The sequence below is a fragment of the Billgrantia kenyensis genome (assembly GCF_013697085.1).
Taxonomy (GTDB): domain Bacteria; phylum Pseudomonadota; class Gammaproteobacteria; order Pseudomonadales; family Halomonadaceae; genus Halomonas; species Halomonas kenyensis.
Genome location: NZ_JACEFT010000007.1, coordinates 57,672 through 107,958 on the forward strand (window position 1 = coordinate 57,672; position 50,287 = coordinate 107,958).

Annotated in this window: 35 protein-coding genes (1 of these 35 running past the window's edge); 18 read left to right on the forward strand and 17 right to left on the reverse strand. The window is 63.4% G+C overall.

The genetic code is table 11. The annotated features are described in order from the left end of the window. From H1D44_RS08315 to H1D44_RS08345, 7 genes are all read right to left on the reverse strand, one after another. Positions 1-211, reverse strand: the start of a protein-coding gene (locus tag H1D44_RS08315; RefSeq protein WP_181514382.1) for an EAL and HDOD domain-containing protein. The gene continues 1,016 nt to the left of window position 1, outside the view; only the first 211 of its 1,227 coding nucleotides appear in the window; the start codon lies at positions 209-211; its stop codon lies beyond the left edge, outside the window. A gap of 147 nt (positions 212-358) precedes the next feature. Continuing rightward, complete coding sequence (locus tag H1D44_RS08320; protein ID WP_181514383.1) at positions 359-2,362, reverse strand: methyl-accepting chemotaxis protein; 2,004 nt, start codon at positions 2,360-2,362, stop codon at positions 359-361. Positions 2,363-2,581: 219 nt separating this feature from the next. Next, positions 2,582-5,329 (reverse strand): sensor histidine kinase, encoded by a 2,748-nt coding sequence (locus H1D44_RS08325; RefSeq protein WP_181514384.1) that lies wholly within the window; start codon positions 5,327-5,329, stop codon positions 2,582-2,584. A gap of 4 nt (positions 5,330-5,333) precedes the next feature. Next, the gene (locus H1D44_RS08330; protein WP_181514385.1) at positions 5,334-5,531 is read right to left on the reverse strand and encodes a hypothetical protein; all 198 of its coding nucleotides are present in this window, start codon (positions 5,529-5,531) and stop codon (positions 5,334-5,336) included. Continuing rightward, positions 5,528-7,591 (reverse strand): 3'-5' exonuclease, encoded by a 2,064-nt coding sequence (locus H1D44_RS08335; protein WP_181514386.1) that lies wholly within the window; start codon positions 7,589-7,591, stop codon positions 5,528-5,530. The genes H1D44_RS08330 and H1D44_RS08335 overlap by 4 nt, the downstream gene beginning before the upstream one ends. Further along, the gene (locus tag H1D44_RS08340) at positions 7,591-7,962 is read right to left on the reverse strand and encodes a response regulator transcription factor (protein ID WP_181514387.1); all 372 of its coding nucleotides are present in this window, start codon (positions 7,960-7,962) and stop codon (positions 7,591-7,593) included. The genes H1D44_RS08335 and H1D44_RS08340 overlap by 1 nt, the downstream gene beginning before the upstream one ends. Positions 7,963-8,101: 139 nt before the next feature. Next, entirely contained in the window at positions 8,102-8,383 is a 282-nt protein-coding gene (locus H1D44_RS08345) for a hypothetical protein (RefSeq protein ID WP_181514388.1), read from the reverse strand. A gap of 282 nt (positions 8,384-8,665) precedes the next feature. Here H1D44_RS08345 and H1D44_RS08350 point away from each other — a divergent pair, with 282 nt between their 5' ends. The 3 genes from H1D44_RS08350 to H1D44_RS08360 are packed head-to-tail and all read left to right on the forward strand — an operon-like array spanning position 8,666 to position 11,701. Next, positions 8,666-10,342, forward strand: a complete 1,677-nt coding sequence (locus H1D44_RS08350) for a carbon starvation CstA family protein (RefSeq protein ID WP_181514389.1) — start codon at positions 8,666-8,668, stop codon at positions 10,340-10,342. Positions 10,343-10,354: 12 nt separating this feature from the next. Continuing rightward, the gene (locus H1D44_RS08355) at positions 10,355-10,657 is read left to right on the forward strand and encodes a cory-CC-star protein (protein WP_181514390.1); all 303 of its coding nucleotides are present in this window, start codon (positions 10,355-10,357) and stop codon (positions 10,655-10,657) included. 36 nt (positions 10,658-10,693) lie between these two features. After that, entirely contained in the window at positions 10,694-11,701 is a 1,008-nt protein-coding gene (locus tag H1D44_RS08360) for an ArsA family ATPase (RefSeq protein WP_181514391.1), read from the forward strand. A 9-nt stretch (positions 11,702-11,710) separates the two neighbouring features. Here the strand turns inward: H1D44_RS08360 and H1D44_RS08365 are convergent, their stop codons facing one another. From H1D44_RS08365 to metG, 6 genes are all read right to left on the reverse strand, one after another. After that, the gene (locus tag H1D44_RS08365; RefSeq protein ID WP_181514392.1) at positions 11,711-12,454 is read right to left on the reverse strand and encodes a YdcF family protein; all 744 of its coding nucleotides are present in this window, start codon (positions 12,452-12,454) and stop codon (positions 11,711-11,713) included. Positions 12,455-12,467: 13 nt separating this feature from the next. Further along, a complete protein-coding gene (locus H1D44_RS08370) occupies positions 12,468-13,529 on the reverse strand; it encodes a carboxysome shell carbonic anhydrase domain-containg protein (protein ID WP_181514393.1) in 1,062 nt (353 codons plus the stop codon). Positions 13,530-13,635: 106 nt separating this feature from the next. Beyond that, positions 13,636-14,271, reverse strand: coding sequence for an endonuclease III (gene nth, locus H1D44_RS08375; RefSeq protein WP_181514394.1), 636 nt, complete (start codon positions 14,269-14,271; stop codon positions 13,636-13,638). A gap of 31 nt (positions 14,272-14,302) precedes the next feature. After that, positions 14,303-15,079, reverse strand: a complete 777-nt coding sequence (gene rsxB / locus H1D44_RS08380; RefSeq protein WP_181514395.1) for an electron transport complex subunit RsxB — start codon at positions 15,077-15,079, stop codon at positions 14,303-14,305. Positions 15,080-15,140: 61 nt separating this feature from the next. Beyond that, complete coding sequence (locus tag H1D44_RS08385; protein ID WP_181514396.1) at positions 15,141-16,694, reverse strand: diguanylate cyclase domain-containing protein; 1,554 nt, start codon at positions 16,692-16,694, stop codon at positions 15,141-15,143. Positions 16,695-16,948: 254 nt separating this feature from the next. Further along, the gene (gene metG, locus H1D44_RS08390; RefSeq protein WP_181514397.1) at positions 16,949-18,991 is read right to left on the reverse strand and encodes a methionine--tRNA ligase; all 2,043 of its coding nucleotides are present in this window, start codon (positions 18,989-18,991) and stop codon (positions 16,949-16,951) included. Positions 18,992-19,215: 224 nt separating this feature from the next. On the opposite strand from metG, the gene H1D44_RS08395 reads away from it, so the two are divergent. The 6 genes from H1D44_RS08395 (at position 19,216) to H1D44_RS08420 (ending at position 27,545) form a co-directional block, all read left to right on the forward strand. Next, a complete protein-coding gene (locus H1D44_RS08395; RefSeq protein ID WP_181514398.1) occupies positions 19,216-19,485 on the forward strand; it encodes a hypothetical protein in 270 nt (89 codons plus the stop codon). Between the two features lie 149 nt (positions 19,486-19,634). Continuing rightward, positions 19,635-20,831: an FIST signal transduction protein gene (locus tag H1D44_RS08400; protein ID WP_181514399.1), complete on the forward strand. Its 1,197-nt coding sequence runs from the start codon at positions 19,635-19,637 to the stop codon at positions 20,829-20,831. Next, positions 20,828-23,212, forward strand: coding sequence for a putative bifunctional diguanylate cyclase/phosphodiesterase (locus tag H1D44_RS08405; RefSeq protein WP_181514400.1), 2,385 nt, complete (start codon positions 20,828-20,830; stop codon positions 23,210-23,212). Before H1D44_RS08400 ends, H1D44_RS08405 begins: the two co-directional genes overlap by 4 nt. Then, the gene (locus H1D44_RS08410) at positions 23,124-24,212 is read left to right on the forward strand and encodes an alpha/beta hydrolase family protein (RefSeq protein WP_238984521.1); all 1,089 of its coding nucleotides are present in this window, start codon (positions 23,124-23,126) and stop codon (positions 24,210-24,212) included. Before H1D44_RS08405 ends, H1D44_RS08410 begins: the two co-directional genes overlap by 89 nt. A gap of 20 nt (positions 24,213-24,232) precedes the next feature. Further along, positions 24,233-25,093, forward strand: coding sequence for a penicillin-insensitive murein endopeptidase (gene mepA, locus H1D44_RS08415; protein WP_181514402.1), 861 nt, complete (start codon positions 24,233-24,235; stop codon positions 25,091-25,093). Positions 25,094-25,163: 70 nt separating this feature from the next. Beyond that, entirely contained in the window at positions 25,164-27,545 is a 2,382-nt protein-coding gene (locus H1D44_RS08420; protein WP_181514403.1) for a DNA polymerase II, read from the forward strand. Positions 27,546-27,581: 36 nt separating this feature from the next. Here H1D44_RS08420 and H1D44_RS08425 read toward each other — a convergent pair whose 3' ends face one another. Continuing rightward, positions 27,582-28,724 (reverse strand): LBF_2804 family protein, encoded by a 1,143-nt coding sequence (locus H1D44_RS08425; RefSeq protein ID WP_181514404.1) that lies wholly within the window; start codon positions 28,722-28,724, stop codon positions 27,582-27,584. Between the two features lie 201 nt (positions 28,725-28,925). Here H1D44_RS08425 and H1D44_RS08430 point away from each other — a divergent pair, with 201 nt between their 5' ends. From H1D44_RS08430 to H1D44_RS08440, 3 genes are all read left to right on the forward strand, one after another. Continuing rightward, positions 28,926-29,201: a hypothetical protein gene (locus H1D44_RS08430; RefSeq protein ID WP_181514405.1), complete on the forward strand. Its 276-nt coding sequence runs from the start codon at positions 28,926-28,928 to the stop codon at positions 29,199-29,201. A 245-nt stretch (positions 29,202-29,446) separates the two neighbouring features. After that, positions 29,447-30,502 (forward strand): efflux RND transporter periplasmic adaptor subunit, encoded by a 1,056-nt coding sequence (locus H1D44_RS08435; protein ID WP_181514406.1) that lies wholly within the window; start codon positions 29,447-29,449, stop codon positions 30,500-30,502. Between the two features lie 13 nt (positions 30,503-30,515). Continuing rightward, positions 30,516-33,608: an efflux RND transporter permease subunit gene (locus H1D44_RS08440; RefSeq protein ID WP_181514407.1), complete on the forward strand. Its 3,093-nt coding sequence runs from the start codon at positions 30,516-30,518 to the stop codon at positions 33,606-33,608. Here H1D44_RS08440 and H1D44_RS08445 read toward each other — a convergent pair. The 3 genes from H1D44_RS08445 to H1D44_RS08455 all read right to left on the reverse strand — a co-directional run bounded on the left by H1D44_RS08445 (position 33,545) and on the right by H1D44_RS08455 (position 38,795). After that, positions 33,545-36,787: a transglycosylase domain-containing protein gene (locus tag H1D44_RS08445; protein WP_220128030.1), complete on the reverse strand. Its 3,243-nt coding sequence runs from the start codon at positions 36,785-36,787 to the stop codon at positions 33,545-33,547. The two genes, H1D44_RS08440 and H1D44_RS08445, sit on opposite strands and share 64 nt — an antisense overlap. Positions 36,788-36,888: 101 nt before the next feature. Further along, positions 36,889-38,364 (reverse strand): tRNA uracil 4-sulfurtransferase ThiI, encoded by a 1,476-nt coding sequence (gene thiI, locus H1D44_RS08450; RefSeq protein ID WP_181514408.1) that lies wholly within the window; start codon positions 38,362-38,364, stop codon positions 36,889-36,891. A gap of 146 nt (positions 38,365-38,510) precedes the next feature. Next, a complete protein-coding gene (locus tag H1D44_RS08455) occupies positions 38,511-38,795 on the reverse strand; it encodes a hypothetical protein (protein ID WP_181514409.1) in 285 nt (94 codons plus the stop codon). Between the two features lie 451 nt (positions 38,796-39,246). On the opposite strand from H1D44_RS08455, the gene H1D44_RS08460 reads away from it, so the two are divergent. The 6 genes from H1D44_RS08460 to H1D44_RS08485 form a co-directional block, all read left to right on the forward strand. Further along, positions 39,247-41,481: a TolC family outer membrane protein gene (locus tag H1D44_RS08460; RefSeq protein WP_181514410.1), complete on the forward strand. Its 2,235-nt coding sequence runs from the start codon at positions 39,247-39,249 to the stop codon at positions 41,479-41,481. 111 nt (positions 41,482-41,592) lie between these two features. Then, positions 41,593-43,764 (forward strand): type I secretion system permease/ATPase, encoded by a 2,172-nt coding sequence (locus H1D44_RS08465; RefSeq protein ID WP_181514411.1) that lies wholly within the window; start codon positions 41,593-41,595, stop codon positions 43,762-43,764. Continuing rightward, positions 43,764-45,194 (forward strand): HlyD family type I secretion periplasmic adaptor subunit, encoded by a 1,431-nt coding sequence (locus H1D44_RS08470; protein WP_181514412.1) that lies wholly within the window; start codon positions 43,764-43,766, stop codon positions 45,192-45,194. Before H1D44_RS08465 ends, H1D44_RS08470 begins: the two co-directional genes overlap by 1 nt. Then, positions 45,191-45,814, forward strand: coding sequence for a response regulator transcription factor (locus H1D44_RS08475; protein WP_181514413.1), 624 nt, complete (start codon positions 45,191-45,193; stop codon positions 45,812-45,814). Before H1D44_RS08470 ends, H1D44_RS08475 begins: the two co-directional genes overlap by 4 nt. A 109-nt stretch (positions 45,815-45,923) precedes the next feature. Continuing rightward, complete coding sequence (locus tag H1D44_RS08480; RefSeq protein WP_181514414.1) at positions 45,924-47,375, forward strand: retention module-containing protein; 1,452 nt, start codon at positions 45,924-45,926, stop codon at positions 47,373-47,375. A 210-nt stretch (positions 47,376-47,585) separates the two neighbouring features. Continuing rightward, positions 47,586-50,287: retention module-containing protein (locus tag H1D44_RS08485; protein ID WP_181514415.1), on the forward strand; the 2,702-nt coding region annotated here is incomplete at its 3' end.

The window sequence follows — 50,287 nt, forward strand, 5'->3', positions numbered from 1 at the left end:
CAGGTGCCTGGAAAGTATCGACTCTTTGGATTATTGCAGTGCTGAGTTGATACACGACTTCTGCAGTGGCGACTCCCTCCCCGACATCGGCTACTGCCAAGCCGCCTTCGTTGCGATAGAGCAACTCGACGCCATAAATCTTGTCATCCCGATCGAAGATGGGCTGCGTAGCCATCAGTAGGCTATTGGCATTACCGATTCCCTGTGTCATTCCCTTTCTCTTGGTTTGTTGCTCCTGCATATTAGATCGGCAGAGAAAGGTAATTCTTTAAATTCAAGTCAACTCAACGTTGTGCTCTTACCATGACAGTCGGCAGGCAGCCCCATTTAACGGGGACTACCTGCCGTTGAGATCAGGTCAGAAGGTTTCCCACTCTTCTTCCGCCTGACGCGTTTCTTTGCGTCTTGGCTTGGGATCTTCCGCCGGCTTGGGCAGTGCGGGGCTGGCTGCTGAAGGGGCAGGGCGCTGCTGTAGCTGGGGTCTGGCTGTCGGGGTGGTGCCGGCAGTGTCGGACCCCAGCACGAACTCGGACATCAGCGCATCGAGTCGTGAAGCGTTCTCGTGCATGGTGGCGGCCAGTCCTGCGCTCTGGCTGACCATGGCGGCGTTCTGTTGGGTCATGGTATCCATTTCGGCCACGGCGGTGTTGACCTGGTCGATGCCTGCCGTTTGCTCGCGGGCGCCGGCAGTGATCTCGCTGATCACGTCCGATACCTGAACCACGCTCTGCCTCAGCTCCTCCATGCGCTCAACCACGCCCTGGACGATCGTGCTGCCGTCCTGGGTATGCTTGACAGAGGCGGCGATCAGGTCACGGATGTCCTTCGCCGCATCGGAGGAGCGGCTGGCCAGGTTGCGCACTTCCTGGGCGACCACGGCGAATCCTCGACCGTGCTCACCGGCGCGGGCGGCTTCCACCGAGGCATTCAAGGCCAGGATATTGGTCTGGAAGGCAATCGAGTCGATCAGGCCGATGATGTTGCTGATCTTGTTGGCCGATTCATCGATGGCTGCCATCTTGGCGCTCATCTCCGTCATGACCTCGCTGCCTCGTTCGGCAACGCCAGCGGCATTCATGGCCAGGCCGTTGGCCTGCTCGGAAGCCTGGGCCGTATGCGATACGGTGGAGTGGATTTCTTCCATCGACGCAGACGTTTCCTGCAGGTTGGCTGCCGCTTGCTCGGTGCGTGAAGAGAGTTCCCGGGTACCATCGGCGATATCGCCGGACCCGGCCAGTACCATGCGGGCATTTTCCCGAACCTGTAGCAGCGTGTTCTGCATGCGTTCGACGAAGGCATTGAACTGTACGGCGAGCTGGCCCACTTCATCCTGGCTGTCCACATTCAGGCGCTGGGTCAGGTCCCCCTTGCCCTGGGCGATATCGGCCATGGCCAGGGTCGTGCGACGAATGGGCGACAGCACCTTGCGGGCGGAAATCACCACGATGGTCAGCAACAGGGCAAGCGTGGCCAGGCCGGCAACCAGTAGCGACACCAGCAGGTTGCGGCTGACACCGGTGAATACGGCGTTGGGGATGGCGGCCGCCAGGGCCCAGCCGTCGGTGCCGGTGATGGGATTCCAGACCATGGTAACGGCGCCTCCGAAGGGCGACGTGACCTGGCCGATCCCGGCACTGCCCGCCATCATCTCGCGGCCCAGGTCATTGGCACCTTGGAATCCTGCCTGGTCGGCTTCGGTGACCCGCAGTGCCATGCGAACTTCCGGATCCGGGTGGGCAACCACCATGCCTGAGCGGTCGACCATGTAGCCATAGCTGCCTTCGCCGACGTCGATGGCCGAGGTGATCTCGGATACTGCCGCCATGGACAGCGTGAAGCCAAGCAGGCCAATCCGGTTGCCGCGTTCATCGAAGATCGCTTCGGCGACAATGGCCGTGGGTTCACCGGTAATGAGTGAAAGGACAGGGTCGCCTAACAGCCGGTCTGCCGTCCCGTCGATCACCAGCTCCTTGAAATAACCACGGCTGGAGATATCGGCTCGGGCACCGGTATGGGTGATGGTGTCGCCGTTGGCATCGGCGAAATAGAACGACTCGATGGTGGCGTCGCCGGGATGGCGAGACTCGAGCCACTCGAGATGCGACTCCACCGAAACCGGCTCGGCCAATCTTTCCTCCTTGGCCAGGCCGGAAAGCAGGGTGCGGTAGCCGGTGATCCAGCGGCCGATCTCGTCGGCACGCGCCTCGACCTGGCGCATGCTGTTGGCCTCCACCATGGGCGGAATGGCGGCATTCAGCTGGGTTTGCACGATGATGCCAAGCGCCAGGAAAGCCGCCAGCAGGGGCAGGCCGATGGCACTGAGCAGTTTTTGGGTCAAGGACAAGCGGGACAGGACTTTCATCAATAGGCTCCCTCGCAGGGCTTCTCTCTATGGTTCGACTTACCGGCTCACGGCCGGGTGACACGGGCTGCCGCCTTGGCGTACCCAAGGCGGGTGTCGTTGCGGAGCAACTATTGTTGTTGTCTGAGGGGATGATCTGGCGCTGGCATGTATCGGCGCTCAACCAGTCCGATACCGCTTTATCGGCAGGCAGGGGGGAAACTTGAATGCATTACAGCATCAGGCCGGGGCAGCTTCCTCGGTCGCTTCCGGCAGCTCCATCACCAGGCAGGCGCCCTTGAGCGTGGGGGCATCGTCGACCCACAGCCGCCCGCCCAGGTGGTTGACGATACCGCGGCTGATCGGCAGTCCCAGGCCGCTGCCGCGGGGACGTCCGCGGGCCTTGCTACCGGCGTCACTGTAGCGCTTGATCTGGTGGAATTTCTCGAACACGCGCTCCCGCTCGTCGGGTGCGATCCCCGGTCCGTTATCCTCCACGCTGAGCCGGAAGCTCTGCTTGTGGCGAGCAAGATGCAGGCGAACGCGGGGGGTGTCGTCGTCGGCGAACTTGCCGCCATTGTCGAGCAGGTTGATGATGACCTGCTCCAGGCGGTCGGGGTCGCCGATGACCATCGCCTCGTCCGGTTCCAGGTCGACCTCGAGCTTGACTCCGCGGTCCTCCTGCAGGCGATGCACGGCATCCACGCTGTGGCGCACCAGGGCCACCAGGTCGAGGCGCTGGGGGTTCAAGGTCAGTCGTCCGCTCTCCAGGCGGGCAAGATCGAGAATCTCTTCGATCAGGCGTGAGAGGCGCTGGCTTTCGAGGACCACGACCTCGAGGAAGTGCTTGCGCTTCTCTTCCGGAAGGTCCTGGCCGTCGCGCAGGATCTCGGCGAAGGCGCGGATCGAGGTCAGCGGGGTCCTCAGTTCATGACTGACCATGGCAACGAATTCATCCTTGAGACGATCGAGTTCGCGCAGGCGCTCGTTGGCGGCGCGAAGCTCCTCGCCGATCCGTGCCAGTTCGTTGGACTTCTGCTCCAGGCGGCGATTGTACTCCAGGGTCTGTGAGGTGGTGTCGAGGATGCTCAGGATCGACTCCAGGTCCAGCGCTTCACCACGCACGACGGAATTGATCAATACCCTTGCCGATGCGCTGCCCAATGCCCCCGACAGGCCCTGCTCGGCACGCGCAATGAGCGCGGGTGGAGCGGGTGCGTTGTCGGCCGGATTGGCATGGGGGTCGGCAAGTATGCGGGCCGTGGCGCCAGCGCCCAGGTAGCGGCTGAGCAGGCTCTGCAGCTCACCGCGTGTCGTCTGGCCGCGCCACAGCGAGGTGTGTTGAAGCCCTGGATTCATGGCCTCGGTGAAGAGTGCCGCCTGGGTCTGCTCCACCGGGCTCTGGCGAGTGAAGAGCGAGATGCCCACCAGCAGGCCGATGTTGAGCAGCAGGCTCCACATCAGCGAATGGCTGTAGATGTCGAAACCCTCGAGACCGAACAGCGCATAGGGGCGCAGCCATTCCAGGCCGAGCAGGCCCTGCTCGAGGAAGGTGGCATCCAGCCAGCCTGACTGGGCGAAGCCCGGCAGCAGCAGGGTGTAGAACCAGGTCACGAAGCCTGCCAGCAGGCCCAGCGTGGCCCCGGCGCGCGTCGCCCCGCGCCAGTACATGCCGATCAGCATGGCTGGCGCAAACTGAGCGGCGCCAACGAACGAGACCAGGCCAATGGTCACCAGGCTGTAGGAGTCGCCGATCAGGGCGTGGTAGAGATAGCCCAGCAGCAGGATCATCACGATGGCAACGCGACGGATGCCCAGGAGCCAGCCGGCCAGCTCCCCCTGCGAACTCAAGTGAAGCCGCTTGGAGCGCAGCAGCAACGGCATGATCAGCTGGTTGCTGACCATGGTGGAAAGCGCGATCGTCTCGACGATCACCATCCCGGTCGCGGCGGAAAGACCGCCAATGAAGACCAGCAGGGGGATGCCCTCGATGCCTGCCGAGAGCGGCAGGGTCAGAACGAAGCTGTCGGGATCGCTGTTGCCCACCGGTAGCAGCAGGCCGGCCATGGCGATGGGGATCACGAACAGGTTGATCGCCACCAGATAGAGCGGAAAGAGCCAGCTGGCACGCCGGAGATGGCGCTCGTCGACGTTTTCCACCACCAGCACCTGGAATTGGCGCGGCAGGGTGAGAAAGGCGAGGAAGGCTAGCACGAAGGTGCCGACCCAGCCGATCGCTCCACCGGGCACTGCCTCCAGGCTCAGGGCGCCGACCAGCTCGGGCGTATTGGCGACCTGGCGAAACAGGTCGCCAGGGCCGTTGAACAGGACGAACACGACGAACACGCCGACAGTCAGGAATGCCACCAGCTTGATCAGCGACTCGAAGGCGATTGCCGCGACCATGCCTTCGTGGCGCTCGCTGGCATCGAGGTGCCGGGTGCCGAACAGAATGATGAACACGGCAAGCACCAGCGCAACCCAGAACGACTTGTCGATCCAGAAGCTTTCTTCCTGGAGCTGAAACTCTGCCGCATCGGGATAGTTCACCAGCACCGCATGGCTAAGCGTGATGGCCTTGAGCTGCAGGGCGATATAGGGGGTGATGCCGATCAGCGCGATGATGGCCACCAGGGCGCCGAGGCTGGAGCTCTTGCCGTAGCGGGCACTGATGAAGTCGGCAATCGAGGTGATGCGCTGGGTGCTGGCGATGCGCACCATCTTGCGGATCATCATGGGCGCCATCAGCATGGCAAGGGTCGGGCCCAGGTAGATCATCAGGAAGCTGGGGCCGAATTCAGCCGCTCGGCCCACGCTGCCGTAGAAGGTCCAGGCGGTGCAATAGACAGCGATCGAGAGGGTGTAGACGGTCGGTGAACCGATGATCGAGCGTCCCTGCTCGGCACGCCGGTCGCCCCAGGCGGCTATCACGAACAGCAGCGCCAGGTAGCCGAAGGCGACGGTCAGCACGATCGGATCGGTTCTCATCGCGTCAGCTGTCCTCCTGACGGTGCTCCATCAGCCAGGCAGCCAGGGCGATCACCAGCGTCCAGGCCACGAAGAGGTAAAGAGGCAGCCAGGAGAGTCCGGCGCTGGGTGGCCGGTCGAAGATCAGAACCAGGGGCGGCGAGAAGAGCAGGATTGCCAGGCCGATCAGGGCCACCAGTCGAGCCTGGGGGCTGGCGTTCATGTGCAGGCATCCTCCTTGTCGAAGGCGGTGGCCTGAAGCATCAGTGCCTGCTCGAGCGTCTCGATGCCACGCGCCTCGAGTCGCGGCAGCAGTGCCAGCCACAGTTCGGCCGTTACCCTGGCATCGCCAAGGGCCGTGTGACGGGTTCCCGGCGGAAAACTCAGGTCGTAGCGGTCGGCAAGGGTGTCCAGGTCATGGCCATCCAGACTCTCGTCGAGGGCGCGCGAGATCAGCAAGGTGTCGAGCACCGGCATTTCCAGGGTGACGCCGCTGCCGGGGGACTGCAGTGCCAGCAGGTCGAAGGCGGCATTGTGCGCCAGTATCACGGCATCGCCGATATAGTCGCGAAACCGCGGCAAGATGACCGGCAGCGGCGGTGCGCCGGCGACGTCGTCGTCGGTGATGCCGTGTATTGCCGTGCTGGCGGGGGGGATCGGCTTGCCGGGATCGACTCGCACATCGAAGTTGTCGCTGGCCAGCAGCCTGGCATTGACGATACGACACGCCCCGAGGCTGATGACGGTATCGCCGCGGCGCAGCTCCAGGCCTGTCGTTTCGGTATCGAAGGCGACCACCTCCAGGGCGCGTAGCGGACGCTGGGCCAGCTCGGCATCGGGCGGCGGCAGGTCGGCGATGCCGAAGTCATGGAACTCCGGGCGGGGCGGCAGCTGGCTTGGCGGTGCACCGACGCGCTCCACGGCAGGTAGCGGCAGGCGCAGCCTGGCGTGTATTCCATCGGGGTCCGCCAGGCTCCAGGCATCGCTGGCATGCTGTCGCAGCAGGTCCCCGACCCGGGGGGAGAGCGGGAGCGTCTCCAGTCGCTGTTCGCCCCATGCCGCCAGCTCGCGCTGTGGCAGCGGGCGTCCCGGCCAGATCAGGTCGAGATAGACGCGTCGATTGCCCAGCAGCAGCTCGCTTTCGAAGTCGGTGGTATCGGCATGCTGGCTCAGGCGCTCCAGCAGCGCCTCGAGCATGACCAGCAGCGTCGGGGCGTCGCCCTTGAACCAGGCAGGCATGCCGATCGGCACGACATTGATGGGATTCTCGGCCAACCGCTCGTTGAGCGATTGCCACAGGTCGTTGGACCACAGCGGCACCAGGCGTTCGCCCTGTTGCTGCATGTCCTCGATCAGGCGGCCGAGGTTCTCGATCTCACTTCCCAGGGCGCTGCACTCTTCCCCGATCACCGTTTCCAGGCGTTGGCGTAGAGAGTCGTCGACGTGCCTGGCATGGCGTGCGCTGCCCAGTGCCTCGGCGGCACTGGCCAGACTGGCGCTGTGGCGGCGCAACGGCGCCACACGCTCTGCCAGGCCGGCACGAGCGCCCATTTCACTGGTCCAGGCCGTGGTAGCGTCAGTGAGGGTCAGCAGGGTCTCGCCATTGCTTTGTGGAACCCGGCGCATATTCACGTGAAGCCAGCGCTCGTTGCTGGGAATCAGCAGCTCGCGGGGAGAGCCGTTGTCGGGAAGCTTGCCGAGAGAGTCCTGCAGGCTCGACACCGGCAGCAGGGCATCGAGCCGCTTGCCCAGCCCCAGCCCAGGGTGGTTCTCGAAGAGAGATTCGGCAGCCTGGTTGAATAGCAGCAGGCGACGATGATAGTCGCACAGCAGCAAGGGGGTATCGAGAACCTGCAGCAGCGTTTCGAGTTCCTGACGTATGCGGGCAGCGCTGCGTGCGCCTTCGGCATGGGCGGTAGCAAGGCGCGCCCTGTCGCTGCGCCAGGCTTCGCGTACGCGCATCAGGTCGGGGCCCAGTCCGCGCAGCCAGCCCTCGGGGGGATAATCCTCGCGTGCATCCGGGTTGGCTACCAGGCGGGCGAGTTGCACCTGCAGGTGGCGCAGTGGGGTGAACAGCATGCGTTCGAGCAGCAGGCCGACCAGGAAAATGGTGCCGCCTCCGGAGAAGCAGCCGAGCCAGAGCACCAGTCGTGCCAGCCCCTGTGGCTGGAACAGGCTGTCCAGCCAGGCTGCGAAGATGGCTCCACCCAGCAGACTGATCCCGCTGAGCAGCAGCCAAAGGCCAATCAGGCGCTGGCGCTTGGGCAGCTTGCCCCCTTTCATCAGACGTCCTCGGCCAGCAGGTGTTTCACCTTCTCGACCAGTGCCTGGGTCGAGAAGGGTTTGGTGACATAGTCGTCGGCACCCAGTGCCAGCCCCTTCTCCTTTTCCACCTCGCGGCCGTGGGCGGTCAGCATGATGATGGGGAGCCTGGCATGGCGCGAATCCTGGCGCAGCTGTTCCAGCACGTCGAAGCCACTGATGCCTGGCAGGCTGATGTCGAGGAGAATCAGGTCGGGAGGGGACGCCTCTACCTTGGCCAGGGCTCCTTCGCCATCCTCGGCCGTCTCCACGTCGAATCCGGCCTGCTGCATCAGGAACTCCAGCGACAGGACGATGTTGGGCTCATCGTCCACCACCAGTACCTTGGCCATGCATGACTCCTTCAAGCGTCATTGTATCTTGTTGATCTACAGTCTAGTGCGCCTGCAAGGGGCGGCAAAGACGACCTTGGCAGAAGGCGACTGACATGGACCGGACGCCGGGCAATGTGCCGGGCAGGGAGACAAACCGTCAGCGAGACTCGTCGCTGCCGGGCCGTTTCAGCTTGGGGCCGAACGGGCCGAGCCACAGCCACACCTGAAGCAGCACGAGCACGGGCAACAGCCAGGCCGGTGCACCGGTGGTGCGGGCCAGAAGGAAGAAAATGAGATAGGCCGTGATACCTGCTCCCAGGCCTATGAGTGAAAACGTAAAAGCTCGCGCTTCGCCCGGGCGGCGTGTCACACGGAACATCAAGCCGATGAAGGCACCAAATGCACCGGCCATGGCGAGTTGGAGCAGAGTGTCTTGCATGCGAAGTCTCGATTCCAGTGGCGGGTTAGTCGTCGCAGCGTAACGTGCGCTTCACAGCAGGGCTGTACGACCTTGGGTCAAGTTCCCGCTGCGCGCTGCCAGCTAATCTTTTACAACTTTAGGAGTAAAGGCTGGGGCGGAACAGGCTAAATAGTGGAATTGTTTCTCTTCACTGGTCATCCTTTCCAGGCAGCGCGGAAAGTGCTGCCTGCCCGGTCGCTTTGCGAAACATGCGAGCCGACAATAAAAAGATGACTTTTCCTCAAAAAGGAGCTGATCGGAATGAGTGCCATCGTCCTGCTGATTCTCGGTCTTGGCGGAATGGCGGCGGGTTATTTTCTCTATTCCCGCTTCATTGCCACCAAGATCTATCGCCTCGATCCTGACTTTCGCACCCCCGCCCATGAGTATGAGGACGGTGTCGATTTCGTACCCACCAATCGTTTCATTCTCTGGGGCCACCACTTTACCTCGGTGGCGGGGGCTGCCCCCATCGTCGGGCCTGCCATTGCGGTGATCTGGGGCTGGCTGCCGGCCTTCCTCTGGGTGGTGTTCGGCACCATCTTCTTTGCCGGCGTGCATGATTTCGGCGCCATCTGGGCCAGCGTGCGCAACAAGGCCAAGTCGGTCGGCGCCTTGACCGGCGATGTGGTCGGCAAGCGCGCCCGCAGCATCTTCATGATCGTCATTTTTCTTGTACTGCTGATGGTGAATGCGGTCTTTGCCGTGGTGATCGCCGGGCTGATGATGAACTTCTCCACCGCGGTGGTGCCGGTATGGGGCGCGATTCTGGTAGCGCTGATCATCGGGCAACTGATCTATCGGCGTATCCTCAGCCTGCCGGTCGTGTCCGTGCTGGGTGTCGTCGCCCTGTATGTCCTGATCTTCATCGGCCCGTCAGTGCCGGTACAGATGCCTGCCGAGGTGGGAGCGCTCTCCGGTAATGCCGTTTGGATCCTGATCCTGTTCGGCTACGCGGCGATCGCCTCGCTGCTGCCGGTATGGGTGCTGCTGCAGCCGCGCGACTACATCAATGGCCTGCAGCTGTTCATTGGCTTGATCGTGCTCTATGGCTCGATCCTGTTCCTCAATCCGACGCTGGTGGCACCGGCCATCAATCCCGACGTGCCGGCGGGAACGCCATCGATGATACCGCTACTGTTCGTGACCATCGCCTGTGGCGCCATCTCGGGCTTCCATGGCCTGGTCTCTTCCGGCACCACGTCCAAGCAGCTCAACCGCGAAACCGACGCCCGCTTCGTCGGCTACTTCGGTGCCGTGGGTGAAGGCATGCTGGCCCTGGCCGCCATCCTGGCCGCAACCGCCGGCTTTGCCACCTTCGCCGACTGGCAGGCGATGTACACTGCCTTCGGCCAGGGCGGTGTCAATGCCTTCGTCGAAGGCGGCGCCTACATGATCCACAACGGCCTGGGCCTCAACGAAGTGACGGCAGCCACGCTGCTCACGGTGATGGCGGCACTGTTTGCCGGTACCACCATGGATACCGGCCTGCGCCTGCAGCGCTACATCTTCCAGGAGTGGGGCGAGATCTATAACCAGCCGTGGATGAAGAAGAACGCGCCGGCGACGCTGCTGGCGGTAGGTAGCTGCCTGCTCCTGGCCTTCGGCGCCGGCGGGGCGGACGGTACCGGTGGCATGATCATCTGGCCGCTGTTCGGTACCACCAACCAGCTGCTTGCCGGCCTCACGCTGCTGGTCATCACGGTGATGCTCGTGCGCCTGCGGCGCCCGATGTGGTACACCCTGGTACCGCTGTGTTTCCTCTTGGTGATGACCATCGCTGCGCTGTTGATTCAGCTGCGGGCCTTCTTCGAGCAGGGCAACTACTTCCTGTTGTTCCTCGACATCGTGGTGCTGGTTGCGGCCATTCTGGTGGCCATGGAATGCGCCTCTGCACTCAAGCGCTCGCGTGCGGAGATGACCGAGCAGAAAGAGTAAGAGGATGCGCTGATGAACGACGATCATGACAAGACGCATGATCCTCGTCTCGAAAGGATTCGGGCCTGGCTGAGCCAGGCCCGTTTCTTCGCCGAGGAAGTCTACTCCTCGCGCTACCGGGGCGCGATAGCGAGAGCCCGGCGGGACGAAGACGACCTGTTCATGCTGCTGGTATTCTCCGAGATGATGGGCGTGCCCAATCCCGCCGCCTATTACACTCTGGAGCTGCAGCCGCTGTTGCTCGAGCGCTTCCATGACTGGCACAAGCGCATGGGCATGGAGAGGTCGCCATTAGACCACTTCAAATGTTGTTGAGAATCCTTGCAGGACGCTCGACACGAAGGATTCTGTATGAAGGATTTACTGGATAAACGCCTGCTCTGGGTCGGCGGCAAGGGGGGCGTGGGCAAGACCACCGTGGCCGCCTCCCTGGCGGTACTGGCGGCAAGCCGGGACCGGCGTGTGCTGGTGGTTTCCACCGATCCCGCGCACAGCCTGGGTGACGTCTTCGATCGAGAGCTGGGCGATGCCCCGCGCCGCCTGCTGCCTAATCTCGATGCCATGGAGATCGACCCCGACGCCGAAGTCGAGGCGCACCTGGCGCGGGTCACCGAACAGATGCGGCGCTATGCTGCACCTGAAATGATGCAGGAGCTGGAGCGCCAGATGCGCCTGACCCGACAGTCGCCGGGAGCGCAGGAGGCTGCGCTGCTGGAGCGGATCTCGCGCATCGTGACCGACGATGAGGCGCCCTACGACCTGGTGATCTTCGACACCGCGCCCACCGGCCACACGCTGCGGCTGCTGAGCCTGCCCGAGGCCATGGCGGCCTGGACCGACGGCCTGTTGGCACATAACCGCAAGTCCGAGGAGCTGGGCAAGGTGCTGTCACACCTGACGCCCAAGCGCGGGCGGGACGTGGCGACCCCGTTCGATGACCCCCAGGAGGACCCGCTCAGTGAGCTCGATGAGCGCACGCGCGATGTGGCACGTACGCTCATGGAGCGCAGGCGTTTGTTTCATCGTGCCCGGCGGCGTATCGAGAATGCGCAGGAGAGTGGGTTCCTGTTCGTGATGACGCCCGAGCGGCTGCCTATCCTCGAGACGGCGCGTGCGGTGCAGGCGCTGGAAGCGGCCAAGGTGCCGGTAGCCGGTATCCTGGTCAACCGGGTCATTCCCGACGATGCCGAAGGGGAATTCCTGCGTGCCCGGCGCGATCAGGAGGCTGTCTACCTGGCGCGGATCGATGAACAGTTCGCCCACTTGGCGCATCCCCGGCTGCCGCTGTTGCCAAGCGATGTGCAGGGTATACCCGTGCTCGAAGCGCTGGCAGACCAGCTGGAAGAAGCAGGATTTTGAGGTGAGGTTTCAAGGTAGCAGGCCAAGCAGCCAGTTGACACCCAGGCCTCCCCACTCGTTCAGCGCACGTGTGCTCTGGTTGAGGTGGTAGGCGCGGGGAAGCCATGCCGCCAGTCCTTCGGGCGGCGGGCTGGTGAGCTCGGTGGGGGCGGGCACTACCGTCAGCCCCTGGGCCTCGAAGTCGGCAACCGCGCGTGGCAGGTGCCAGGCCTGAGAGATCAGCGCGACCCGCGTAATGCCGTCGGCGCGCAGCATCTCGGTGCTGAAACGGGCGTTTTCCGTGGTATTGCGACTTTCGCCCTCCATCCAGCGAACCGGCGCGTCGAACACGTCGCGCAGGGCGGCGGCCATCAGGCTGGCCTCGGCGCTATGCTCATCATGTACCCGTCCGCCGCTGACCAGGATAGGCAGCCCGCTCTGGCGATGGAGGTAGGCACCGTAGGCCAGCCTGCGCCAGGTCGGGTTGGCCGGTGCATCGCCCCAGCCGAACTCGGGGGCAGCGTAATCGCGGCCACCGCCCAGGATGACGATGGCCTCGGTATCCTGCAGCTGAGTCTGTGCAGCGGGCGCATAGGGTTCGAGGCTCTGGCGCAGGGCATGGCTGGCCATGGGCGTGGAGAGCAGCAGCAAGCCGAACAGCCCCAGCATGACGAAGAGCGCGCCGCTGAAGCGCCTCGGGCTCAACCATAGGCCGAACAATACCATCACCACGTTGAGGGTCGGGGGCAGCAGCAGGATTTTCAGCAAGCTCATGGTTTTATCCCGATCATGCGTGCTCGAGCAGTTCCAGGCGGCGGCTTGGCCAGTGCACGATGGCAGTTCGCGAAATCATTCGGTTGGCCAATTCGGGGTGCTCCCGTCGGATGACGCCGGCAGCGAATTCCGACAGGAAGCGGGACTTGAGTTCGGCCCGTGCGCGGTCCACACCGAAGGCTTCGTAAGGCGTCGAGGCGAGCAGCAGGAAACCGTCGTCGGGGATGCGGCCTGCCTTCATGTTGGCGGCGATGATCTCGGCTGCGGTGGCGACGGGTTCGGAGAGGTCGGGGCTGTAGGGTCCGACGATCAGTGCCGTATTGGGCAGGTGCAGGAAATCGAAACCGCGGCCTATGCAGATGACCCATTCGCGGTGCTCGATGTCCAGCTCGCGTGACGTTGGGCGCAGCGATTCGACGTGGCGCAGGTTGCCCCTGAGCAGCGGCATCAGGTCGCGGCGTATGTCGGCGGGCATGTCGGGGCAGAGGCCGGCTACCAGCCGCTCGAGGTCGTGTTCGTCACCAGGCCCGAGATCGCTCATGTCGAGCTTGGAGCCGCTGTCTCCATGCACGATCAACGCATTGGTATCCGTTTCGAACCCGCACACCAGCGGGTAGACATGGCTGTGATCGCTACCGAAGATTCGCTCGGCCTGTTGGCGAATCTCGTAGGCATGTGCCAGGGCGGCGTCGGCGTCACAGGCAAATCCGGCACAGCCGCGACTGCGGTCGCCACGCGAGAAGTGATAGCTGATGATCAGCAGCACGCCATTTCCCTGATGGATGGCCTCGTGAACCGCGTCGGTCAGCATCTCGCCGAGATAAGGCCATCCCAGGTGGAAGATACCGCCAAGATTGCGAAAGGGGGTGATGATGCCCAGCGGCGTCTGCGTGACGTGGGGCAGGTGTATCCGACCGTCCATGCACTTCATGACCAGGATGCGCGTGGGGTGGGCCGCCAGGTAGCGCTCCCGGGCCAGCCACGCCGAGGGGCTGCAGAAGGTTTCCGCGTGTTCCTGGGACAGCGCAAGCAGCGCTTCGATTCGTTCGCCGATGGGACGGTCGTGTAATGCCATGGAAGGGCTCGGATTATTGTTTGTTGGAATCTATCGTCCCTGACTGTGCCGTATTATGCAAAATCCTCATTGGTCGTAGAAAGCCATGCACTTGACTGTGTATCTCTCAAATATCCACCTTCTCCTTGTATTCGCACAGGTCCTCGATCACGCAGCTGCCGCAGCGCGGCCGTCGCGCCAGGCAGGTATAGCGTCCGTGCAGTATCAGCCAGTGATGAGCATCTTGCAGAAACTCTTTGGGCACATGGCGCAGCAGCTTCTGTTCCACTTCAAGGACATTCTTGCCAGGTGCGATGCGGGTGCGATTGGAAACTCGGAAGATATGGGTGTCCACGGCCATGGTGGGTTCGCCGAAGGCGGTGTTGAGGATCACGTTGGCGGTCTTGCGACCGACGCCGGGCAGCGCCTCGAGCTCACTGCGAGTGCGCGGCACCTCCCCTGCATGTTGCTCGACCAGAATGCGGCAGGTCTTCATCAGGTTCTCGGCCTTGGTGTTGTACAGGCCGATGGTCTTGATGTGCTCCTTCAGCGCCTCCAGGCCGAGCTCCATGATGGCCTGGGGGGTGTTGGCCACTGGGAACAATCTTGCCGTGGCCTTGTTGACGCCGACGTCGGTGGCCTGGGCCGAGAGCAGCACTGCAGTAAGCAGCTCGAACGGCGTGCTCCACTCGAGCTCCGTGGTCGGATTGGGGTTGTGCTCGCGCAGGCGGGTGAAGATCTCGTAGCGTTTCTGGGCGTTCATGGGAAACTCGAAAACGACATGATGGGATGACTCATTGCGCGGTGGAGGCCAGGGCGGCGCGGGCTTCCTCCAGCAGCCGGGTTGCCTGCGCGAGCTGCTCCTCGGCCACGCGGCAGGCATCGCTGTCATCGCGGCGGCGGGCACCGTCGTACAGCATGCGGGCGCGCCTCACGGCCTGCTCGGCTGCCTTGACGGCCATCTGCCGCTGACGATGCTGCGGTGGCGTCGTGGTACCGGCGGTGGGGCGCGAGGCGTGGCGAATCTGGCGCCGCTGGCGCTCCAGGCGCTTTTCGCGCTGGATGCGAGCCAGGCGCCGCTGGCGAGCCAGGTGACGATCCCGCCCCAGTGTGGCGCGGCGAGCCAGGTAGGCTTGCCGCTCATCCTCGTTCGCGGCAGATTGCCATTCGGGGTGAGGCCGCAGGTCGATGCAATCCACCGGGCAGGGTGCCACGCACAGCTCGCATCCGGTGCACTCGGCCGTGATCACGGTATGCATGCGCTTGCTGGCGCCGAGAATGGCATCTACCGGGCACGCCTGGATGCACTTGGTGCAGCCGATGCACTCCGCTTCGCGAATCACGGCGACAAGCGGCAACTGCGGGGGCTGTTCCAGGGGCTGGCGTGCCTGTCCGGTCAGCTCGGACAGCCGTCCAAGGGTTTCTTCGCCGCCGGGCGGGCAGCGGTTGATCGCCTCCCCCTCGGCGATGGCCTCGGCGTAGGGTCGGCAGCCCGGATGGCCGCACTTGCCGCACTGGGTTTGCGGCAGCAGGGCATCAATGGCGTCGATCAGCGTGGGCTCTCGCGTCACGAGGGCTCCTGTAGGTCGCGGATGAAGCAGGTGGGCATTATACGCTTGCGCTCCCTGGGGGTCATGTCACCGGACGCGTCAGCGCCTGCGGGCAGTGGGCGACCACGCGGTTGCGCCCGCTCGCCTTGGCCTGGTACAGCGCCTGGTCGGCGGCGCTCATGATGTCGCTTGGCGTCGAGAGACTGTCGCCGTACGTTGCCGCGCCGATACTGGCAGTGACCACCTGAGCTGTCGGGGAGGCAGCATGAGGCAGGGCCAGTTCGAGGATGGCTGCTCGCAAGGTCTCGCCGAGCTCGACTGCGTCCTCAAGGGTCGTGCCTGGCAGCAGGGCGCTGAACTCTTCCCCGCCGGTGCGTGCCACCAGGTACCCTCGGCCACCGAGGCAGGCCTCCATGCAGGCGGCCAGGCGCATCAGGCAGACATCCCCGGTCGGGTGGCCGTAATGGTCGTTATAGAGTTTGAAATGGTCGATATCCAGCATTAGCACGGACAATTTCGGGTTGTCCGAAGGCTCGGCGCACATCGCTTCGCTGAAGCGCTCGTCGTAAAGTCGTCGATTGGCCAGTCCTGTCAGCGGGTCCTGCCGGGAAAGCTCGAGCAGCTTGGCCGCCTGGCCGCGCTGGTAGGTCAACAAGGCCTGGAAGTCTCGCGACAGGGTGCCGATTTCATCGCTTCGCTGCTGCAAGGCAGCAGGAATATCCCTATCCGAATGGGACTGATGCAGTAGCTGGGTGAAGCGTGAAAAGCGTCGTAGTGGGGCCAGTACCATCCGCTCGAGCAGAAACATGACAATGATGATGACCAGCAGCAGTAGTCCGCCGGTCCATATCAGCCCATAGTGAAATGTCTGTAGCCTGGCGCGAAAACTGTCGCGAGGTATTCGTGTGCTCAGCCACAGCATGTTATCGCTCTGGTGGCTGGGCAGGAATCGGCTGGCCGCAATTTCGCCATCGCTGGTGTACTCCAACCGGCTGCTGCCGGGGGGCAGGGAAGCGGTGTTTTCTTCCGTTGACACCATGCTCAAGGTATCGAGCAGGATGGTGAGACCGGTCTGCTCGCTCAGCGTAGCTTCCATCTGAGCGTCCAGCAGGCGCACCTTGGCCAGCCAGCCTGCGCTTGGCCCCGTGCGGCTAGTGGGCAGGATGCGATTGACCCCCACCAGGGCTGGCCAGGGCGACGTTATCACCAGCGACATTCCCTCCTCAGGCACCTGCTCGAGGGCGCTCTGTAGAGCCGTCACGACACGCAGTGTCCAGCGGCAGTCATCGGCCGTTCCGGGGCAGCTGGTGTAGCGGCCGCTGTCGGGGTCGATGCCGGCAGCCCAGTGAAGCGAGCCGTCGGCTCGAAAGAACAGCATGGCCTGGTAATTCATCTCGGTGAACATGTCACGACTGAAGTTCGCCGCGGAGTAGGCTTCGTGGCGGTCGTGGACGAAGCCGAAGCTGTCATCCCAGTGCGCCCAGTCACGGGTATGTGCCAGCAGGCTTTGCTGCCCCTGGGCGAGGCTGCGTTCGATGCGGTCCAGTTCGCTGACGGCCAGTTGGCGCTCTTCTTCGACCAGAGCAGGCATGATCACCCAGCGGCCGATCATGGCCAGGGCCAGCAAGGCAGCCACTAGCACACCTCCCAAAGACAGGAGAAAGCGGTGTCCCAGGGAAGATAGTGTCATATTGGAAACCGTGCCGAGGGTGTGAGCGACACTGCTTTACCCGTGTCGCTTCGACTGGATGGTGTGGATAGCAGCAAATGCGTATGAACGTTGCCGAGTACACTTCGGCATATGCTGAAAAAACTTGAGATCGAACGGTAAAGACGGCAAAAGCACGGCCAGGCCGTGCTTTCCAAGACGAACAAGCGGCTTGTGCGGAATCAACGAACCCGCTGGCCAGGCTCTGCGCCCGCGTCCGGCGACAGCAGGTAGATGCCGTCGCCGCTGCCGGCGGCCAGCACCATGCCCTCTGAAACGCCGAAGCGCATCTTGCGCGGGGCGAGGTTGGCCACCATCACGGTGAGTCGTCCTTCCAGCGCTTCCGGGGCATAGGCGGAGCGAATGCCGGCAAAGACGTTCCGTGTTTCGCCGCCGAGGTCCAGTGTCAGCTGCAGCAGCTTGTCGGCGCCCTCCACGTATTCGGCCTTGGCGATCCGTGCGATGCGCAGGTCGACCTTGGCGAAGTCGTCGAAGGCGATCTCGCCGGCGAGCGGTTCATCGGCCAGCGGCCCCCTGGCCGCCTCCTTGAGCTTCTGTTCTTCCACCAGATCCTCCTTCGACGCCTCGATCATGGCGTCGATCTTGTCCCGCTCCACGCGGGTCATCAAGGGCTTGAACTTGGCGATGTCGTGGTCGAGCAGTACGTGATGGCGCGAATGCCAGTCGAGCGTATCGAGCTTGAGGAACTCGCGAGATTGCTCGGCCATGGCCGGTACCACCGGGGCCAGATAGACCATCAGCTGGCGGAACAGGTTGATGCCCACCGAGCAGATATCAAGCACTTCCTGCTCACGGCCCTCCTGCTTGGCCAGCACCCACGGCTCCTTCTCGGCGATATAGGTATTGGCCTCGTCGGCCAGTTCCATGATCTTGCGCACCGCACGGCCGAATTCACGCGCTTCGAAGTCCTCGGCAATACCGTCGCCGGCGGCGATGAAGCGTGCCACCAGCTCCGCTTCGGCACAGTGCGCCGAGAGTCGGCCTTCGCCCAGTTTCTTGACGAAGCCGGCGCAGCGGCTGGCGATGTTGATCACCTTGCCCACCAGGTCGGCATTCACCCGGGCGGCAAAGTCGTCGAGATTGAGATCGAGGTCGTCGACCCGTGAGGTGAGCTTGGCGGCAAAGTAGTAGCGCAGGTACTCGGGGTTGAGGTACTCGGCGTAGGTGGCTGCCTTGATGAAGGTGCCCCGCGACTTCGACATCTTCGCGCCATTCACGGTGACGAAGCCATGGCAGTTCACCGCGCTGGGCGTGCGGAAGTCGGCGCCGTGCAGCATGGCAGGCCAGAACAGGGCGTGGAAATAGACGATGTCCTTGCCGATGAAGTGATAGACCTCGGCCTCGGAATCCTTCTTCCAATAGGTGTCGAAATCGATCCCGGTGCGGTCGCACAGGTTCTTGAAGCTCGCCAGGTAACCGATCGGCGCGTCCAGCCAGACGTAGAAGTACTTGCCCGGGGCGTCGGGAATCTCGAAGCCGAAGTAGGGCGCATCACGGGAGATGTCCCACTCGTTGAGTCCCGACTCGAACCACTCCTGCAGCTTGTTGCCGATCTGCGTCTGCACGTGGCCGCTGCGGGTCCACCGCTTGAGGAAGTCGGCAAAGTCGGGAAGCTTGAAGAAGTAATGGGTCGAGCTGCGCACCTCGGGCGTGGCGCCGGAGATGGCCGATACCGGATCGATCAGCTCCGCCGGTGTGTAGGTGGCACCACACGCCTCGCAGTTGTCGCCGTACTGGTCGGGGGTCTTGCACTTGGGGCAGGTGCCCTTGATGAAGCGGTCGGCCAGGAACAGGCCCTTCACCGGATCGTACATCTGCTCGATGTCGCGGGTGGCGATATGCCCCGCATCGCGCAGGCGGGTATAGATCAGCTCACTGAAGTAGCGGTTTTCCTCGGAGTGGGTCGAGTGGTAGTTGTCGAAGGCGACCCCGAAGGTGGCGAAGTCGTCCTGGTGCTCCTTCGAGACCCGCTCGATCAGCGCCTCGGAGCTGATGCCTTCCTGTTCGGCGCGCAGCATGATGGCGGTGCCGTGGGCGTCGTCGGCGCACACGTAATAGCACTCGTTGCCGCGGCTTTTCTGGAAGCGCACCCAGATATCGGTCTGGATGTACTCCAGCAGGTGGCCGAGGTGGATCGAGCCGTTGGCGTAGGGCAGGGCACTGGTGACCAGGATCTTGCGCGGGGCGCTTGCGTTGTTCGACATATCGGCTCTGATATTCCCAGGAAGAACAGACCCTCGATTGTATCTGTCTTCCCCTCCCGCTGCATCTGCTGAGGCGGATGGCTGGCCCGTTGCGGGTAGCTTGGGTATCATTAGCGATATCCGCCGACGGCAGGCCCATGGATGGGCCGCTGTGGCAGGACTCAACGCTTGCCCGTTACGCATCATCCAACAAACGAACGTTTCACTTTCGTGAGGATGATACGATGAAACTGCGTCTTTCACTGCCCCTGCTGTTGATTGCCACCCTGCTGGTAGGCTGCGGTACCAATGCCGTGGCACCCCGCTACACCAGCGAAAACCCCGACATCATGCGTATCGGTAATGATCGCCCGGCGGACCCTGAGCGCTACGTCGAGGACCTGGGTCCGTATTGTGTCGAAGTCACCGAGACCTGGAATTCCCACGGGACAACGCCTGACGGCCAGACCCTCTGGGCCAAGGATACCCGTCGAGCCGTGGTCCCGTGTGATTGAGCCTGCCGGCCCGGCGTCGATCCTGACGCCGGGCGGAAACGGCTAAAGAAATCCTTCGCTGGGCCGAAGTTTGCTTATACCCGGGTGGGGCGCCGTGAGGCGTACCCCACCCCGTGTTGCCTGGTTCAACGACTCGAGAGCATCGACCCATGCAAACGAAGAGCGCCGCGAGTTCACTTCCATCGGCCACTCCCGAAACGCGCTGGATGGGAGTGGGTCACTCCGCCCTGAGCGGGTCGGCCGAGGCTACGAGCGAAGCAATCCATCAGGCGCTATCCGGGCGAACGCCCAGGCTGGTGCTGGTTTTCTGTTCCCCGGCGTATGACGTACCGACCGTCGCTGCCACGGCGCAGGCAATGGCCGGCGATGAGGCCGTGGTGGCGGGATGCACCACGGCTGGTGAGATCTGCGGCCAGCTTGCGCTTTCCCAGGCACTGGTCGCCGTCGCACTGGGCGGTGAAGGCTTCACCGTGAGTAGCCGTGTGGCCAGCCTCGAGGCGGGGCCGCGAGAAGCCGGACGCCAGGTGGCTCAAGGGCTGCTGGAGCTCGAACGCCCACACAAGGTGCTGATGTTGCTCAGTGACGGTCTCATTGGACTGCGCAGCGAACTCATTCGCGGGGCTTACGGCGTGGCAGGCGCCGCAGTGCCGCTGGTGGGAGGGTGCGCAGGCGATGATCTGCTGCTGGTGAAAACTTTCCAGTTTCATGCGGGGGAGGTGATCAGTGAAGGGGTGGTTGGTATTGCCTTGGGCTCCATCGCTCCTATGGCGATCGGCACTGGCCACGGCTGGCAGCGTATCAGCGAGCCGGTGGTAGTCACCGGAAGCGATGGCAGATGGATTCACCGGCTCAATGATGAACCTGCCCTCGACTACTTCTTGCATGCTGTCAGGGCTCCCGCGGAGGCCTACAAGAGCGGGGAGGCACTGCCCTACGGTGGCCTGGAATACATGCTGGGGCTACTGAGACCCGGGGGGGAGGAGATACGTGCTACGGTGGGGGCCGACTATGCCACGCGCTCGCTGCTCTGTAGCGACGTACCCGAGGGGACATTGGTTGCCATCATGCAGGGGTCGGCCGAGGGTACCCTCAACGGTACTCACGAGGCCTGTCAGCTCGTCAGCCAGGCGCTGGGTGAGCATGAGCCCCTCGGCGTGATTGCCTTCGACTGTGTGGCGAGACTGGTCATGCTCGGCCAGGCCGGACTCATGGAGGAGTTGAAGATCGTCACCGACGCCTTTCCCCAAGCCGCACTGGGTGGCTTCTATACCTATGGCGAATTTGCCCGCGCCAGAGGCTCTCGTGGCATCCACAATGCCACCTTGGCCCTGTTGGTGCTGACATGACGCTGGCTGCGCAGGACGTCCAGTCGCCTCATCGGCTGGTCGAGTTCCTCACCGCCATCAGTCGCTGTGAAAATGTGGCCGAGGCTGCCCGCACGGGAGCCGAGTTGATTGCCGAGGAATTCGACGCAGAGATTGGTGCCGTGATCGTCAACGACAGGCTGATGTCCACCTTCGGCTTCGGCCAGCAGAGCGTACCGGAGGCCATGCTCAAGGCGGCATTGCCAGGCACCGATGAAGCGATTTTCGAAACCATCGGCAGCTGCCACACCTTGGCGGCGGAGTGGCATGCCGGTGCGACAGGCAGACTGGTAGTGGCAAGGTGTCATGGAGCATTCGGCTATACCGAGCGCCACTTGCTACTGGGCATGGCCGGCGCTTTCGGTCTGGCGCTCGATATGCTGGCTGTCCTCGAACGACAGCGCCGCGAGCAGCAGGTGCTGGAGGTACTGCTTGATATTCAGCGCGCCATCTCGCATCGGGCGCCGCTTCCCGACATCCTCGAGGCCGTGACCCAGGGAGCCAGCCAGGTTTTGGGCGGCCACCCGGTGTCGCTGCTGCTGGACGACGCCCAGGATCCAGGCCGCCCCATCGTTTCCGGTGCCGATCTCTCCGGTGCCGCCGAGACGGTCAGTGCGGTCGTCCACATTCATGGGGTACCGGCAGGCACCCTGCTCGTCGAAATCGGTGGCGAAACCCTCTCTGGCCAGGAGGAGCTGGCTTTGCTCAGGACCTTTGCCGAGCACGCAAGCCTCGCCCTGGCAGATGCGCGTAGCCTGGAAGAGATGCAGAAGGCCTTCCGTGATCCGCTGACCGGGCTACCCAACCGCCGCCTGTTTCTCGACCGTCTGAACCAGGCACTGCGTCAGCAGGCGCCGGGACACACCCCCGCGGTGCTGTTCATCGATCTCGATCGCTTCAAGGCGATCAACGACACCATGGGGCACGATGCCGGCGATGAGCTGCTGTGCGCCGTCGCCGAACGTATAGGCAAGGTGATGCGGCCCGACGCGACAGTGGCCCGTTTTGGGGGAGATGAATTCGCGGTACTGGTCAACGTGGATGACGCCCCGCTAGAGACGGCCGCCCGGATCGGTGAGCGAATCATCGAGGTGCTCAGACAGCCTTTCGGTCTTGGCGGGCAGCTGGCCTATATCGGGGCAACGGTGGGCGTTGCCCATGCCGGTGCCTCTGACCAGCAAGCCGACGTGCTACTGCGCCATGCCGATATCGCCATGTACCGCGGCAAGGCAGTCGGCCGTAACGTGGTAATCACATATCAACCCGCCATGGGGGAGGCTCTCCTTGAGCGACAGCTGCTCCAGACGCACCTGCAGAGCGCCTTGGGTGGCGGGGAGCTGACGTTGCACTACCAGCCCATCGTCGATCTGCGCAGTGGCCGACCCAAGGGGCTGGAGGCATTGCTGCGTTGGCGGCATCCTTGCCGGGGCATGGTGCCGCCTTGCGATTTCATTCCCCTTGCCGAGGAAACGGGAGCGATCGTGGAGATTGGGCGTTGGGTGCTCGATCAGGCTTGTCGACAGCTCGGGGAGTGGCACCGCCTGGACCCGTCGCTGACCGTCAGCGTCAACGTCTCGGCTCGCCAGCTGCGTCAGCCCAGCTTTGCCGACGACGTGCAAGCCGCACTGGACCAGGCTGGCCTGGAGGGGCGCGCGCTGACCCTGGAAATTACCGAATCGGCGCTGCTGGAAGACCTGGAACTCGCCTTGGGGACCCTGCAGGCGCTCAAGGCAGTGGGAATCGCGCTGGCTCTGGACGACTTCGGGACCGGCTACTCGGCGCTGAGTCACCTGCGGGTTCTGCCAGTCGATGAACTCAAGATCGATCGCTCCTTCATCTCCACCATGGAGGGGGAAAGCGACAGTGACCGCCTGGCCGCCATGATCGTCAGCCTCGGGCATGCCTGCCGCCTGCGGGTAGTGGCCGAAGGCATCGAGGATTCGCTGCAGTTGGCGGCTTTAAAGGAGCTCGGTTGCGACTACGGCCAGGGGTATCTTTTCCGACGCCCGCAGGATGCTCAGGCGATCGGCGACTATCTGGCTGGGCTGCCCTTCGCACCCGAGGTGAGGAATAGAGCCCGGAGTCGACTGGCAAGCCAGGGCACGCCGGCTAGAATGGTGAGGACAAGCACAAGGAACTGCTGCCAGGAGGCGTGCCATGGAACGCAAAGGCCATCTTGTTTCTTACCTCCCCACCACAAGTTTATCTGCCAGGGTCGACCCCGCTGGCAGCCAGAGGCAGAACCGCAGGTTTTCCATGCTACTTGGCGTGCTGATGGGTACCTCCCTGGGCCTTGGCCAGGTGCAGGCGGATGGATCCGTATCGGAACGGCTGCTGGGCCAGGAGTCGGCGGACGAGGCTGAGGAATCCGGTCTGGAGCATCCCAGTGAGCATCTCGTCGTTACTGACTTTCCCGGTGAGCTGACCGATGCCGATCTTGCCGTCTGGCAGGAGCATGTCCCAGACATCAGGGACGTGGAGATCCCCTCCACGGCGGACGACTATCAGCAGCCGGCGCTGTTCTTTGCTCCCGAAGACGACGAGGAGCGCCCGCTGCTGTTGGTGCTGCACAGCTGGAGCACCGATTACCTGCAGAACATCGATATCCCGCTTGCCCAATTTGCCGTCGCCAATGAGTGGGCCTTCATTCATCCCGACTTTCGCGGCGAAAACGATGGACGACCCGAGTCGATGGCCTCCGATCTGGTCATCTCCGATATGGAAGACGCGCTGGAGTACGCCCTGGAAAATGCCAATGTCGATGAGTCGCGCATCTACCTGATGGGCTACTCCGGCGGAGCCATGAATGCCCTGCACCTGGCGAGCCGGCATCCCGACCGGTTTGCCGGCGTTGCCGCCTGGGTGCCGGTCTACGATCTGATCAGCTGGTACGAATTCCACGCAGGCAGCGCCGAGGACTATGCCGAACAGATAGCAGGTGCCTGCGGCGGAGCGCCGGAAGAGGGCAGCGAGGCTCATGACGAGTGCGTTCAGCGCAGCCCCAAGGCCCATCTGCCCGACGTGGCAGGGGAGCTGAGGGTGCTGATCGCTCATGGGATCGAGGATGACCTGGTGCCCGTCGACCACGGCCTGCGTGCCTACAATGACCTGGTCGAGGAGGAGGCTCGTATCTCGCAGGAGCAGATCGACGCGATCATGGAGCGAGGGGAGATCCCGGAGGATGTACAAGAGCGCTCACTGCATACCCAGCGTGATTATGCCGGCTTCGACGAGGCCGAAGCCCCGGTGCTGCTCCACCTTCAGTCCGGACCAGCGGAGCTGGTCGTGTTCGACGGCGAGCACGACATGCTCTATCGGCCCGGGCTCGAATGGCTCGCTTTGCAGGAGCGCGAATCAGACTAGCCACCCAGCAAGGATGAACCATGTTGCTTGACGCTCTCGTGCGACGCCCACCCAGAGTGGGCGTCATGCTGCTTGCCCTGGCCGCTTTTTCCACCTCGGCGGCCTTCGCCGCCAGTCCACCTGAAGACACGGCCCCTCCGACCAGCCCTGGCGACTGGTCGGAGGTCAGGGAGCCGCTGCCTGGCTCACCGCGGGTCATCGGACCCTTCGACGGCGGCTGTATAGCCGGCGCCGAGCAGCTGCCCCTGGAAGGCGTCGGTTACCAGGCGGTGGATATCGAACGCAACCGCCATTACGGCCACCCCACGCTGATCGACTACGTCGAGCGGCTGGGGGAGCGGGTCAATCAGGCCGGGTTCGGCCCGATGCTGGTGGGGGACATGGCGCAACCCCGCGGCGGGCCCATGCCCTATGGACACGTGAGCCATCAGACGGGGCTCGATGTCGACATCTGGTTTCGCCTGGACCTGCCGTTTGTCGAGCGCAGCGAGCGCGAGGACCTGGAGCAGCCGATCCTGGTCGATCCACGCACTCAGCGGCTCGACGAGCGCTGGACCGACGAGCATGCCGAGCTGATCCGCCTGGCGGCAGACGATCCGCGGGTGGCGCGAATCTTCGTCGACTCGGCGGTGAAGCGCGACCTGTGCGAGCGGGAGTGGGACGATCGCTCCTGGCTGCGCCTGATACGGCCCTGGCATTCCCACGACGAACACCTGCACGTGCGCCTGAGCTGCCCGCCGGATCAGCCGGAGTGCATCGACCAGCCGCCCCCGCCGCCCGGCGATGGCTGCCAGGCACTGGCGCCGACGCCACGCCCCGAGGTCTATCCTTCCCCCGGGCGCTCGCTGCCGCCGGCCTGCCGGGCCATTCTCGAGCGCTAGGCTGGGCAGCCGACGACGACAGCCCTGCCTGCGCCGGGTAGAATGACCCCACAGCAGGCAGGCGCGAGAGATGGCGGTGGCACAGCAGGGCTTCGTGCTGACACGGCACTGGCGGGATACGTCCGATGGGTGCGAGGTGAGCTTCTGGCTGGCAACGGATGCCGGCCCTTGCCATGTGCGTCTGCCGCCGCAACCCTGCGTGGCGTTCTTCCCCGCTGATCAAAATGCGGTGGCCGAGCGCATCCTGGCAGGCGAGCCGGACGTGACGCTCAAGCCGCTGGCGCTGCATGACTTCAATCAACGGCCGGTTGTCGGGCTCTACTGTCGCCACTATCGCCAGCTGCAACAGCTCGAGCGGCGGCTGGCCAAGGCCGGCATTACGCTGCTCGAAGCCGATGTTCGCCCGCCCGAGCGCTACCTGATGGAGCGCTTCATCACTGCACCGGTTCGTTTTTCCGGCGAGCAAGCTGCCGACGGCACCTGGCAGGACGCCCAACTGAAGCCCGTGGAGCACTATCGGCCCAGGCTCGAGCTGGCCTCGCTGGACATCGAAACCAGCGCGCGTGGCGAGCTCTACTCCATTGCGATTGCCTGTGGCGAGCAGCGCCAGGTCTTCATGCTCGGCCCACCCAACGGTCAGGCCGGCGCGGCCGAGCGCGAGCGAGACTTCGCCCTCGAGTACTGCGCCAGTCGCCAGGTCCTGCTCGAGCGTCTCAACGGGTGGTTTGCCCGCCATGATCCGGATGCCATCGTCGGCTGGAACCTGGTTCAGTTCGACCTGCGCCTGCTGCAGCGCCATGCCGAACAGCTGGGGGTGCCGCTGCGCCTCGGCCGCGGCGGTGAGCCGCTTGGCTGGCGTGCGCACGGCGGCAACCCTCATCACTTCTTTGCCTCGGCTTCGGGGCGCCTGATCATCGACGGTATCGAAGCCCTGCGCCAGGCAACTTGGCACTTCGATTCCTTCAGCCTGGAGCACGTCTCCCGGGAACTGCTGGGCGAGGGCAAGTCCATCGACAACCCCTACCAGCGCATGGACGAGATCAACCGCATGTTCGCCGAGGACAAGCCGGCGCTGGCGCGGTACAACCTCAAGGACTGCGAGCTGGTACTGCGAATCTTCGCCAAGACCGAGCTGATCGACTTCCTGCTGGAGCGGGCCAGCGTCACCGGCCTGCCGGCAGATCGTAGCGGGGGCTCGGTGGCAGCGTTCACCCATCTTTATCTGCCGCGCATGCACCGGCTCGGATTCGTTGCGCCAAGCCTTGGCCAGGGCGGTCGCCCGGGGGAGGAGAGTCCTGGCGGCTTCGTCATGGACTCCCGTCCCGGGCTCTACGACTCGGTGCTGGTGCTCGACTTCAAGAGTCTCTATCCGTCGATCATTCGAACCTTCCTGGTCGACCCTGCAGGGCTGGTAGCGGGTCTCGATGAGGCCGAAGCTCAAAGCGTGCCCGGCTATCGCGGCGCGCGGTTCTCGCGTCGCTGTCATGCACTGCCCGACCTGGTGGCCCGGGTCTGGCAGGGGCGTGAAGCGGCCAAGCGGGAAGGCAACGCGCCGCTCTCCCAGGCGCTCAAGATCATCATGAACTCCTTCTACGGGGTGCTCGGCTCGAAGGGGTGTCGCTTCTTCGACCCGCGACTGGCATCGTCGATCACGCTGCGCGGGCACGAGATCATGCGCCGTACGCGTGAACTGATCGAAGCCGAGGGTTACACGGTCATCTACGGTGATACCGATTCCACCTTCGTCTGGCTGGGCGGTGCTCATGAAGAGCCGGAGGCCCATGCCATCGGTAAGCGGTTGGCACTGAGGGTCAACCGCTGGTGGGCCGAGCACCTCGCGGCGGAACATGGCCTCACGAGTGCGCTGGAACTACAGTTCGAGACCCACTATCGGCGCTTCCTCATGCCCACCATCCGCGGTGCGGAAGAGGGCAGCAAGAAGCGCTATGCAGGCCTGGTGCGAGAGGCGCAGGGGGGCGAGCGAGTGGTCTTCAAGGGGCTGGAGACCGTGCGCACCGATTGGACGCCGCTGGCCAAGCTGTTCCAGCAGGAGCTGTATCGGCGGGTCTTCGTCGGCGAGTCCTATCGCGACTACGTGCGCGACTACGTCAGGCGTACCCTGGCCGGGGAGTTCGACGAGCGCCTGGTTTATCGCAAGCGCCTGCGCCGCCGGCTCGACGAATACCGTCGCAACGTGCCGCCCCATGTGCGGGCCGCTCGCCTGGCCGACGAGCATAACACCCGGCTCGGGCGTCCCCGTCAGTACCAGCGTGGTGGCTGGATTCGCTACGTGATCACCGTTGCCGGGCCGGAGCCGCTGGAGACGCGCCGCTCCGCCATCGACTATCAGCACTATCTCTCGCGTCAGCTGCAGCCGGTGGCCGATGCCATCCTGCCTTTCCTGGGTGATGACTTCTCTAGCCTGACCGACAGGCAGCTCGGGCTCTTCTGAGGTCCCGTGTGGTTTCGAAGCCGGCTGCAGGTGAAGTCAGCCGTGGCCGTGATACACGTGGCCGTCGAGGGGCTGCCCATCCATGAAGCGCTGTCGCCAGGCTCGCGCCTTCATGTGCGGATAGGGGATATTGCAGGCTTCGTAGAGCTCCTCCAGGAAGCGCTTGCGCTTGCCTCGGGGGTAACCGGCCAGCACGGCGATGGCGAGCTGAAGTTCGAGCACGCGGTGCTTTTCACCGCGCTCCAGGCGATTGAGTGTGAAACGCTGCTGCGGCCAATCCACCTGGATGCGCTTCTCCTTCCACTCAAATGCATCGATGAGCCGTGACAGCAGGTAGACGTGGTTGGGGTGGGCATCCTGGTTGGCCATGATCATGGCGCCAACCGTATGCAGCATGACGTGCTGGCCGCGCTCGCTCAGCGGGTCGTGCCGCAATTGCCGCACCATGCCTTCGATGGCGAACGGGCCCAAGGCCTGCTCGCGTGCCTTGACCAATATTCGCCAGGTAATGATCGCATTCCAGGCGGCATACAGCGGCCCCATGAGCAGGGGAAGAACCCCGCGCAGGGCCACTCGGCCCAGCACGCGACGCAGCAGCACGCGTATCAAGAAGCTGCTGACGCCTACCTTCATGCGATACATGATCTCGATGGCGTTGATTTTCCAGCGGCTCATTCGGGCATAGGGATCGATACCGTAGATCCGGTGCCGGGGGCTGGGGAATTCGAGGGCCACGCGGGTCAGGCCCAGCAGTACCAGTCGCGCATGCGGGCCGTCACGCATCGGCGCACCTGCCAGGCGGCTGGTGGTGGCGACCCCACGTAGCGCATTCCAGTAGAGAAAGGCGATTTCCACGGCGCTGACCACGCCGGCAACGGCGAAGAAGCCGGCCCAGTAGGGCAGCTGTTCGCGCAGGCTCATGTCCTCCATGCCGCCGAGCATGCCTTGGCGCATGTACCACTCCATGCCACCGATCATGCCGCCGGAAACGATGCCGGCGAGTGCCGCCCAGGCTACGCCCGCATAGAAGGTACGCTTGAGCCGGGCCAGGTCATGGTCGTGGCGGGCGCGTCTTGGTGCGGTGCGGTGGTGATTGAGCTGTTGGAGATAGCGTGCCGCCCAGCGTTCCAGCACGCTGGGTTGCGGTGCATATTCCCGGTCGGGTCTAGCTTCGGCCATGAAACGTCGTCACATCCTGATTGTGCGAATACCTTCAGCGTAGCCCTGGCAGGTTGCCTGTTCGAGTTGTCAGATCAAAGCCTAGATAGTGAAGTGCGTGAACGGTGTTCGAAAAATATTGACGACGAAATACGGCGGTGATATCTAACGCTACCGGCAATGCCTGCCGGAGCGAAAATGACATTCTTGAGGGTTGTGAACATGCCTCTGCGCCGCTGTTTGCCCGTAGTTCTGGTGGCTGCCGCCCTGGTTGCCGGCTGTGCCAGCAATGCCACCATTGCCCCCCGTTACACCACCGACAATCCCGACCTGATGCGCATCGGTGGCGAGCGTCCCTCCAACCCTGACGTGCGGACCGAGAACGCCGGCTCCTACTGCCTGGAGGTCATCGAGCGCTGGAACGAGCACGGCAGGACGCCTGATGGCCAGGTACTCTGGGCCAAGGATACGCTGCGCAAGGTCGTGCCCTGCCCATAGCGCAGCGCTGTTCCACCAGATCTGGCGGTCCCTGCAACGGGCCCGGTGCTACGCACCGGGCCCGTCTTCTGTAATCAATCGGGAGCCAAGAACAGCAGGAATTCAAACGTGCGCTTGAATGTTGTTATAGTGGGGCTGTCTGTGCAGGAGCAACACTTTATGGTCTATCGTGTATCGCTCAGGCACAGCCTAGGATGCCGCGCCATTGCCAGGTGACGGTGCGCAGGGAGCAGGGGGATTAGGCGATGAAGCGGTCAGCATGGCTGATAGTGTTGCTGGGGTTGGTCATGGTCGGCTGCGGTCGCGATCAGGCCGATGAGGAAGAGCCGGCGGTGCGGGTGGTCAAGTTGCAGGAAGTCGGGGAGCACACCCTGATACCCAGCCGCCGCTTCGTCGGCAGGGTGGAAGCCTTGCGCACGGTCGACCTCTCGTTTCGAGTCGGTGGGCAGCTGGTCGAGGTGCCTCGACGTCAGGGGGAGACCATTGGCCAGGGGCAAACCGTCGCCAGGCTGGATTCGACCGACTACGAGCTGGCCGTACGGCGGGCCGAAGCCGAATACCAGCTGGCCAGGCGGGAAATGGAGCGGGCACGCCCTCTGCTCGACAACAATTCCATTTCCCAGTCGGCCTTCGACGAAATCCGCACCCACTACGAGCTCGCCGAAGTGCAGCGTGACAGCGCGCGGCAGGATCTCTCCTATACCGCCATCGAGGCGCCCTTTGACGCCCTGGTGACCCGCCGGTTGGTGGAGAATCACAGCAATGTCCAGCCCAACACCGCCATCGTGCGAGTGCAGGACGTGACCGAGCTTCGGGTGAGGATCAACGTGCCTGAGACTCTGGTGCGCCACGTGGTCAGTCCGGAGCGCTTCGAGGTCGAGGCCGAGCTGCTCTCGGCGCCGGGTGAGCGCTTTCCGCTCGAGTATCGTGAGCATGTCACCGAGGCCGACGACGTTGCCCAGACCTACCAGGTGGAGTTTGCCATTCCCGATCATGAAGCCGTCGGGGCGATGCCGGGCATGACGGCCGCCGTGTCGGTGACGCTGATCGATGTCATCGAGCATGGTGCACTGCACATCCCCGCGGCCGCCCTGGATACCGACAACGAAGGCAACTTCCGTGTCTGGGTCTACCGCGATGAAGACCAGCGTGTCGAGCCGCGCCAGGTGCTGGTCGGACAGCTGCATGGCGACACGGTACCTGTGCTGGCGGGGCTTCAGCGCGGCGAGCGCATCGTCGCGGCAGGCGCGCACCTGCTGTATGAAGATGCCCGGGTCAGACCCATGGAAGCCACACTGTAGCCAGGAGCACGATATGGATATCGCCAAAGCGTCCATCGAGCGGCCGGTCGTCACCTGGCTCATCGTTGCGATCTGTCTGCTGGGCGGCATCTGGGGGTTCAATAACGTCGGCAAGCTGGAAGATCCCGACTTCACCATTCCCAACGCCATCATCAATACCCAGTACCCCGGTGCCACCGCGCAGGAGGTGGAGGAGGAGGTCACCGAGCGCCTGGAGATGGCCATCCAGGAGCTGCAGCAGATCGACGTCATCGAGTCGCTCTCCATGCCGGGGCGGTCCGAGATCGAGGTAGAGGTGGCCTCCACCTACCGCAGCCATCAGCTGCCGCAGATCTGGGACGAACTGCGGCGCAAGGTCAACGACGTTCAGGGCTCGCTGCCTGAAGGTGCCTCGACTTCTCAGGTCAATGACGACTTCGGCGAAGTTTACGGCATCTTTTATGCAGTGACGGCGCCAGGCTACGGGCACGATGAGATTCGTGACATCTCCCGCTTCCTGCAGCGCGAGATGTTGACGGTGCCCAACGTGGCGCGGGTGTCCACGGCGGGCGAGCGCGACGAGACGATCTACATCGAGATTCCCAACGAGCGTCTCACCACCCTCGGCATCCCCGTCGATCATGTGATCAACACCATCCAGACCGAGAATCAGGTCACCGATGCCGGCTCGATGCGCGTTGGCGACGACCATGTGCGTATTGTCGCCCGGGCCGGCGTGGACAGCGTGGCAAATATCGAGGCGATCCGCATCGGAAGGCCGGGAACCACCGAGCAGATATCGCTGGTGGATATCGCCAACGTCCATCGTCAGCCTTTGGAGATCCCCAACCACCTGATCCGCCACAATGGCGAACCCGCCTTCACCCTGGCCGTAGCGGGGGTGGCCGCTGCCAACATCGTCGAGGTGGGCGAGGCGGTGGAGCGCCACCTCGAGTCACTGGAAGGGCGCCTGCCGCTGGGCGTCGAGCTGCATCCCATTTATGAGCAGCACCGTGTGGTCGACGAATCGATCAACGACTTCCTGATCAACCTGGCGACCTCGGTTTCCATCGTGATCCTGGTACTGTGCCTGTTCATGGGCTGGCGCGTCGGCGTGGTGGTGGGGGCAACCCTGCTGCTGACCGTGCTCGGCACGCTGTTCTTCATGTGGGTGTTCGATATCGAGATGGAGCGGGTCTCGCTCGGGGCGCTGATCATCGCCATGGGCATGCTGGTCGACAACGCCATCGTGGTGGCCGAAGGCATGTTGATCAGCATGCAGCGCGGCAGGCCGGTGAAGGAGGCCGCCAGCGAGGCCGCGGGACGCACCCAGATCCCGCTGCTGGGGGCCACGGTGATCGGTATCCTGGCCTTTTCGGGCATCGGGCTGTCCGACGATGTGACCGGCGAGTTTCTCTTTTCGCTGTTTGCCGTGATCGCCATATCCCTGTTGCTGAGTTGGGTGCTGGCCATCACCGTCACTCCGCTGTTCGGTTACTACCTGTTTCACGGCAGGCAGCTCGGCAGCGACAAGGATCCTCACGGAGGGCTCTTCTATCGCATCTATGCCAGCTTTCTCGCCCTGGCATTGCGGCTGCGTGTGCTATCGGTGGCGCTACTGGTGGGGATCACGGCGCTGTGTGCGTGGGGCTTCACTTTCGTTTCTCAGTCCTTCTTTCCCGACTCGAACACGCCGCTGTTCTACGTCAACTACGAACTGCCCCAAGGGAGCGACATACGCGCCACCCAGCGCGATGCCGAGCGCATCGAGCAGTACCTGCTCGACCAGCAGGGGGTTGAGAACGTCTCGAGCTTCGTTGGCCGCGGGGCGACCCGCTTCATGTTGACCTATGTGCCGGAGCAGCCCAACCCTGCCTATGCACAGTTCATCGTGCGCGCGGAGAGTCTTGAGCGTATCGACGAGCTCGATCCCCACGTCTACGCCGAGCTGCAGGCGGCTTTTCCCGAAGCGCGGGTGCGTACCGAGCGCATCCAGTTCGGTCCCGGTGGCGATGCCCAGATCGAGGCGCGTTTCCAGGGCAGCAATGCAGCGGAGCTGCGCCGCCTGGGGGAAGAGGCCCAGCAGCGCATGCGAGCCAATCCGGCGGTGATCGATGTACGCCAGAACTGGCGCGAACGGGAGGCCGTAGTGGTGCCGCTGTACAACGAGGAGCGCGCCAGAATTGCCGGTGTCACGCGTGATGAACTGGCTCAGACCCTGCAGTTTGCCGCTTCCGGGGTGCGGGCGGGCACCTATCGAGAGGGTGATAGGTTGATTCCGATCGTCGCCCGGCCACCGGCAGGCGAGCGTGGCGATGTCGCGTTGCTCTCGGATCGCATGGTATGGAGCAACGCCGAGCAGCGCTTCATTCCCATCGCCCAGATCGTCGACGGCTTCGAAACGCAAAGCGAGGAGGCGCGGATTCATCGCTACAACCGGGTGCGTACGCTCACGGTTCAGGCAGATCCGGCTCCGGGGTACACCGCTGCAGCAGCCCATGATGCCGTACGCCAGGAGATCGAGGCCATTCCGCTGCCGCCGGGCTATGCGGTGGCGTGGGGAGGAGAGTACGAGGATTCCGCCGATGCCCAGGCCTCGCTGGCGCAGCAGCTGCCGCTGAGCTTCGTGGCGATGCTGGTGGTATCGATCCTGCTGTTCGGCAAGCTGCGCCAACCCTTGATCATCTGGCTGGTCGTGCCGATGTCGATCTGCGGGGTGGTCATCGGCCTGCTGCTGACCGGGCTGCCGTTCTCGTTCACGGCGCTACTCGGCATGCTCAGCCTCTCCGGCATGTTGATGAAGAATGCCATCGTGCTGGTGGATGAAATCGATGCCCAGATCAAGAGTGGCAAGGAGCGCCTGGCTTCGCTGATCGATGCCAGCATCAGCCGCCTGCGCCCGGTACTCCTGGCCGCCGGTACCACCACCCTTGGCATGCTGCCGCTGCTGTTCGATGCCTTCTTTAGCAGCATGGCCGTGACCATCATGGCTGGGTTGGCATTTGCCTCGCTGCTGACGCTGATTGCGGTGCCGGTGTTCTACTCGCTGCTCTTCGGCATTCCCTATCGCAAGGCAAGATCGCGCGAGGCGCCTGAAGCGTCCGAGTCTTCGGCGGCGGGTGGCTGAACCTTGTCCTCCTCCCCGGCGAAGTGGTACTCGCTGGGCAACCCTTTCTCCTTGGGCAGCGGGGGACAGGTACCCACCCCGGGTTCGAGATAGGGCCTCAGGATAGGCTCCATGCCCTTCAGTACCTGGACCGGCAGGGCCGAGGTGAAGCGGAAGTCGTCCGAGGCGCTGCCGGGGACGAAGGCCGTGAGCGTGCCGAAATGGTCATCGCCAAGATAGAACACGAAGGTGGCGGTGCGGTTGCGGGCCCGCGATTGCAGAACCTGTCCGCCGCGGCCGACGGTCTCGATACGGTTGTTGCCAGTCCCTGTCTTGCCGCCCAGCACCAGCGGGGTGTCGTCTTCCAGGCTGAAGCTACCCTGCAGGCGCCGCGCCGTTCCCCCTTCGACCACCTGGGACAGTGACTCGCGCAGCACCGCGGCGACCTCTGGCGCCATGACCCGATGGGCCTGTCCTTCGGCTGGCAAAAAGCGTGTCTCGTAGGGGGTGTCGGCAGCAAAATGCAGCTCATCGATCCGCAGGGTGGGCAGCCTGACTCCATCGTTGAGAATGATACCCATCAGTTCAGCCAGGGCGGCAGGTCGATCTCCCGATGAGCCGACTGCCGTGGCCAGCGACGGTACCAGCTGGCCGAAGGGGTAGCCATGGCGCTGCCAGCGTTCATGAATGTCTTGAAACGCCTCGACTTCAAGCATGGTGCGGATGCGCACGTCGCGGGCGTTGCGATGGCGCGTGCGAAACAGCCAGCCATAGACCTCCTGACGCTCCTCGACGCTGGCGGCGACGGCGTCGCCCCAGCCGGCGTCGGGCAAGTCGAGCAGGAACCCCACCAGCCACAGCTCCAGGGGATGGACCCGGGCGACATAGCCCTGATCGTTCAGGGAAAAGTTGCCAGGCGCGTAGCGGTCATAGAGTGAGGCCAGCTCACGCTCGCTGGGTCGATTGCCGTTGGGCAGCCACTGATCGAGAAAAGCGGCAAACTCCTCGAGGCTGCTCTCGGGAAACAGATAGCGCTGCACCGCGGCCAGACGTGGTGCCGTGGGCCTGATGCCTTCGACAAAGATGGACAGTCGCGCTTCGCTGTCGAGGTTGCGGTACTTGCGCCAGAAGCGCTCGAGGAAGGTACGCCCCTCGCGGTCGGCGAACAGGCGCAGGTACTCCTCTCGCCGCGGGTCACGATCGTCGCCCAGCATGGCTGAGCGCGGCTCGGCATGATGCATGCTGTAGCGCACCACGTCGCGCATCACGCGGATGAAAGGAAGATTGAGCGACTCGCGCATGGACTCGGAGAGCGTCGGATTGCGGCCATTGTCCTCGCGGCGAAAGTTGCTGAAGGTGTGACGCCCGCCGCCGGTGAAGAAGGCTTCCGCCGGGCTGGCCGAATAGCGTCTCTCCATGGCCATGCCAAGCAGCTCATCGAGGGCCATGCCGGGGGCCTCAGTCAGGCGATCCAGCACCCAGCGGCTCAACGCATCCTGGGAGTCGATCTCGACGCTGCGCAGCATCTCCGGGCTCTTGCTGGCGTGGCGGTCATGCAGCTCGGCGACGATCTCCAGGTAAGTGGCCAGCACACGCAGCTTGGCGGTGGAGCCCAGCTCCAGCTTGCTGCCCTCGTTGATGTCGAACGGCTGATGGGTGTTGTCGGTCTGGACCCGTACGCTGAAGCTGTCCTCGCTGCGCTCGAACAAAGTGAAGCTGTAGCGTACGTCCTGTGTCCGTTCGGCGCTGAGCAGGCGATCTCCCAGCAGGCCGGTCTCTGCGGCGAACTCCGGATCGGCCAGGCGGTGAAGATAGCGGGTGACTTCTTGCTGCAGGCCGGCGTGCAGGGTAGTGCGGGCACTGAGGTCGAGGCGATCAAGGTCGTAGAACGACATGCCCAGCATGCCCGCCAGGCGTTGCCTCGCCACCTGGATACTCTTGTCCGGCTCGATGCGCAGGTCGAAGGGCGATACCGCGGAGTCGCGGAACGCCAGGCGCTGCTCGAGCGCTGCCTGGGCGAGGTCAGCCGGGATGACCTGTTCCTGGCGCAGCAGGCGCAGATGGCTGTCGGTCAGCTCCTCGAGGGCTTCCCTGCCCCGGGTCAGATACCAGGAAGGACGCCGCTGGGCGATCATCAAGGCCAGCACTTGGCGCAGCGCCAGGCCCTTCTCGGCCTGTTCGTCCACACCATCGAAGCCGATCGCCAGACGGCGATTGATACTGTCGAAATCGGCGCCGAACCAGACCCAAAGACCATCGCCCAGGCCATGGACCTCGCCGTAACTAGGGGCGGCCGATAGCGGCACGGTATTGAGGTAGTCCAGGGCCACGTCCTGCCTTGCGGTCAGGGTCTGGGGACCATGCTGGTAGCTGCGCACGCTGGCAGAGATCATCTGACGCAGCTTTTCTCGCGGCGAGTGGGTCATCCCCCGGGGCGAGTGGCGGTATTTCTCCAACTGGGTGGCCAGCGTACTGCCGCCGGCCGACTGGCCCGGCAGGTCCAGGGCGCGCCCTACCTGCGACAAGGCGGCCCGTGTGAATCTAGGCCAGTCCACGGCCGGGTTGGCATTGGGTGCGTTTTCGTCGAGCAGCTGTCGGTTCTCGATGAACAGCAGCACCTGAAGCACGATGGGAGGAATGGCCTCGAAAGTGGTGTACTGACGGTGCGGATGACGAAACAGGTAGAGGCTTTCCCCTCGGCACTCCTCGATGCTCAAGCCGGCCTGGGTCTTCTCCTGATAGGGTGGGAAGAAGCCGCGCCGGCTGTAATCGAGCAGGGCAGGGGAAAAACGAGCCTGATGAGTGATGTCATAGCCCCGGGCCAGGAGCCGGGATTCGAATTCTGGCAGTTGGGTGTAGCCGAGGCGCTGGTCGAAGGGGCCGTGGCTGGGGAAATGGATCTGTTCGCTACGGCCGGGCTCTACGCTATAGCGCAGTGTGGCTGCGTAGCGTGAGAGTTCCTGGGACTGGAAATGCGATGTCTTGGCCTCGGCAACCAGCAGCGTGGCGAGCGTCACGCCACACGTCAGCACCAGGATGCCCAGCCCCATGTACAGGTAGCGTCGCGAAGGCTCCGGGCGGGGCGCCGGAGCCAGCCTGGGCTCCTCGATGAAAGGCGAGCGCTTCGCGAGCGATTCGCCGCTGTCGAGCCGCGCCACGGTAGACGAATTCCGGCGTGACGAAGAACCGCGAGCACCCATACGCCACTCCTAAAACCGCGACTTGTTAATTTTGTTTTAGCGCAGTGGAGCGAAGCGATAAAGGGATTGCTAAAAAAGATTTTGTAACCTGACGCCCTCGATCAGTCGGTGCGATAGACTCCGAAATGCGTCAATCCGCGGTCATGCAGGTGCATCGCCTGCATGCGGCTCATCACCCCCTGGTCGCAGTAGAGCAGGTAGCGGCGGTCACCGGGTAGGGAGTCGGCCCGTGATTGCAGCTCGAAAAAGGGAATCTCCAGGCAATCCACCCGCTCGAGCACGAGCGGAGCGGCGTCACGCTCCGCCGGAGCGCGGATATCAATCACGCTGATGTCGGCATCGCTGGCAGCGGTCTCGAGGTCGGAGATCACTTCGAGCTGTGGCGACTCTTGCTGCCTTTGGTCAAGCAGCTGGTCGGAGCGGGTTTGCACCGCCTGCGCCACGGCGGCGTCGAGGACACTGAAATCGAAATGCGCCTCCGCTGCAGCGACCTTGTCGTGGCGCGCCTGGGTATTGGGCCGCTGGGAGACGGCGCCGCACACCTCGGGCATGCCCTCGGCAAAGGGGGCAGTGCCTATCTGGCGGGCCGTATCGATGATGGTCTGCTTGTCCTCGGCGATGAGCGGGCGCAGGATCGGTACCTCGCTGGCATCGTCCATCAATACCAGGTTGGTCAGGCTCTGGCTCGAAACCTGAGCGATAGCGTCGCCGGTCACCAGCATGGGAACCCGCGCCCGGGTCGCGATACGGCTGGCGGCACGCACCATCATGCGCTTGAGTGCCACCCCGATCAGCCCATCGGGGATACTGCGCTGCAGCTCGGCCACCACGCCTTCGAAAGGTACCGAGATGAACTTCACCCGGTGGGAGCTCGAATAGGTCTTCCACAGGTGGTGAGCGACTTCGCGCACGGCGGCCTCATGACCGGCGCCACCGAGCTCGAAGAACAGGAAATGCGTCTTGATTCCACGCCGCATCATTTTCCAGGCAGCGACAGGGGAGTCGTAGCCTCCTGAGATCAGCGCCAGAGCCTGTCCCTGCAGGCCCATGGGATAACCGCCGAGCCCGGACCAGCGCTGGCGAACCAGGCGCAGGCGGCTTTCGACGACATCCACACGGACATCCACTTCCGGCTCCTTGAGCTGCACCCTGGCTCCCGGGGCGGCGTCAAGCAGCTCGCGCCCGAGGTGGCGCTCCAACTGCTCGGAGGAAAAGTCATGAATGCCTCGGCGCTTCACCGTGACGCGAAAGCTGCGCCCGGCAACGGCATCACGCCATACCGGCAGCAGGCGATCGGTGGTGTCGGCAAAGGAAACGAAGGGCACCTCCTCGACGCACTGCACCTCGTGGACACCGGGGATGTGACACAGCAACCGCTCAAGTTGACGGTACCAGTCAGGCTCGGCAGCTTCCGGCACGTGGACCTTGATGGCGTCCCAGCCACCCTGGACACGCAGCGAATCGCCCAACGGGCGCAGCACGTTGCGGATGTTGCCCACCAGGCAACGCGTCATCTGGCGGCGTACGGAACGCGACTTGATGGTGATTTCTGGAAATAGCTTCAGCAGGTAATACATTGGCAACGTACTTGTAAAAGTTTTGGAAAACAATTGGTTGCCATTATACCAAAGGGCGAGGCCAGGTGCCTGTCGCGAATGGCCAGGCGGGGCTGCCGGCCCCGCCCGGTTCATCAGGCCCGGTACCAGGCCTCGATAGTGCGAGTCTAATAGAGGGCTTGCTCCTCGCTGATCACTTCCTTGAGCAGTTCGAGGAACAGCTTGTCCGCTTCGGAATGCTCCTGCGGATCCTCCGGGATATGCACGCTGGTGGTTTCGGAAATCTCATTGGCGATGCGTGCCACGACATCCTCCGAGCCGCCATCCCGGTAGTGGCGGCGGGCGACATCCAGTGACTGCTCGAGAATCTGTGGATCCTGCAGCAGCTTCTTGATGAAGCCGCGCAGCTCGTTGATGACGCGTGTCTTCTGTATTTCTGATGAAGCTGACATTTTCTTCTCCTTTCCCGTTCGCCTACAGGGGGCGTCACTCATGGGGCTGACAATACCATGATTGGGGAGGGCCGGGAGAGGGGGCGAGTGGCCAGCAGGCTAACGCTGTCGGTAGACCTGTTTCCACGGGCTTGATTTGGATCAATCGCAAGATCGGTGTTACAAAAGTGTCGTACTTGGGTATTGGACAATCGGACAACCTCGGTTACGCTAGATTACAAAAAGCGGTTGACAAACATTAAATGACTAAGCGGGCTTTGTGTCCTTGGCTTGATCCGTACGTACTAGTAACAGGCTGCCATGTGAACAGGCTGATCGGCTTGCAAAGGGAAACCGGGAATGGAAGCACCGTCCGGCTCGCCGGATGAGCCCCGAAATAACAAGAAACGATAACGCAACTCGACGGATCGCCCGTGCAACGGGGCGACCGAATCATGAACAGGGAACACCCATGAAAAAATCAGCTGATTACCCCCTAGCCCAGCGATTGGCTAAAGCCTTCGCCGTGGGTTCATCGCTTGCGCTTCTCCCCGTGGCCGCCGCCGTGGCCCAGACCTTGCCGCCCGGCCTTGCAGCGCCTGGTTCGGCCGATGTGCAGGAGGTGGTGCGCCAGGCGCTGTCCACCAACCCCGAAGTCAGGGCTGCCTTGAATGGCCTGAATGCTGCCGGTCATGATGTCGGCGTGGCGCGCGGCAACTACCTGCCCAGTATCGACGTCGCCGCAGGCATCGGCCGCGAGGATCGTGAAGGGGATGGGCGCGGTAGCTATGATACCGACTTCGCCGAGCTGCGGCTTACCCAGATGATCTACGATGGCTTCGCCACCCGCAGCGAGGTCGAGCGGCTCGACCGCGCCCAGCTGGTACGCTACTACGAGCTGCTCGGCGCCAGCGAGAACGTGGCGCTCGAAGCCACGCGGGCCTATCTCGACGTCAGCCGCTATCGTGAGCTGGTGCGCCTGGCTCAGGACAACTATGCCGATCACCTGCGGGTCTTCAACCAGATCGAAGACCGCGTGCGCTCCGGTGCAGGTCGAGGGGTGGACCTCGAGCAGATCAGCGGCCGCCTGGCCCTGGCCGAGTCCAACCTGATGACCGAAGCCTCCAACCTGCATGACGTCACGTCGCGCTACCAGCGGATCGTCGGCCAACTGCCGGCCGAGAATCTGGCCCCGGCGCCGCAACTCGACGGCCGGCTGCCGCCCTCCGTCAGCGAGGCGGTCGACCTGGCTTTCCAGGGCAACCCCGACTTCCATGCCGCAATCGAGAACATCGAGGCGGCACGTGCCGAACAGGCAGGCACCCGAGCCGGATTCCAGCCGCGTCTCGACCTGCGCGGTCGCACCGGGACCGACAATAACGAGTCCGGCTACGACGGTTTCGGTCGGCGCGACCGGCACAGCATCGAGCTGGTCGCGAGCATGAACCTCTATCGCGGTGGCAGCGACCTGGCTTCTTTCCGTGCCGCCAGCGATCGCGTCGAACAGGCCATCGACCAGCGTGACCTGGCCTGCACCAACGTGCGTCAGACCACTCAGATCGCCTACAACGATACCCAGCGCCTGCGCGAACAGATCCGCTACCTCAACGAGCATCGTCAGTCCATCGACCGGGTGCGCGGTGCTTATCAGCAGCAGTTCGACATCGGTGAGCGGACGCTGCTCGACGTACTCGACAGCGAAAACGAGTACTTCGAAGCGAGCCGGGCCTTCACCAATGCTCAGTACGACATCGCCCTGGCCGATGCCCGTACCCTCGCTGCCATGGGCCAGCTGATGCCGACGCTGGGCGTCATGCGTGACGACATGCCGACCCTGGCGGAGCTGGGCAGTGACGGCGTGGCGCTCGATCCCAGTGTGCTTTGCCCGGTCGAAGGGCCCAGCGGCTTCACCCTTGCCGACTTCACCGGAGGCATCAGTGCACCGCCGCCCACTCGCGCGCCCGACGTGACGCTCTCGGCCGATGCCTTGTTTGCCGTCAACAGCGCCGAGCTGGGGCCTGACGCTCGCCAGGAGCTCAACGAACTGGCACAGCAGATCCGCAATCTCACCGATCTGGAGCGGGTCTTCATCGCCGGCCATGCCGACAGCACCGGAACCGACGCCATCAATGACCCGCTTTCCCAGCGCCGGGCGGACAGCGTCGCCGAGTATCTGGTCAGCCAGGGCGTCGATCGCGAGCTGATCGAAACCCGCGGCTACGGCTCACATCAGCCGGTCGCGAGTAACGACAGCGTGGAAGGGCGTCGCCAGAATCGCCGCGTCGAAGTCACTCTCGAGCGAGTGGGCGAGAATCTTGACATGACCTCCACCCAGGCTTGGCCGAACGCGACGCACGAGCCGTCAAGCCAGGCCGGTCAGCCCAGCGTGACTGACGCCTGGGCCGATTCCCAGCCTGTCGCCAGCGTCTATGGGGAGCTGGAAGCCACTGTCTGGTCTGCGAATCAGGAGGTCATCGAGGTCGAACAGGGAACCTACTTGCAGGTCGTCGCCTTGAGCGACTCCGAGCGAGCGCAGAGCCTGGGGAGCCAGCTCAGCGAAACCCTGGCCAAGCCGACTCGCCTGGTCAGCACGACTGGCCTGCACCGGGTGCAGCTTGGGCCTATCGGCCATCCCGACGAAGTGACGGCATTGCAAGGCGAGCTTGAGCGCCTGGGCTATGCCGACAGCTACGTCGTGCAAGGCTGAAAGACCTGGGGTTGAGGCTGTCTCTCCGCGGCAGGATAGCGGAGAGGCAGCGACCTTTTTCCTGCTCAAGTCCGTCCGACGCTAACGGGCGGGCTGCATCCCGAGGTCCCTGTGACGCAGCAAGAAATTCTGGATTCCTCAAAGCAGGCCACGCGTTCGGCGGTACGTGACGAGCTGCTCGAGTGCCTGTTGTCCGTTGCCCTGGCCCATGATCATGCTGCAACGCCTGACGCCTTGACCGCGGGCCTCCCCCTTGAAGAGGGGCGCCTTACACCGGGCGTATTTCCCCGTGCGGCGGCCCGTGCAGGCATGACGGCGCGCATCGTCAAGAGCCGCATGGTCCAGTTGAATCCCGCGCTCTTCCCGGCAGTGCTGCTGCTGGAGCCTGGGCGGGCCTGCGTGCTCGTCTCCCTCGATATCAAGGCGCGCCGTGCCCGTGTGATCTTTCCCGAGCTTGGCGATGCCGTCAGTGAAGTCGACCTCGACGGCCTGGCTGACAGCTATAGCGGCCAGGCGATCTACGTACGTCCACGCTACCGCTTCGATGCGCGTGGGCCGGAAGTGGACAAGAAGCGCACACGACACTGGTTCTGGGATGTCATTCGTGAAAACCGGCGCCTCTACCGCGATGTCATTGCCGGCTCCATCGCCATCAACCTGTTTGCGGTGGCCATGCCGCTGTTCGTGCTCAACGTCTATGATCGCGTGGTGCCCAACCATGCCACCGAGACGCTCTGGGTCCTGGCGGCCGGTATCTTCATCGTGCTCTGTTTCGATCTTGCGTTGCGTCTGATGCGCAGTGCCTTCGTCGACCTGGCAGCGAGTCGGGCCGACGTCAAGCTTTCATCGCGAATCATGTCCCAGGTGCTGGGACTGCGCATGGAGGCCAAGCCCGCCTCCACCGGCTCTTTCGCCTCGACCTTGCAGTCCTTCGAATCCGTTCGCTCCTTCATCGGCTCGGCGACCGTAATAGCGCTGGTCGATCTTCCCTTCGTGCTGCTGTTTGCCGGCATCATCGCGCTCATCGGGGCGCCGCTGGTCCTGCCGGTTCTGGCCGGCATTGCCTTCGTACTGCTTTATGCCCTGGCCGCGCAGGGCAAGCTACACGAACTGTCCGAGACCACCTGGCGCGTCAGTGCGCAGCGCAATGCCACGCTGGTGGAGTCCCTCTCGCACCTGGAAACCGTCAAGACACTGCGGGCCGAGAGCCGTATCCAGGCCACCTGGGAGAAAGCGACGGCGTTCCTGTCGCGGACTTCGGCGCAACTGCGGCTGGTCAGCACTTCCGTCTCCAACGTGGCGATGTGGGCCCAGCACACCGTAGCGGTCAGCGTGATCGTGATCGGGGTCTACCTGATCATCGACGGCAACCTGACCCAAGGCGGCCTGATTGCCGCCTACCTGCTTTCGTCCCGCGCCATGGCGCCGGTCAGCCAGGCGGCAGCGCTGCTGGCCCAGTACCACCAGTCGTCGACGGCCCTGCAGTCCCTCGATGGCGTCATGCAGCGCCCGGTAGAACGACCCGAAGGCAAGCCGTTCATCTCCCGCCCCGTCGTGCGTGGCGAAATCCGTTTCGACAAGGCATCGCTGCGCTACCCGGAAGAAGAGCGCGATGCGCTGCGTGACATCTCGCTCAAGATCGAGCCGGGCGAGAAGGTGGCGCTGCTGGGCCGTATCGGCTGTGGCAAGACGTCGCTCAACAAACTGCTGCTCGGTCTCTATACCCCCACCGCCGGCGCGGTGATGATCGACGGTGTCGACCTGCGCCAGTTCGATCCGATTCAGCTGCGGCGGCACATCGGTTACGTACCGCAGGACGTGAGTCTTTTCTTCGGTTCGCTGCGCGACAATATCGTGGCCGGCGCCGGTAGTGACGGTGTCGACGATGAGTCGCTGCTGCGTGCCATCAAGCTCAGCGGGCTGGAGAGCCTGGTCAACGGACACCCGCACGGCGTCGACCTGCAGGTCGGTGAGCGGGGACAGATGCTTTCTGGCGGTCAGCGCCAGGCGGTGGCTATCGCCCGGGCCCTGGTCCACGAACCGCAGATCCTGCTGCTTGATGAGCCGACGAGTTCGATGGATCACGCCAGCGAGGAGGCCTTCAAGGCCAACCTCAAGCAGTACGGTCAGGGCAAGACTTTGATTGTCGTGACCCACCGCACCTCGCTGCTCTCCCTGGTGGACCGGATCATCGTCATCGATGCCGGCAAGGTGGTTGCCGATGGCCCGCGCGACAAGGTCGTAGAGGCGCTGCGCAAGGGTCAGATCGGGAGGGCCGGATAATGGCTGCCCACAAAGGCAAGACGGCGGAGCAGCAGGGCTTCGAGGCGATCGGGCGTTTCTCCGACGCCGGCGGGAAGCCGTTCCGTCCCTTCATCGATCGCCTGTTCTCGAAGCGTGTCACCTCGTCGCATCTCAATCGCGACTGGGCCAGCGATGCCGACTGGGCGCGTATGCAGCAGGAGCCCATCCGCGCCAGGATGTTCCTCTATACCGTGCTGTTGACCGTCGCCGCGCTGATCACCTGGTCCTATTTCGCCCCCATCGACGAGGTCACGCGTGGCACCGGCAGGGTAATACCGTCCAGTCAGCTGCAGAAGGTGCAGTCGTTCGATGGCGGCGTGGTGCAAGAAATCCTGGTGCGTGAAGGGCAGCTCGTCGAAGCAGGGCAGGTGCTGATGCGCGTGGATCCCACTCGCTTCATTGCCAACTACCGGGAGAACCGTGCCCAGGCATTGGCCCTCAGGGCTCGTGCCGAGCGTCTCCGGGCCCTGGTCACCGATACGCCTTTCGAACCCGACGAAGAGCTGCGTGCCGAGGTGCCTCGGATTGTCGCCGAAGAGCGCGAAGTCTACGAGAGCCGGCGCGAGGAGTTGCGCGAGCAGGAGAGCATTCTGCGTGACCGGATACGCCAGCGCGAAGAGGAGCTCAATGAGGCCAAGGCACGGCGCGATACCGCTCAGCGCGAAGCCAACATGGCCAGCCAGGAGCTCAGCCTGACGCGACCGCTGCTGCAATCGGGGGCGGTCTCCGAAGTCGATATCCTGCGCCTGGAGCGTGAAGTCTCCCGTGCTACCGGTGAAAGGAGCCAGGCTGCCGCTTCGGTGGCGCGTCTCGAAGCGGCAGTGGAGGAGGCCCGCACTCAACTGCGCGAGCTCGGTGCCGAGCGTCGCAGCCAGTGGCGCAACGACCTGGCCCAGACCCTTGGGGATCTCGGCGCGCTGGATGAATCCAGTGCCGGCCTGCAGGACCGGGTTCGCCTGGCAGAAGTCCGTGCACCCGTGGATGGCGTCGTGCAGCGTCTTGGTGTCACGACGCTTGGCGGCGTCGTGCAGCCAGGGCAGGAAGTGGTGGATATCGTGCCCAGCGATGACCAGTTGCTGGTCGAGGCACGCATAGCCCCGCAGGACATTGCCTTCCTGCGCCCCGGTCAGCCGGCGACCATCAAGCTGACCGCCTACGACTTTGCCATTTTCGGTGGGCTCGAGGCCGAGCTCGACCATATCAGCGCCGACACGATTACCGACGATAACGACAACACCTTCTACCTGGTGCGGGTACGGACCATCGAAGGAGAAGACCTGACGAGCGAGATCCAGGTCATTCCCGGCATGACGGCTCAAGTCGACATCATGACCGGTAAGCGCACCGTAATGCAGTTCCTGCTCAAGCCTGTGCTGCGGGCATGGAGCAACTCCATGGGGGAACGATGATGGGGAATCTGTTCGTCAGTCAAAAGCGTGAGGTCATTCCGCGGTTACGTAGTGCCTTTCCCGAGATACGTCGGGTGGCGCCCGATCAGACCCATCACGAGGTGGCCCGAGGCGATCATGTCTGGCTCATGACCGATCATGACGCATGGCCCGCAGTCACGAATGCCCTGGCGGCCCGGGGTGCCACGCCGGTCGTCATGTCCCTTGTACCGAGTGAAGCGGAAGCGCTTCAGGCGCTGCAAGCCGGGGCGCGTGGGTATATCCACGCGCTCTCGCCTGTCGAGTTGCTGCGGCAGGTGGCACTGGTGACCGGCAACCAGGGGATTTGGGTGCCGGCCGAGCTCCTCGGCAAGGTACTGGGATTCTCCTGGCGTGCGCTATCCCGGGAAGAGGAAGGCAGCGATGCACTCTCGGTGCTCACCGAGCGGGAGAGGGAGGTGGCGCTGGCTGTCGCAGATGGAGCCAGCAACAAGGAAGTGGCGAGAAGGCTCGACATTACCGAGCGCACCGTCAAGGCGCACCTGAGTGCCGTGTTCCGCAAGCTCGATGTCAGGGACCGGCTGCAGCTGATATTGCATCTGACCCGGCAAGGAGCCGAGGTGCTTGATGCGGATCAATAACCGCGGTTGTTTCCGTATTACCTCTGGCCGTGACGTAAGGCGGGTGTCACTATTTTTGTAACACTTTATTACGTCAGCTTGATGAACATTGCCTTGGGAGGGCCTCGCCATGAGCGTTGCAACCATTCATTCCCTGCAGGGGCAGGCCTGGGCGAGAACCGATCAGGGGCAGTTGCGGGAATTGCGTATCGGCGACTCCCTCGTGGACGGAGAAGTGCTGGTGACTTCTTCGTCTGGTAGGGTGATTCTGGCTTTCCCTCAAGGAGGAGAGCCAGTCCTCGTGGGAAGCGCCGTCGAGCTTCCGATTAGCCACAGCCTGGCCAGCGGTGAGCAGGATCCTGAGAGTGCCGCACTCGACGATACCGAATTGGAACGCTTGCTGGCAGCGCTGGATGATCCAGACGTTGACCTTTTCGATATCTTCGACCCGGCTGCAGCCGGGTTGGCGGCGGCCGGTGAGGCGGGTGGACATGGCTTTGTTCGCCTGCCGCGCATCATCGAGAACCTCGACCCGCTGAATTATGACTATGGTCAGCCAGCCGTCGCTGAGACGGCAGCACCCCTGAGTGACAGTGATGCTGACACTGTGGCGGTGGACAGCCCTGTTTCGCCGCCCGCACCTGGGGAAGTCGTGGATCCTGACCCGGATGACCCGACTGATCCGGACGATCCGACTGACCCGGACGATCCGACTGACCCGGACGATCCGGATGATCCGGACGATCCGGATGATCCAGCACCACCGATGATCCTGTGGTACAGCGCTCATACCGTCGGCTCAAGTCCCGGCCAAGGTACGCTCGGTAATGCGCGGGAGCTCAAGGAGGCGGGATCGCAGAGTGCGACTGCGGTGCTTTCCGAGTCGGGCTTCTACTCAGTCGACCATCAGGGCAACAATGACCCCGATGCCATCGAATCCAGGGAAGCGCTTCTGTTCGAGCTGGCAGGCGAGACCGCGTCTGCCAGCTTCGAGCTTACTGGCCCGCTCCATGGCGCCACTTATAACCTCTACAACGGCGCGGGAGAATACTTCTACCAGGGCCTGTTGGAAGATCTGGAGTTACAGGATGGCATGGTGGTCATCGAGCATACCCAGCCATTCGCCTTCATTGCCTTCCTGGGGGGCAGTTCCGGACCAGGGCAGTCTGGCGACGGCAGTGCCTATGCCGTCAGGCCGGTAAGTCTTGATCTTGCCATCGAGCCAGAGGGAGATTCACTCGAGCCTACCAGCGTGGACACTTTCGGGTGGACGCTGGGAGACAGCGATGACGAGTCGCCTTCTGCTGACGAAGCATATGCCAGCTACCGCCTTGGCGAGAGTGACTCGCTCGACCTGCGGGACATGCTGAGCGAGTGGAGCGGCGATAGCGGGTCGCTTGGCGACTACCTGCAGGCAACCGGCACCGACAGCGGTGAGACCCTGCTGCACCTAAGCAGTAGTGGGGCCTTCGATAATGGCGACCTTCAGCTTGCCGACCAGATCATTCTTCTGGAAGGGGTTTCCTACCACAGCAATATCCTGCAGCAGCTGCTCGAAGAGAACCAGCTCGAAATAGAGTAGCCGTCTCGGCTGCTACAAGGCACGTGAGCCCGGCAGCTGCCGGGCTCATTTCATCGTGCTCCCGCTCACCCTCAGGCTCCCCTCGTGACCTGTCCATCGGTCCAATATTTTTGTCTCGACTTGTAACCTAATGTGTAGCGACAACGGTTGATCTATCGACGCTGAGTGCGTCGACCAAAAAGAACAGTATACGTACCAGGGAGTCCTGCCATGACAATTGCCACCGTTATTTCCATTACCGGACGTGCTTGGGCGCGTGATCCAGACGGCAACGTTCGCGAGCTGAACGTTGGCGATACACTGCAGGAGAACGAAGTCCTGGTGACTTCCGATAATGGCAGCGCACAGCTCGACTTCGGTGATGGGCTGGACCCGACCCTCGTCGAGGGTGGCGAACAGGTGGCCATGCTCCCTGAGCTGGATTCGGAAATCCCCGTCGATGTGCCCGGCTTTGCGGCCATGGATGATGACCTTGAAACGCTGCTGGCGGCCCTGGAAGACGATGACGTCGACCTGCTCGATGTACTGGATGCCACCGCAGCCGGGGCCGGCCCGGGTGGTGCTGCCGACGGCGGGCACTCCTTCGTGCGTCTGGCGCGTATTGCCGAGGATACCGATCCGCTGGCCTTCGACTTTGGCATGACTGACCTGGGCGGCTTGCCGGAGGAGGAAGGGGGAGCAGCGATCCTGGCAGCTGCTGAGGAGGAGCCTATTGCTCCTGAGGAAGAGCTCGTTGCTCCCACCGCGGGCAGCTTCGACGTTTCTGTGTTTGATGTGGAAACGTTGGGCGAAACAGGCTCTGTCGCTTCGGGTGTGCTGCCGTTTACGTTTGGCTCTGGTGGTGCCGGTACCATCAGCTTTTCTGCGATGGATGGTGTAGAGAGCCAAGTCGGTCAGGAAAATCTGGTCTATAGCTGGGACTCGGAAACCAATACGCTCACTGCCTTCTCGGCAGGCCGTGAGCTCACGATTTTCACCATTGGAGTCGACCCCGGCACAGGCGAGTTTACTCTCACCCAGGTCAATAACCTGCTGCATGAAGAAGGTATGGACGAGGCGCTGACCAGTCTTGTCTACACCGTGACCAGTGGCAGCGGTACAGCGACCGGCAGTTTGAATATAACCATCGTCGATGATGTTCCCACCGTCGAAAGCGTTCATGGCTCCGAGGCTCTGGATGAGCTGTCCCTGGAATCCTCAGATGCCGATCTCGAAGACCCTTCCTTCTGGTACGAGCTCGCTGCGGGGGGGCTCCCTGTCAAAGAAGGTGGTGGTGCTTCTAATGATTTGCCACCGGGATCGGACGATGGATATGGCAATGACATCCCGTACTGGCCGGAATCGCCCAACAGCCTGGACCTGAGTGCCTTCTTCGATGCCACTATCGACTGGGGTGCTGATGGCGCCGGTGCACAGCCTCAATGGCATTACGGCTTGTCCCTTACCGAGCAAGGGGAAGACGCTGTCGATTCGGGCCTGAGCACCGGCGACGAACAGATTTACCTGCATGTCGTCAACGGCATGATCGTGGGAAGTACCAGTCAGACTGCGCCCAGCGTAGAGTCCGGTGCCGAAGACATCGCTTTCGTCCTGTTCATTCAAGGCTCACAGCTGTCGTTGGTGCAGTTCAAGGCCATCGATCATCCCCCGGGCGTCAACCCAGGGGAGTCCATTGGCTTGGGAAGCGACCTTATCTCTCTCACGGGCACGGTAACCGTCGTGGATGCCGATGGCGACATCGCAACCAATAGCGGCGTCATCGACCTCGGGGTTCTGCTTGGCTTTATCGATGACGGTCCCTTGGTTGAGCTGGGGGGAGACACACTTGCCGTAGAAGCTGGAGACAGCATAGAAGGCACTTGGAATACAGACCCCGGTGGAGATGTCGTTGGGGCATCAATTTTTGTGTCAATCAATGGAGGGGAAGAGCAGGAAGTTTCCTTTAGCGATGGCGAAGCCACCTTCAATGTTTATTTAGAAGATGGTGAAACTCTGGCAGGCACTCTCAGCTTCCAAGCTGATGGAACCTGGAGCTTTGCCGCGGGAACCAACCTCGACCACAGCGACGGCAAGGTGCCGGTCAGCTTCGAGCTGATCAAGATCGACGGTGACGGCGACCGCGAGAGTGCCAGCCACACCATCAAGATCAAGGACGGCGCCGGCCCGACCCCGGGCGGCGAGGACGGCGAAGGCGGCAGCGTTTCGCTGGTGGTCAACGAGCGCGGGCTGCGGGAAGACGCCGACAGCGACAAGCTCAGCGACAGCGCCGAGCTCTACTTCACCGCCGGCAGCGACGACATCGTGAGCTTCGCGTTCGGCGACACCGGCAACATCAACGTCGACGGCCTCGACGGTGAGCTGACCTGGCACGAGGTCGGCGGCGAGCTGATCGGCCGCCTCGACGGTGAGGACGTGCTCAAGCTGAGCCTGAGCGGCGGGACCATTGCCGCCGGGGAGAGCGGCAGCGTCAGCGTCATGGTCGAACTGCTCAGCAACCTGCCGCACGGCCTGGACCTGGACGAGCTGACCCTCAGCGGCATCGAAGTGATCGCCGTCGACAGTGACGGCACCGCGTCCGACCCGGGCACGGTGGGCGTGCAGGTCGACGACGACACGCCCGACGTCAGCCTGGGCGGCGGCAAGTTCGCCACCGAAGGCGGCGATGCCGTGACCGGCAGCTGGTCCACGGAAAGCGGGGCCGATGCCGACGGCGCGAGCCGCGAGATCGCCTTCAACGGCGGCGAGCCGCAGGCCTTCGAGGTGGGTCAGACCTACCAGCTCGACCAGGGCGAGCTGACCTTCCATGCCGACGGCAGCTGGACCTTCGTGCCCGGCACCAACCTCGACCACAGCGACGGCAAGGTGCCGGTCAGCTTCGAGCTGATCAAGATCGACGGTGACGGCGACCGCGA

Bases quoted from the DNA above. Each gene is read 5' to 3' on its own strand.
- H1D44_RS08430 (WP_181514405.1), top strand. From the start codon at position 28,926: ATGCCTCTGCGCCGCTGTTTGCCCGTAGTTCTGGTGGCTGCCGCCCTG.
- H1D44_RS08320 (WP_181514383.1), bottom strand. From the start codon at position 2,362: ATGAAAGTCCTGTCCCGCTTGTCCTTGACCCAAAAACTGCTCAGTGCC.
- nth (WP_181514394.1), bottom strand. From the start codon at position 14,271: ATGAACGCCCAGAAACGCTACGAGATCTTCACCCGCCTGCGCGAGCAC.
- H1D44_RS08410 (WP_238984521.1), top strand. From the start codon at position 23,124: ATGGGTACCTCCCTGGGCCTTGGCCAGGTGCAGGCGGATGGATCCGTA.
- H1D44_RS08350 (WP_181514389.1), top strand. From the start codon at position 8,666: ATGAGTGCCATCGTCCTGCTGATTCTCGGTCTTGGCGGAATGGCGGCG.
- H1D44_RS08475 (WP_181514413.1), top strand. From the start codon at position 45,191: ATGATGGGGAATCTGTTCGTCAGTCAAAAGCGTGAGGTCATTCCGCGG.
- H1D44_RS08400 (WP_181514399.1), top strand. From the start codon at position 19,635: ATGCAAACGAAGAGCGCCGCGAGTTCACTTCCATCGGCCACTCCCGAA.
- H1D44_RS08440 (WP_181514407.1), top strand. From the start codon at position 30,516: ATGGATATCGCCAAAGCGTCCATCGAGCGGCCGGTCGTCACCTGGCTC.
- H1D44_RS08480 (WP_181514414.1), top strand. From the start codon at position 45,924: ATGAGCGTTGCAACCATTCATTCCCTGCAGGGGCAGGCCTGGGCGAGA.
- H1D44_RS08330 (WP_181514385.1), bottom strand. From the start codon at position 5,531: ATGAACGCCAGCCCCCAGGCTCGACTGGTGGCCCTGATCGGCCTGGCA.
- H1D44_RS08460 (WP_181514410.1), top strand. From the start codon at position 39,247: ATGAAAAAATCAGCTGATTACCCCCTAGCCCAGCGATTGGCTAAAGCC.
- H1D44_RS08370 (WP_181514393.1), bottom strand. From the start codon at position 13,529: ATGGCATTACACGACCGTCCCATCGGCGAACGAATCGAAGCGCTGCTT.
- H1D44_RS08420 (WP_181514403.1), top strand. From the start codon at position 25,164: ATGGCGGTGGCACAGCAGGGCTTCGTGCTGACACGGCACTGGCGGGAT.
- H1D44_RS08360 (WP_181514391.1), top strand. From the start codon at position 10,694: ATGAAGGATTTACTGGATAAACGCCTGCTCTGGGTCGGCGGCAAGGGG.
- H1D44_RS08325 (WP_181514384.1), bottom strand. From the start codon at position 5,329: ATGAGAACCGATCCGATCGTGCTGACCGTCGCCTTCGGCTACCTGGCG.
- H1D44_RS08470 (WP_181514412.1), top strand. From the start codon at position 43,764: ATGGCTGCCCACAAAGGCAAGACGGCGGAGCAGCAGGGCTTCGAGGCG.
- H1D44_RS08425 (WP_181514404.1), bottom strand. From the start codon at position 28,724: ATGGCCGAAGCTAGACCCGACCGGGAATATGCACCGCAACCCAGCGTG.
- H1D44_RS08435 (WP_181514406.1), top strand. From the start codon at position 29,447: ATGAAGCGGTCAGCATGGCTGATAGTGTTGCTGGGGTTGGTCATGGTC.
- H1D44_RS08445 (WP_220128030.1), bottom strand. From the start codon at position 36,787: ATGGGTGCTCGCGGTTCTTCGTCACGCCGGAATTCGTCTACCGTGGCG.
- H1D44_RS08365 (WP_181514392.1), bottom strand. From the start codon at position 12,454: ATGAGCTTGCTGAAAATCCTGCTGCTGCCCCCGACCCTCAACGTGGTG.
- mepA (WP_181514402.1), top strand. From the start codon at position 24,233: ATGTTGCTTGACGCTCTCGTGCGACGCCCACCCAGAGTGGGCGTCATG.
- H1D44_RS08335 (WP_181514386.1), bottom strand. From the start codon at position 7,591: ATGAAAGGGGGCAAGCTGCCCAAGCGCCAGCGCCTGATTGGCCTTTGG.
- metG (WP_181514397.1), bottom strand. From the start codon at position 18,991: ATGTCGAACAACGCAAGCGCCCCGCGCAAGATCCTGGTCACCAGTGCC.
- H1D44_RS08340 (WP_181514387.1), bottom strand. From the start codon at position 7,962: ATGGCCAAGGTACTGGTGGTGGACGATGAGCCCAACATCGTCCTGTCG.
- H1D44_RS08455 (WP_181514409.1), bottom strand. From the start codon at position 38,795: ATGTCAGCTTCATCAGAAATACAGAAGACACGCGTCATCAACGAGCTG.
- thiI (WP_181514408.1), bottom strand. From the start codon at position 38,364: ATGTATTACCTGCTGAAGCTATTTCCAGAAATCACCATCAAGTCGCGT.
- H1D44_RS08345 (WP_181514388.1), bottom strand. From the start codon at position 8,383: ATGCAAGACACTCTGCTCCAACTCGCCATGGCCGGTGCATTTGGTGCC.
- H1D44_RS08355 (WP_181514390.1), top strand. From the start codon at position 10,355: ATGAACGACGATCATGACAAGACGCATGATCCTCGTCTCGAAAGGATT.
- H1D44_RS08405 (WP_181514400.1), top strand. From the start codon at position 20,828: ATGACGCTGGCTGCGCAGGACGTCCAGTCGCCTCATCGGCTGGTCGAG.
- H1D44_RS08395 (WP_181514398.1), top strand. From the start codon at position 19,216: ATGAAACTGCGTCTTTCACTGCCCCTGCTGTTGATTGCCACCCTGCTG.